The sequence below is a fragment of the Streptomyces sp. NPDC017056 genome (assembly GCF_044332485.1).
Classification (GTDB): domain Bacteria; phylum Actinomycetota; class Actinomycetes; order Streptomycetales; family Streptomycetaceae; genus Streptomyces.
In genome coordinates this window covers 454,236-508,857 of the sequence record NZ_JBIRPD010000003.1, presented here as the reverse complement: position 1 = coordinate 508,857, position 54,622 = coordinate 454,236, and the positions used below count along the sequence as shown (strand labels likewise).

Genomic DNA, 54,622 nt, shown 5'->3' with positions numbered 1-54,622 from the left:
GCGGCGCCACCACGCCCGGCCCCCCGCACCACCGCCCCAGGAGAGGTTGAGGTCCATGGCCGTCCCCAAGCGGAAGACATCCCGCAGCAACACCCGCCACCGCCGCGCCCAGTGGAAGGCCACCCCGCCCGCCCTGGTCCCGGTCACCGTCGACGGCTCCGTGTACCGGGTACCGCGCCGCCTGGCGAAGGCGTACGAGCGCGGCCTGCTGCGCCCGGAGGACTGACCGCCCATGCCGGCCGCGCTGCCCGTCACCGTCCTCTCCGGCTTCCTCGGCGCCGGCAAGACGACACTGCTCAACCACGTGCTGCACCACCGCGGCGGCCTGCGCGTCGCAGTGATCGTCAACGACATGAGCGAGATCAACATCGACGCCGCGCTGGTCCGCGGCGGCGCGGCCGCCCTGTCGCGCACCGAGGAACGGCTCGTCGAGATGACCAACGGGTGCATCTGCTGCACCCTGCGCGACGACCTCCTGGAGGAGGTCGGCCGGCTGGCGCGCGAAGGACGCTTCGACTACCTGCTCATCGAGTCCAGCGGCATCTCCGAGCCGATGCCGGTGGCCGCGACCTTCGCGTTCCCGCGCGACGACGGCGCGACGCTGGGCGACCTGGCCCGGCTGGACACCATGGTCACCGTGGTCGACGCCGCCAACTTCCACGCCGAGCTGGCGGGCGGGGACGGCCTGGCCGAGCGCGGCATCGCCCCGTACGAGGACGACGAGCGCACCGTCAGCGACCTGCTCGTGGACCAGGTCGAGTTCGCCGACGTCATCGTCGTCAACAAGCTCGACCTGGTGGACGAGGAGCAGGCGGCGCGCCTCCGGGCCGCCCTGGCCCGCCTGAACCCGGCGGCCCGGGTCGTCCCCGCCCGGCACGGCCGCGTCGCGCCCGCCGAGATCCTCGGCACCGGCCGCTTCGACCTGGAGCGCGCCCAGCAGGCGCCCGGCTGGGTCATGGAGCTCAACGGCGACCACGTACCGGAGACCGAGGAGTACGGGATCTCCAGCACCGTCTTCCGCGCGGCGCGCCCCTTCCACCCCGGGCGGCTCTGGGAGTTCGTCACGGAGGGCATGGACAGCGGCGCGTACGGGAACATCCTGCGCTCCAAGGGGTTCTTCCGGCTCGCCGGCCGGCCCCGGGTGACCGGCCTGTGGTCGCAGGCGGGCTCCGTCGCACGCTTCGAACCGTCCGGGACCCACGGCGCGACCGGCGACGCCCAGGAGCTGGTCTTCATCGGCGTCGGGCTGCGGCCCGCGGCCCTGCACGCGGCGCTCGGCAGCTGCCTGGTCACCGACGCCGAGACGCCCGGCACCGACCCGTTCCCCGCCTGGGACACGTACGGCGTGGACGACAGCTGCGAGCACGAGGGCGAACCGGCGCGGGCGGCCGGCTGACCCGGAGGGGCCGGCCGGCGGCCACCGCCGGGCAAGCGGTGACACGTGGTCCCTCGTTCGTGTCGAATCCGCCGGTGCCGGGGCGGGCGCCCCGCCGTACCGGTACGACAAACCCGCCGGGTGCCCATTTCCGGACGTCTTCAGGTGCGCGTTGCGCCACTTTCCCCGGCTCCCCGGACCGCCGCGTACAGCGCGTCCGCCGTCCCCCGCACCCCGTTCACACCCCCGCCCCTCCGGAATTGCGAGCGTTTGTCGCCTTCGCGCTCCTCCCGCATGGCTGCGCCCGGAGCCGATGGCCCGGTAGGCTTTCCGTGTGATCTTCAAGCGCATCGGAAATGGGCGGCCGTACCCGGACCACGGCCGGGAGAGCACCCGCCAGTGGGCGGATGTCGCCCCCCGTCCGGTACGCCTCGACCAGTTGGTGACGACCAAGCAGCAGCTCGACCTGGAGACGCTGCTCGCCGAGGACTCCACCTTCTACGGCGACCTCTTCGCGCACGTCGTGAAGTGGCAGGGCGACCTCTACCTGGAAGACGGGCTGCACCGCGCCGTGCGCGCGGCGCTCCAGCAGCGGCAGGTGCTGCACGCCCGCGTGCTGGAGCTGGGCTGACGGCATCGCCCGGACCTGCCGACACGGCCTCAATCCCCCGATAGGCGGATCATATTGGCCCTTTCGAGTGGGTCTCGCGCCAGGCGTTGATCATTTAGTAGGAATGCGTCCTGCCCCGCACTACGCTGCGGCCATGAGCATGCTGACGCCCCCTGGCATGGGCGGTAAGAAGTACCGCATCACGGGCGACAGGTATCCGCGGATGCGCCGCCCCCGGCACCGCCGGCGGATCACCTTGATGATCACTGCCGCCGTCTGCGCCCTCGCCCTGGCCGGGTGGGGCACGTTGCAGCTCATCGACGTCTTCGGCGGCAAGGGCGGCACGGCCCAGGCCGCGCAGGAAAAGAAGAAATGCCCCACGGGCGGCCCCGAGCAGGCCGGGGCCCCGGTCTCCGGCACGGACAAGCCGCTGCCCAAGCCCGCCGACATCACCGTCAACGTCTTCAACGCGACGGCCCGCTCGGGACTCGCCAAGTCGACGGCGGACGAGTTGAAGAAGCGCGGCTTCAAGGTCGGCAAGGTGGGCAACGCCCCGCCCGCCTACGACAAGAAGGTCAAGGGCACGGGCGTACTGCTGGGCGCCCAGCCGGCCGCCGACGGGGCCAAGAAGGTCCTGGGCACGCAGCTCGCGGGCGCGGAGCCGAAGGCCGACACCCGCAAGACCGGCGACGTCGACCTGATCATCGGCGACGCGTTCAAGGCCCTGGCCGAGCCGGCCGCGGCACAGCGGTCCCTCGCCGCGCTGACCGCGCCGTCCAAGACGAAACCGCGCTGCTAGACGAACGGCGGGGGGGGGGGGGGGGGGGGGGGGGGGGGGGGGGGGCCGGCCCCCGGCCCCCCCCCCCCCCCCCCCCCCCCCCCCCCCCCCCCCCCCCGGCTCTCCTGCTCTCAGCCCGCCGTGCCGTACATCCGGTCGCCCGCGTCGCCCAGGCCGGGGACGATGTAGCGGTCGGGGTTCAGGCACTCGTCCACGGCCGCGGTGACGACCGTCACCGGCGCGCCGGCCAGCTCGCGCTCCATGACCTCGACGCCCTCGGGCGCGGCCAGCAGGCAGATCGCGGTGACGTCGTCCGCGCCGCGGTCGATCAGCTCGCGGATCGCCGCGACCAGCGTGCCGCCGGTGGCCAGCATCGGGTCGACCACGTACACCTGGCGGCCCGAGAGGTCGTCCGGCATGCGCGTGGCGTAGGTGTGGGCCTCGTAGGTCTCCTCGTTGCGGACCATGCCCATGAAGCCGACCTCGGCCGTGGGCAGCAGCCGGACCATGCCGTCCAGCATGCCCAGCCCGGCGCGCAGGATCGGCACGACCAGCGGGCGGGGGTGGGAGAGCCGCACTCCGGTGGTCGCCGTCACCGGGGTGTCGATGTCGACCTGCTCGGTCCGCACATCGCGGGTGGCCTCGTACGCGAGCAGGGTCACCAGCTCGTCGGCGAGGCGCCGGAAGGTCGGGGAATCGGTGCGCTTGTCGCGCAGGGTAGTGAGTTTGTGCGCCACCAGCGGGTGGTCGACGACGTGGATCCGCATGACATCGACAGTAGCCGAGGTACGGGGCGCCGGTGCCCGCCCGTGTGCGCCGGGCGGTCCGCGAGCGGTTTTGGTCCCGTTGGCATCGAACCACCGGTCCGGGGGAAAGTGGGCACAAACGCCCGGTGTGTCGTACCGGCGCCGGGCATGGACCTCGTCCCAAGGCGGTGTGCGGCGTGCCCGACGGGAATGGGAGCAAGAGCGGAAACGGAAGCGCGAGCAGGAACCGGACCGCAAGGGCGGCCGGGAGCAGGGCCGCGCGATCGGCCGGCAAGGCGGCAGGGAAGGCCGTGGGCAAGGCCGCGGCCAGGGCCAAGCGGGGCGGCGCTGCGGGCGGCGAGCGCCGGACCGCGAACACGGCGGGCGGCGGCAGCAGCCGCGGCGGCATCGGCGCGCCGGGCAGCCGTCCAGGTGACGCGATGGACGCCAAGGTCGCCGACCTCTTCGGCGCCGGCCGCACTCCCCCGCCGGACACCGGCCGGGCCGCGGACCGCGGGCAGCCCCCGACGCCCCTCTCCTCCGATCCCTCCACCGATTCCCCGTCCGCCGAGGAGTACCCCGACGACGGGGGCGCGACCGGCGGGGAGAACGACGCGGCGCGCCGACGCCGGCGCGCCCAGTTCCTGCGCGACCTCAACGAGGCCAAGGAGCTGCGCGACCGCGTCCAGCCGCGCCGCGCCCGGGCGGCCCGGATGCGGCAGGCCATGAGAATGCGCACGTTCCGCTGGTAGCCGAACGCCTCTCAAGCCACATCAGCACCTCTCGTCCCACTAAACGTGAGCCACATCTCTCGGAACGCCCGCACGACGCAACGCCGAAGACCCCGCGCAATCGCGTTGTTTCTGCCACGATTCCGATGGGCGGGGACTTACGGCGCCATGGCGCCGTCCCGTCCGACCCGGCACGCCTATGACCAGTGGGAGAGTCACGGTGTACTTCGCCGCACTGCTCGCGCGCACCGAAGACGGGTGGGAAGCGAGCGACACGGAGCTCGACAATGTGGAGAACCTGACCGATCTGGCCGACCTGGCCCGAGAGGCATCGGTCGAAGACGACACGGTGGTGGCATACATCGAGCAGGAAGGCACGTGGTTCGGCGTCGTCCGCGTGGACGGCGAGGACGACCCACGCATCTTCCTCTCGAACGCCGCAGCCGCCGCCCGCAGCTCGTACGGTGCGATGCTCACCGACGAACTGCTCGGCCGCGACGAGGAGAGCACGGAAGACCTCGACAGCCTCGACCTGGACGGCACGGAGGACGGCGAGCCCGAACCGGCCGACGGCGGAACCGAAGGCGAGGAGACGGCCGCGGCCGACACCACGCCCGCGCCGCCGCCCGGCCCGCTCGGCGACCCGCGCCTGCTGGACGACCTGGGCATCGGCGAGAAGGAGCTGTTGGCTCTCGACACCGACGCGCTGTCCGAGATCGCCGACGCCCTCGGCTGCACGGACGTCCTGGAGGCCGTGAGGTAACGCCCGTCACGGACACTGGGAGGCATGACCGCCCCCATGCCCGCCCCCCTCCACACCCCGGCGCCCGACCCGCTGCGCGATCCCTGGACCGCGGCCATGCGAAGGGCGCTGGACGAGGCTGCCCAGGCCCCCGGGACCGGAGACGTCCCGGTGGGCGCCGTCGTGCTGTCCGCCGACGGCACCGTACTCGGCACCGGCCGCAACGAACGCGAGGCGACCGGCGACCCGACCGCGCACGCGGAGGTGCTCGCCATCAGGGAGGCCGCCCGCGCCGTCGGCGCCTGGCGGCTGACCGGCTGCACGCTCGTCGTCACCCTGGAGCCGTGCACGATGTGCGCGGGCGCCATCGTGCTGTCCCGGCTCGACCGCGTCGTCTACGGCGCCGCCGACGAAAAGGCGGGCGCGGCCGGCTCCCTCTGGGACGTCGTACGCGACCGCCGCCTCAACCACCGCCCCGAGGTGATCACCGACGTCCTCGCCACCCCCTGCGCCGACCTCCTCACCACCTTCTTCCGCTCCCGCTGACCCCCGCACGCCCCCGCCACCGGATACCGATTTCGGCGTACGGCCCCCCGTGGGCTAGAGTTCCTCTCGGTAGCGTGTCCGAGCGGCCGAAGGAGCGCGCCTCGAAAGCGCGTGAGGGGGCAACCTCTCCGTGGGTTCAAATCCCACCGCTACCGCTTGTAACGCCCCTCTGACCTGCGGGAACGCGGTCAGGGGGGTGTTTTGCGTGGGGCCCTCGGCCCCGGTGCCGCCTCGTGGGGGAGCAAGATTGCGTTTCACTGGCCAGGCCGTTGCGGCGTCTCTCGCCGCCGTCGTACTCTCCGTCTCTCTTACGGCGTGCGACAGCTCCGACGAGAAGGCAAAGGGGGCCGGCGAACCCGCCGGGCCTTCGTCACATTCCCCGAAGGCAAGGGCCGAGGCACAGGACAAGAAGCCGCCCAAGCCGAAACGGGCGGCCGATTCCGAAAAGGTCATCGCGTCCATGAAGGCGTTCGACAAGGAAACCTGCTCGATGGACCAGGGGACCGCGTGCGACGAGGACTCCGGCGAAGTCGCCGACCTGGGCCGGCCCGCCACCTACGACCCCCGGAAGTACACCAAGTCGTTCACGTTCGAGGACGGCGTGCTGAAGGTGGGCACCTCTCTTCCTTCCGGCGCCACGAAGGCGAACATGGAGCTGGCCGACATAGCGGGTTTCCACTACGGCTCCGCCTACGAGTGGTCGGCGACGATGCCCGAGGAGCACCGGAAGAACATCAAGGCCGTCGAGGCCGTGGAAATAGTCCTCGACAACGGCCTCACGGGTGATCGGTGCGAGGCCGGTGACGAGGGTGCCGTCCCACGGTGCCGGAAGATCCTTGACGCGTTCGGGTAGGGAAAGCTGATCTCGTCAGGGTGTGTGTTGCGCGGGGCATGTGCTGCATGACGGACCCCGCGCGTTCGGGTCAGTTGTCGTGGTCCCCCAGGGCGAGCAGCACGGTGCGCAGGTCGCTGTTGAGGCGGCGTTGGTCCTCTGCGGAGAGTGAGGAGAGCAGGCGCAGTTCGGTCTGGGTCTTGGTGGCGAAGACCTCGCGGGCGCGTTCGGCCCCTTCCCGGGTCAGGGAGACCGTGACGGAGCGCCGGTCGTGGGGGGTGAAGTCGCGGACGGCCCACCCCTTGGCCTCCAGTTTCGCCACCCGGTTGGTGACGGCTCCGGAGGTCAGCTGCATCGCGGTCACCAGTTGGCTCGCCGTCAGCCGGTGCTGGGGAGCACGGAGCAGGCAGGCCAGCAGTTCCAGCGCCCACAACTCGATCCCGAGCGGGGTGAGTTCCCGTTTCATCTCGGTCTCCAAGCGGTGGGTGATGCGGCGCAGGCGGTAGGCGAGCGCCTTGGCCTCCAGCACCGCGGGGTCGTGATGCTGCGCGAGGACGTCAACCATGCCGTCGACGTAGTCGGCTGTGGGTTCCTGGGGCACTGGCGGCCTCTCGTCGTCCGGTCGAACAAGATATGGTGAGGTTCATTATCTTAACGTTCTCCTATTTGGAGGAGTCATGAGGACCGCACGTGAGAACGCCGGCGCTCTGATTACGGCAGCAGGTATCGCCGCCGCCGCTCCATCCGTCTGGCAGACCATCACCCACATCACGGACGAGACCTACCGCGCCCCCGAGGCGCGTCACGGCGAGGGCCACGTCCAGTACCACATGGCACGAGAGGCACTGATCACCGCCGGGGCCGTGGGCGCCGTCGCGATCGGCGTGCTGGCCGGACCGCGGCGCGGACGCGCGATGTGGCGGGGGATGGCCGCCGCGGCAGCCGGGTTCACGGCCGCCATGTGGTCCGGCGGGCCGACCACCGGCGTCTGGGCACCGAACCGCAAGGCGTTCGCCATCCATGTCGCCTCCACGGCAGGACTGACCGCCGGGGTACTGCTGCTGCGACCGAAGAACGAAGAGCGGTAAACAGGCCGGTCTCCTTACCGGTAAGGAGAGCGGTAAACAGGCCGGCGAACACAGACGCCACCTTCGCCGGGACGGCGGGGCGGGCTCTCTTACGGCCGCGCCTGTGAGGGCAGGGTGAGTATTTCGGCCCCGTCGTCGGTGATGGCGATGGTGTGTTCGCTGTGCGCGGTGCGGCAGCCCGTCGCGCTGCGCAGCGTCCAGCCGTCGGCGTCGGTGACGAGTGTGGCGGTGTCGGCCATGACCCAGGGCTCCAGGGCGAGCAGCAGTCCGGGGCGCAGCTTGTATCCGCGTCCGGGGCGCCCGCTGTTCGCGATGTGCGGGTCCTGGTGCATGGTCGAGCCGATGCCGTGGCCTCCGAACTCGGTGTTGACCGGGTAGCCCGCCTCACCGAGGACCGTGCCGATGGCGTGGGAGAGGTCGCCGATGCGCGCCCCGGGTCGGGCGGCGGCGATGCCGGCGGCGAGTGCGCGTTCGGTCGTCTCGATCATCGCGACGCTCTCCTCCGGCCTGGCCTTGCCCACCAGGAAGCTGATCGCGGCGTCCGCGGCCACCCCGCCCTTGGACACGGCGAGGTCGAGAGTCAGCAGATCGCCGTCTGCCAGCGTGTAGTGGTGCGGCCGCCCATGGAGCACTCCGTCGTTGACGGCCGTGCAGATGTAGTGCCCGAACGGGCCGCGGCCGAAGGAAGGCGCGTAGTCGACGTAGCAGGACTGCGCCCCCGCCTCGGTGATCATCTCCTTGGCCCACTGGTCGATGTCGAGCAGGTTCGTGCCGACCGTGCTGCGCCGCTTCAGCGTGTGGAGGATGTCCCCGACCAGGGCACCGGTGACCCTCGCCCGCTCCAGCCGCGCGGAGTTCAGGATTTCGATCATGGAGGGCCCCTCACGTACGTCCAATAACTATCCCGGTCAAACTATACCGGTATTAGAATGGGGTCATGGTCAGGTTGCCGCTCACCCCCGCCGAGGTAGCACGCGGAGAGCGCCTCGGCGCCCTGCTCCGCCGCGCCCGGGGCTGCCGCTCGATGCTGGACGTGGCGCTCGCCTCGCACATCTCGCCGGAAACCCTGCGAAAGATCGAATCCGGCCGGGTGGCCACCCCCGCCTTCCCGACCATCGCCGCGATCGCCGGCACCCTCGGCCTGTCCCTCGACGCCGTATGGGCCGAGATGAACCAGTCTGAGGAGACCGTCGAGAGCCGGGACAACTCGGTCCTGGCTGTCGCACGGCATACGTCGCTGGCCTCGTGACGCCGAACTCGTAACCAATAGGACCGCCCCTGATCTGCACTCGCAGGTCAGGGGCGGTTCGTTGGCGCCGGGTGACGCGGGATCAGCGGACGTTCACCGCCACCGGGGCGGAGGTGCGCTGGCGTACGGGGTGGTGGTCGTTCGGGCTGAGGAGGCCGTACGCGACCGCACGGTACTGCTGGGTGCCGCGGTGAGCGGCCTTGACGCGTGCGGTGACCTTGGCTTCGGTGCCCCGTTCGACGATGGCGCCGCAGGTCACCTGGTGCCACGCCTTGCCACCGCTGCGGTTCTCCAGGCATATCCGCAGGTAGCTGGACGCGTCGTCGTCCCCGTGCGCCGTGACCGTGAAAGCCTTGCCGGCCTGCGCCGTGTGCGGTGCCTTGACGTCCACACCGCCCTTGGCGAACGCCGGCCCGGCGGCCAGCGCCACCGAGGCCAGACCCAGCGCACCGATCACGGCCGCACGGCCGCCGCGCGCCTTGTTGCCGGTCTTCTTCGTCCTGGTCGTCCTGGTCGTCCTGGTCATGAACTTCCCTCATTCATATAGGTCTGCATGTAGGTCTTCACGTGGGGCTTGGGTGGTCAGCCGATGGGGTTGACGAAGGTGGCCGGGTGGGTGGCGCCGCGCTGGTCGACGAGGGGGCCCCAGGGCCACTTCAGGGTGAGCGCGGTGGTCTCGTTGGGCGGAGTGACGGCCACGGTGGCGGGCTTCCAGGAGCCCTCGTCGTTCTCCTTGGCCATGCCGAGGTTGAGGGTGAAGTCGGTGCTGTCCCCGGGGGCGAGGGTGATCGAGCCGTGCTTGGCCGAGGAGCGGACCAGCGACCAGCCGGGGCCGTTGGCGTCGGGCTTGAGGTCGACGCCGGCGAAGCCGCCGATCTTGCAGGTGCGGCTGCTCTTGTTGGTCAGCACGATGCTGGTGGTCGTCGAGCCGCCCGCGTTCGGGTCGGGGGTCGCGTCCTCGCCGGTGGCGAAGACGGCCTTGAGGTCGGAGGTGTGGCAGCGCTGGATGCCCGAGCCCGCCTTGCCGCCCCGGGCGGCGTTCGCGCTGCCCGCCTGCTTGCCCGCGGCCCCGGCGCCCTGCACCGCGGCGGCGACGCGGAGGGTACGGCGGCGGGCGGTGCGGGTACTGGCGGAGTTCATTTCGGGTCCCCCCGGGGCAGTTGGTGGCGGTGCTTCCTCGGTACGACACCGATCCTGTCCAAGGCCGTTGGCGAGAGGCTGCCGCTCCGCTAACACCCGGCTAACGCCCCCACGCGAAGGCCGTACGGGGGCCTCTTCTAGTCTTTGGGCCAAGAGCTGTGGGGGGACCGCATGACTCGTACCGGAAGACGTACCAGGGCCCGTGTCAAAACACGTGTCAGAGCACGTGCCAGGACTCGTGTCAGAGCACGTGTAGAGCACTCGTGCCTGAGCATTCGCTCCGGCCTGCTGTGTGCCGGCGTGAGGTACCGCATGACCGGTTCCTCCCCCGACCATCCGGAGTTCCTTTGAAGCGACTTGCTCACCGTCGGCGCGCCATCGCGCGCCTGGCCACCGTGGCCACGGCCGTCACTCTGGCCGCCACGGCCACCGGCGCTGCCGTAGCGGCCGCCCCCGCGGCGTCCGGGCCGACGCCCACCGCGCCGTCTTTCTTCCTGAGCGGCATCCTCCCGTCGGGCCAGATGTACGCCTACCTCCGGGACGGAAAGGGCGGCCTCGACGCCCCTTCGGGTGCCTACGTCTGGAAGGGGCTCAAGTTCTCGGTTTCGGTCGATCCCGACCTGACCGGATACCAGGACGGCGACTACCACGTCATGACGAACGGGGTGGTCAACCAGTGGCGGGACGGCAAGCTGAAGCAGGTGGCCACCGGTTGGCAGCAGTACACCAGCGTCCTGTCGCCCGGCACCCTGGCCCGCGCCGCCCACCCCGACCTGCTGGCGCGTGACGGGCAGGGCGTCCTGTGGCGCGTCCAGACCAAGGCGGACGGCACGCTGGCGCCGCGCGTCAGGATCGGCGCGGGCTGGAACCAGTACTCCCAGATCACCGGGGTCGGCGACTACTCCGGCGACGACAAGCCGGACATCGTCGCCCGCGACCGGCAGGGCGTGCTCTGGCTGTACAAGGGCACCGGCGACGGGAGCAAGCCGTTCGCGCCGCGCACCCGGATCGGGGCCGGCTGGAACCAGTTCAACAAGCTGGTGGCCACCGGTGACGTGGACGCCGACCGCCGCAGCGACCTGCTCGCCCGCGACACCAAGGGCGACCTGTGGCTCTACAGGGGCACCGGCAAGGCGTCCGCGCCGTTCAAGCCCCCCGTCAAGATCGGTTCCGGCTTCCAGCAGTACCGGGACCTCTTCTGACGTCACCTGCTCGACGAGAGCCGCCCCCGATCCGCGCAAGCGGGTCGGGGGCGGTTGTTTGGTGCCGTGCCGCTTCGCGGGTCCGGCAGCCGGTGGAGCCGCGAGCGCCGTACGGGAAACGCGAGCGCCGCGGGGGGAGGCGGGTGCGCCGCAGAGAGGGAGCCGCGCACCCCACACGGGAGACGGGTGCGCCGCACGGGAGACGGGTGCGCCACACGGGAGACGGGTGCGCCACACGGGAGACGGGTGCGTCGCACGGGAATCGGATGCACCGCATGGGGCGGGCTATTCACTCGACCATAGGTTAGGTTAGCCTCACCTAAGTGCTTCGCCTTGTGTCTCCCTACCCGCGCCTGGAGAACCGGATGCGCCCTTTCAAAGCCCGCGCCACCACACCGACAGCCGCCGAGCGCGTCCGGTCGATCCTGGCCACCGCCCATTCGATGACCGTGGTGAGCGACGGCCGCCACACCGAAGTGCGCCGCCTCGACGGCAGCCGGGCGATGAGCCACTTCCACCTGCACGCGCCGTTCGAGGGTGCCGACGCCCAGTCGGCGACGCGCGTCCCGGTCGGGCTGGAGTTCACCGATATCGCCCCCACTCCCGTACGTGACCGCGTACGGGCCCGCGTCACGGTGACCGGGCTGCTGACCGCCCCGTTCGGTACGGAGTCCACGACGAGCACGTGCGTGGAGTTCGGGCAGGCGCTCCTCGAAGACGCCCAGGGACGCACCTACGTCACCCTCCAGGAGCTGGAGGCAGCGGAACTCGACCCGCTCGCGACCAGCGAGGCGGGCATGCTGACCCACCTCGTCGACGACCACGGCGAACTCGTACCCCTGCTCCTGCGCCTCGTCCGCCCCCACCCGGACCACGGGGTGCTGCGCGCCCTCCCGGTGGCGATGGACCGTTATGGCGTGACCCTGCGCCTTGAGTACCCGCACACCCACCACGACGTCCGGCTGCCGTTCAAGACGCCCGTGACCGACATCGACCAGGTCGGCACCCAGATCACCGCCCTCACGGCCACGGCACGCCGCCTCTCGCACACGAGCCACCTGCTGACCTGACCCGCCGCCCCGCCGGTCGGCCGTACGGCCGGCGGGCGAGATGCGTCGGCTTGACGGGCCCCCGCCCCGCCGCTCCCGCCCCCCGACACCCCTCTGATGTGCGCAAACGCGATCAGGGGGGTGTTTCGCGTGGTATCTCCGCACCCGCGGCCCGGGCGGGCGCCCAACCCACCGCTCGTATACGGGATTGCCCTGCCGATCGTCCGATCGCTTCGCGGTGTGCGGCGGCCGGCCGCCGGGCGGGCAAGCGTCGACTTGCCAAAGCCGGCGCACATCATCAATTTGCCGCGCCGTGACGAACCCCGGGCATGCCCGCCGCGTCCTCTCCGGAGGGCGCGACCAGGCGACGCGTCCCGGTGACGTGTCCCGGTGACGCCACCCGGCGAAGCGGCCCGGTCCGGCCCGGCGCCTTCGGCGAGTGTGACGAAGACGGAATCTCCGACTATTGACAGGTTATTCACAACCTGTGTTTATCTTCTCCTTAAGATATGGAGTGCCCCAGATCCGGGCGCTTGGGGGGTAAAGAATGACCGAGCGCCGCTTGGGGAACAGGCTTGCCGCTCTCGACGGGCTGCGGCTGCTCGCTGCTCTGATGGTGGTTTTCTACCATTACGTCGCGCTGGCGCGGCCGTGGGGCCACGACACCGGCACGATCTTCCCGACCGCCCACAAGGCGGCGCAGTACGGCTGGCTCGGGGTGGAGGTCTTCTTCCTCATCAGCGGCTTCGTCATCTGTATGAGCGTGTGGGGCCGCACGGTGGGCGAGTTCGCCGTCTCCCGGCTCACCCGGCTGTTCCCCGCCTACTGGGCGGCCATCGTGCTCACGGCGCTGGTGGTGAAGGCGTGGCCCGAGGTCGACTCCATCAGCGGCTGGGACCGGGTGATCACCAACCTGACCATGCTGCAGGCCGGCAACAACACCCCCAACGTCGATCCGGTGTACTGGACGCTCTTCGTGGAGCTCAAGTTCTACCTGATCATGGTCGTGGTGATGCTGTTCGGCGTCACGTACCGCAACTGCCTGATCCTGTGCGGCGTCTGGACGGCGGCCGCCGCCCTCTCGCCCATCATGCAGACGCCGCTGCTGACCGCGTTCGCGATGCCGCAGTACGCGCCGTTCTTCATCACGGGCATCGCCTTCTACCTGATGCGCCGCCACCGGCCCAACGCCATCCTGTGGGCCATAGTCGTCCTGCAGCTGCTGCTCTCCCAGCGGTTCATCGACTACCGCATGGCCACCAGCCTGGGCAAGGCCGCAGCGGCCGCCCTGCCCACCTGGCCCGCCCGTCTGGTCATCGTGGCCGGTTTCGTCCTCGTCGGCGCGATCGCGCTCGGCGCCTGCGACCGGATCCAGTGGAAGTGGCTCACCACCGCGGGGGCGCTCACCTACCCGCTCTACCTGATCCACATGAACATCGGCATGACCCTCATCCACCACTTCCGCAACCGGGTCCCCGCGCCGGTGCTGGTGGCCTCGGTGACCGTGCTCATGCTCATCGCCGCCTGGGTCCTCCACCGCCTCGTCGAGCGGCCTCTCGGCAAGTGGCTCCGCAAGGTGATGCGCCGCGGCATCGACGATGTGCGCAAAAACGTCACCCCGCGCCGCAGGCACGCCCGGCGCCCCGCGCCGCCGGTGCCCACCGTGTCCCGCACGCCGGAGTTCGGGGCGGTGCCGCCGCAGCCGCAGCACCCCCGCGTTTTCGAATCGGCCCAGTAGCACCGCCCCGCCGGGGCCGGTTCCGCGATAAAGTTGAACTCGCAATCACCTGGTCACGGGAAGGCGACGCGAGTGAGCAACGTCGAAGGGGAGCCCGCCGGTCAGCGCCGCGCACCTGCGCACGGCGGCCGGGAGCCGGGGGTCGAGGTCCTCACCCCGCGTGACGTGCCCCTGGGCGGTCCGCGGGCGATGACCGTACGCCGTACGCTCCCGCAGCGCGGCCGTACGCTCATCGGAGCCTGGTGCTTCGCCGACCACTACGGACCCGACGACGTGGCCGACACCGGCGGCATGATCGTCGCCCCGCACCCGCACACCGGGCTCCAGACGGTGAGCTGGCTGTTCAGCGGCGAGATCGAACACCGCGACAGCCTGGGCAGCCACGCCTTCGTACGGCCGGGCGAACTGAACCTGATGACGGGCGGCCACGGCATCAGCCACTCCGAGGTGTCCACCGCGCGGACGACCGTCCTGCACGGGGTGCAGCTGTGGGTCGCGCTGCCCGAGCGGCACCGGCACACGGGACGGGATTTCCAGCACTACGTGCCCGGCTCGGTACGGATCGGCGGGGCCGAGGTCAGCGTGTTCCTGGGAGCGCTCGGCGGCGTCGTCTCACCGGTGCGGACGTTCAGCCCGCTCCTCGGCGCCGAGATCGTCCTCGCCCCGGGGGCGACAGCCGTCCTCCCCGTGGACCCCGCTTTCGAGCACGGCCTGCTCGTCGACCGCGGGAACGTCCGCATGGCCGGCACCCTGCTGCGCCCCGCGGAACTCGGCTACGTGCCCCCCGGCCAGGACGTCCTGACGCTGGCGAACGAGTCGGACGACACCGCCCGCGCGGTCCTGCTCGGCGGTACGCCGTTCGAGGAAGAGATCGTCATGTGGTGGAACTTCATCGGCCGCAGCCACGAGGACATCGTGCGGGCGCGGGAGGACTGGCAGAACGCCACCGAACGCTACGGAACCGTCGACGGCTACGACGGCGACCGCCTCCCCGCACCCGCCCTGCCGCACGCCGTCATCAAACCGCGCGGAAACCCTCCGCGCGGCTGAGAGCGGCGGGGGCGGGCCCCCGCCGCCCCGTGTCAGCTCCTGCGGCGGCGGAACGCCTTGCGGACGAAGTGCACGATCAGCCAGATCACCACGATGATGATGACCAGGAAGATGATCAGCAGCACGATGAGGAAGATGCCGAGCTTCTTAAAGAAGCCCTTTTTCTTCTTCTTGTCCTTCTTCTCGGACTTGTCCTTGTCCTTGGAGCCGAAGGCAGCCTTCGCGTGGTGGTGGAAGGAGGCCGGTGCGGCCGCCGCAGGGGCGCCGCCGTCCTGCTGCTGGACGCTGTGACCGTACGCCGCCGTGGACGCGGACGCGGGCGCCGCCGCTGCCGCGGACCCCGCCGCCCCCATCAGGCCGAGCAGCAAAGCCACGACAACTGCGGTGATGCGCCCGCCTTTTGCCCGTACGGCGCGTACGGGCGGTATGGAAGGCTTGTGCTCGGTGCTCATCCGGTTCTGGTCCCCTCGTCATCGGTGCTGGGCACGGCACGCGGCTGACGGCGCGCCGCACCCATTATGGGCGGCGGCCTTTTCCGCCGACGCGCACCGCCGACACCTCACCCGCCGGCCGCGGGCGTCCGCACGACCTCGCCGGTTTTCGGGTCCTCGCCGGGCGTCTCGTCCTTCATCGCCTCGGTCTCGCTCTTGAGGATCCGCAGCGACTTGCCCAGGGCCCGCGCCGTGTCCGGCAGCTTCTTCGAGCCGAACAGCAGGATCACCACGAGCGCCACGATCAGCAGGTGCCAGGGCTCCAGCCCGTTCCGCAGCATCGTCGTCCGCCTTTCTTCCTTGGCGTCACTCACTTGCTAACTTGCTACATTGCGCAACTGTACAACCAATGAGCGGCGACAACCGTCTTCTTCGGCACAAACCGCGCGGGTGAGGGTGCACACATGACAGCAAGCAGCCACAAGGCGGCCGCCGGACGGGGCGGCAGGGCGGAGCGGAACGGGCGGGCGGCCGCACGCGGCAGGCGGCGACCGCTGCGTACGGCCGGGATCGTCGCCGTCTCCCTGCTCGTCCTGGTCACCGCGGGCGCCGGCTGGTTCTACTTCAAGCTGACCGGCAACATCACCACGTTCGGCGCCGACGGCGTCAGCCCACAGCGCCCGGCGGAGGGCTCCGGCGGCCAGAACGTCCTGGTCATCGGCTCGGACTCGCGGTCGGGCGGCAACAGCTCGCTGGGCGGCGGCGAGGGCGACGTGGGCCGCTCGGACACCGCCTTCCTGCTGCACATATACAAGGACGGCAAGCACGCGGTCGCGGTCTCCATACCCAGGGACACCCTGGTGGACATACCCCCGTGCCGGCTGCCGAGCGGCAAGTGGACCGCACCGCGGCACAACGCCATGTTCAACGCGGCCTTCTCGGTCGGCGAGAGCCCCCAGGGCAACCCCGCCTGCACCCAGAACACGGTGGAGAAGCTGTCCGGCGTGCGCGTCGACCACACCGTCGTCGTCGACTTCGAGGGCTTCTCGAAGATGACGTCCGCCGTCGGCGGCGTACCCGTCTGCCTTCCCAAGGACGTCTACGAAGGCGACCTGAACCCGAACCGCCACTCCCGCGGCGAGCGGATCTTCGCCAAGGGCCCGCAGACCGTCTCCGGGCAGCAGGCGCTCGACTACGTCCGCCTCCGGCACGGCATCGGCGACAACTCCGACATCGGCCGCATCCAGCGCCAGCAGGCCTTCGTCGGCTCGCTCATCAAGAAGGTCAAGGACCAGGGCTTCAACCCGGGCACCCTGCTGCCGCTGGCCGACGCCGCCACCCGGTCCATGACCGTCGACCCCGGCCTGGACTCGGCCGACAAGCTGCTCTCCTTCGCGATGTCCCTCAAGGACATCGACCTGCACAACACCAAGTTCATCACCCTGCCGTGGCGCTACCAGGGCGAACGCGTCGCCGTCGTCCACCCGGCGGCGGACACGCTCTGGGCGGGCATCAAGGCGGACCGCACCCTCGACGGCGAGAACGCCGGCGGGCCGCCCGACGGGGCCGCGTCCCAGGCCCCCGCCGGCGGCACGGCCACCGACGCGGGCGCCGGGACCGGTACGGGCATCAGCGTCGCCGTCTACAACGGCACCACCACGACCGGGCTGGCCGCCCGCGCCGCCGGACAGCTGAAATCCGCCGGGTTCACCGTCACCGGCACCGCGACCGCGCGGTCCCAGAACCACGCGGCCACCACCGTCGAGTACGGCGCGGGCAAGGAGGCCCAGGCCCGCACCGTCGCGGCCCGCTTCCGCGACGCCCGGCTGGTGCCGACGGCCGCCACCGGCATCAAGGTCGTCCTCGGCACCACGTACGCGGCCGACCCGGCCGCCGAGGGCCCCGCCGCTTCCCCCGCCGGGCCCGCCCCCTCGCCCTCGTCCTCCTCGTCCGCCTCCATCGCCGGCCAGGCACGCTCCGCCGACGACAACATCTGCTCGGGGCTGTCCTACGGCTGAGGCACCGGCCCGGGGTCGGGCTCCGCCGACGTCCGCCGGTCGTACCGCGCCTTGGCCCACGCCAGCCCGGCCCCGTACAGCACCAGCACCGCCGCCAGCAGCCCGTAATAGAGGGGAGGCAGCGCCGCCATTCCCAGCAGCGGCCCCAGCGGCGACGGCGGCAGCAGCAGCCCGACGACGGCGAGCGCGCACACGGCGGCACGGACCGGGCCCGGCGCCCGGCCCTCCGCCGACCGGCGCCCGGTGCGCAGCAGGTACATCACCAGCGCCTGCGTCAGCAGGTTCTCCGTGAACCATCCGGCGTGGAACGCGTCCTGGCCGCCCGGGTGCCCCGAGCCGTGCACCGCGAGCACCAGCACCCCGAACGTGGCCAGGTCGGCGGCGGCGTTGAGCAGGCCGAAACCGGTGATGTAGCGCAGCAGGTCGGCGGGGCGCAGGACCGCGGGCCTGCGCAGCGCGGCCGGCCCCGGCCGGTCGAAGGCGAAGGCGAGCTGGACCGCGTCGAAGCACAGGTTCTGGACCAGGACCTGCGCCGGAAGCATCGGCAGGAAGGGCAGCAGCAGCCCGGCGCCGAGCATCGCGATGACGTTGCCGAGGTTGGAGGAGAGGGTGATGCGCAGGTACGTGGCGATGTTGGCGGTGCTGCGGCGGCCCGCGACGATCGCGTCGTCGATGGCGTTCAGGTCCTTCGAGGCGAGGACGACGTCGGCCGCCTCGCGCGTCACGTCGACGGCGTCGCGCGGGGCGACCCCCACGTCGCAGGCGTGCAGGGCGGGCAGGTCGTTGACGCCGTCGCCGAGGAAGCCGACGGTGCGGGGCGGCGCCGGTACGCCGGTTTCCGTGCGGGCCGTCGCCTTATCCGTCCGGAACGCCGCCTTACGGGCCGCGCGCCCCTTGCGCGTACCGGTGCCGTCGCCCGCCCGCAGCGCCGCCACGATCCGCGCTTTGTGCTCCGGCGTGCACCGCGCGAACGCCGTCGTACGGGCGGCCAGGCGCGCCAGCTCGGCATCCGTGAGCCCGTCGATCCGGTCGGCGGTGAGCACCGCGCCGGGGCCGGTGTCCAGCCCCAGTTCGCGGCAGACGTGGGCGACGGTGCCCGGGTGGTCGCCGGTGAGGACCTTGACGGCGACGCCGCGGCGCGCGAGCGCGGCGCAGGCAGCGGCGGCGGTCGGCGCGAGCGCGTCGCGCAGCCCGACGAAGCCGACGAGGGTCAGGCCGCGCTCGTCCGACGGCGTGTACGGCCCTGACCTGGCGGGCCGCTCGGCGACCGCGACGGCCAGCAGCCGCAGCCCGTCCGCCGTCCGCTCCGCCACGAGCCGGGCCAGCTCCTCCCGGGCCGCACCGTCCAGCTCCGTGTCCACTCCCCCGGCCCGGGTGCGGGCGCAGCGCTCCAGTACGTCTTCGGGCGCGCCCTTGACCACCAGCGTGTGTGTGCCGAGCCGGGGCCCGGCCGCCGCCGCTTCCGCACGGACCACCGCGCACGAGGTGCGGCGTACCGGGTCGAACGGCACGGCGGCGACGCCTTCGTACGCGAGCAGCTCCTCGAAGCCGTCCTCGGCCGCCTCCAGGACCGCTTCGTCGAGGGCGTCCGGAGTGGGCAGCTCGGCGAGCTGGAGTGTCCACAGGCTGTTGACGGCGGCCCAGTGCAGCGGCCCGGGCGCCGGCCGGCCGTCGGGTCCGAAGGAGCAGTCCAGGACCGGCCGGTCCTGGGTGAGGGTGCCGGTCTTGTCCGTGCACAGCACGTCGATCGCGCCGAGGTCGTGCAGCGCGGGCAGCCGCTTGACGATCACCTCGCCGCCGCGCGCGAGCAGCGCGGCGCCCCGGGCGAGCGCCGTGGTGACGATGACCGGCAGCATCTCGGGGGTGAGACCGACCGCCACCGCGACGGCGAACGGCAGCGTCTCCAGGCCGCGCCCGCGCAGCGCGGCGTTGGCCATCAGCACCAGCGGCGGGGTGAGCAGCATGAAGCGGATGAGCGTCCAGGAGATGCCGTTCACCGAGCGGTCGAAGGCGCTCTCGCGCGACCGCCGCGGCGGCCTGCGCCGGCCGGCGGGCCGCCCGGCGTCCGTGCCCGACGGCTGCCGGTACGCACCGGCGAGCAGGGTGTCGGCGCCGGTCGCCAGCACCACCGCGGTCGCACTGCCAGACGCGACACTGCTGCCCTGGAAGCACAGCTCGGGGCGTTCGAACAGGCCGGTGCCGCGGTCGGCCGTACGGCCCGCGCCGTCTGCCGGCGCCTCGACCGGGTACTTCGCGACCGGCGCCGACTCTCCCGTCAGCGGCGCCTGGCGCACTGTCAGGCCGCTCGCCCGCAGCAGCCGCAGGTCCGCCGGCACGAGGTCCCCGGGGCCCAGCCGGATCACATCGCCGGGCACCAGCTGATCGACCGGCACCTCCCGGGCGGACCCGCCCTGCGCAGTGCCCCGGGCCCGGCCGGGCTTCTCGAAGCGTGCGACCGGGCCGGCGGCTCCGGCCCCCGCCCTGCGCTGCACCGTCGCCGTCGTGGCGATCAGCTCGCGCAGCGCCGCCGTGGACCGCTCCGCCCGGTACTCCCCACTGGTCCGCAGCACCGCGCTGACCACCACCAGGACGGCGATCACACAGGCCGCCCCCCAGGAGGCGACGGCGGCCGACACCAGGGCCAGACACAGCAGTACGGTCGTGAACGGGTCGCGCAGGCTGCGGACGAAACGCCACGGGCGCCCCGGCCGCCGCCGCTCGGGCACCGCGTTCTCGCCGTACCGCAGCAGCCGCGCCTCGGCCTGCGCCTCGGTCAGGCCGCGCGGCCCGCTCTCCAGGAGGCGCAGTACTTCCAGAGCCGTCAGCCCGGGCGTGTCCCGCAGCGCGGCGCTGCTTCCCACGCGCACTCCCGGCGGTACGGCCGGCGAGCCCGGCTCCGGCGCCCCCTCCGTACGAGCGGTTCCGGAGCCCGCGACCTTCTCAGGCGCCCAGACCACGGACGCGTCCCGGCACCGCCGGGCCGTCGGCCCGGTCGGTCAGCTGCCCCACCAGCCACCGCACCATCGACACCACATCGGGGTCGTCCACCAGATACACCACGCGGCGCCCCTCGCGCCGCGACCGCACCAGTCCCGCCAGCTTCAGCTTCGCCAGGTGCTGGCTCACCGCGGGCAGCGCGCCGCCCACCCGCTCCGCCAGCCCGCTGACGTCGCACTCGCCGTCCGCCAGCGCCCAGACGATGTGCAGACGCGCGGGCGACGCCAGCAACCCGAACGTCGCCGCGGCCTCCGTCAGTACCTCGGCCGACGGATCCGCCACGTCCTCGACGCCACTCGCCACAGCCGTTCTCCATCCGCCCAGGGCCCCCGTGGGGTGGGCCCGTGCCCCCGAAAGGTCCCAGTCTAGGCGCCGGGCACCGGACGCTTACGTACAAAAGGAAGCCCCGTGCACACAAAAGAAGCCCCGGTTCCGGACCGGTGGGCCCGGAGCCGGGGCTCCGCCGTGCGGTCGGGGGAAGCGGCGATCGGGGGGACACACCGCTTCCCCCGTTGGTGGACCTGGCCTCAAAGCCCGCGCCGCTGTCAGGGGGGAAGCTCGCGGCGCGGACCCCGCAGTGAGGCCGGGATCCCTGCGCCCCGCGAATTCCTGCCAGGTCCGCCGGGCGCACCACCATCCTGCTTCGCGGGCACGGTCGGCGACGCGGGCAAAAGACCCCGCTCCAAAGGTCTTTGGTCCTTAAAGTCCCCGTCAGCACGGGCCGAACCGTGGTAGAGCCGGGCCGAGGCGCGAGAGGGGAGCGTGATCGCCCTTCGGTGCCGCCCCTTGGGGCGGGAGTGGTTAGACTCACCCGACCTGCACTGGGGAAGGGCCGGCGGGAGCTGCCGTAGGGGAGACGGGGACAGTCAGATGGCGCATGCGAAGAAGATCGCGCTGTACGTGGTCGCCGTCTTCGTCCTGTACACGATCATCACGTCCCCGGCGCGCGCCGCCGATCTCGTCCAGATAGGGTTCGAGGGCATCTCGTCCGCCGCCCACGGCGTCGGCGAGTTCATGACCCAGCTGGTCTCGTAGGGCGGTCCGGTCACCGCGGGTTCCCGGCGGCGCCCGGTACGCACGCCGGCCCAGGCCGCCCGCGCGGATCCGCATGCACGCACGGAGGACAGCCCAGTGATACGCCACCTGGTCCTTTTCAAGCTCAACGAGGGCGTTACACGCGACGAGCCGCGGGTCGTCGCCGGTGCCAAGGCGTTCCGGGAGCTGGCCGACCAGATCCCCGAGCTGGAGTTCTGGGAGTGTGCCTGGAACATCACCGACCGGCCGATCGCGTACGACTTCGCCGTGAACTCCGCCGTGGCCGACCAGGACGCGCTCAAGCGCTATATCGAACACCCGGCCCATCAGGCCGCCGCCGGCCAGTGGCGCGAGTTCGCCACCTGGGTGATCGCCGACTACGAGTTCTGAGCCGCGGCCCCGGCCGCACGCACGCCCCTCGCCCCGTCTCGCGGGTGAGGGGCTTCTTCGTGCCCCGGCCCCGGCCGTGCGTACGCCTGCTCGTCGATCAACTCCGCCATCAACACGGCGTTATGCGGTGCTTGCACACAGTGCACATGTCTTGTGATGCTATGACCGCTTTTGCCGGATGAATGGACAGAGAAGGGTGGCGTGACCTTGACGGCACGAACTGCGCCCAAGGCGCCATCCCGCGAGAGCAGGAGCGCGGACACGCGAGCCCTCACGCAGGTGCTGTTCGCCGAGCTCACCAGCCTGGAGCCGGGCACCCCCGAGCACACCCGGGTGCGCGCCGCCCTGATCGAGGCCAACCTGCCGCTGGTCCGCTACGCGGCGGCACGTTTCCGCAGCCGCAACGAGCCCATGGAGGACGTCGTCCAGGTCGGCACGATCGGCCTGATCAACGCCATCGACCGCTTCGACCCCGGGCGCGGCGTCCAGTTCCCCACCTTCGCGATGCCGACCGTCGTCGGCGAGATCAAGCGCTACTTCCGGGACAACGTCCGCACCGTCCACGTACCGCGCCGCCTCCACGAGCTGTGGGTCCAGGTCAACGGGGCCACCGAGGACCTGACCGTGCTGCACGGCCGCTCGCCGACCACCGCCGAGATCGCCGAACGGCTCAAGATCGGCGAGGACGAGGTGCTGGCCTGCCTGGAGGCGGGCCGCTCGTACCACGCGACGTCCCTGGAGGCCGCACAGGAAGGCGACGGGCTGCCGGGCCTGCTGGACCGCCTGGGCTACGAGGACCCGGAACTGGCCGGCGTCGAGCACCGCGACCTCGTCCGGCACCTCCTCGTCCAGCTCCCCGAGCGCGAGCAGCGCATCCTGCTGCTGCGTTACTACAGCAACTTGACGCAATCTCAGATCAGCGCCGAGCTGGGGGTGTCGCAGATGCACGTGTCGCGGCTACTGTCGCGGAGCTTCGCACGACTGCGGTCCGCAAACAGGATCGAAGCCTAACCGGGACGGGCGACCCGCTCCTGCGCAGATATGTCGACTTGGCGCTACAGCGTGTTGCCGACATGTGACATTCTGCAGGAACCGCGTTTGCCGTGGCGTCGCCTCCGGTATTCAGGTGGAGGCATAAGTTCTCGGTCCGGCTGCGGGCCGAGGCGCCGCAGCGACCCGACCGCGACCTCAAGGGGGTGGCATGTCCGTAGAACTGGGCAGCTCGAAGGTGCTTCCCGCGATTCCCGCGCCGGCACCACATGTGCACGACGACGACGCTCTCAACACCCGTACGCTCTCCCGCTCCCTCTTCCTGCGGCTGGCCACGCTCGACAGGGACAGCGCGGAGCGCACCTACGTCCGCGACACCCTCATCGAGCTGAACCTGCCGTTGGTGCGCTACGCGGCGGCACGTTTCCGCAGCCGCAACGAGCCGATGGAGGACATCGTCCAGGTCGGCACGATCGGTCTGATCAAGGCCATCGACCGTTTCGATTGCGAACGCGGGGTCGAATTCCCGACGTTCGCGATGCCGACGGTCGTCGGCGAGATCAAGCGTTTCTTCCGCGACACCTCGTGGTCGGTACGCGTCCCGCGCCGCCTCCAGGAGCTGCGCCTCGCCCTGACCAAGGCCAGCGACGAACTGGCCCAGAAGCTCGACCGCTCCCCCACCGTCACCGAACTGGCCCAGTGCCTCGGCGTATCGGAGGAGGACGTCGTCGACGGCCTGGCGGTAGGCAACGCCTACACCGCCTCCTCGCTCGACTCCCCGTCCCCCGAGGACGACGGCGGCGAGGGCTCCCTCGCGGACCGCCTCGGCTACGAGGACAGCGCGCTCGAAGGCGTCGAGTACCGCGAGTCCCTCAAGCCCCTCCTGGCCAAACTCCCGCCCCGGGAGCGCCAGATCATCATGCTGCGCTTCTTCGCCAACATGACACAGTCCCAGATCGGCGAGGAGGTCGGCATCTCCCAGATGCACGTCTCGCGCCTGCTCACCCGCACCCTGGCCACCCTGCGCGAGGGCCTGATCTCCGACTGACCACCGGCCGCACCGCCCGCCCCGAGCCTCCGGCCGCCCGCCGTCACCGGCCGGACGCCTCCCTGGCACCCACCGCCCCACCGCCGCACACGCCGAGGCGCCGCCGTACGCATGCAACCTGACGTACGCGCAAAAGTGCTGCCGTACCTGCCGTACGCGTGCCCCCTGCCGTACGCGCGCAAGCCCTACCCCCTGGCGTACCGGGCCTATGCAACTGACGCGCCGTCAGCAACACTGGCCCGATGCGACGGACCACCCGCGCCATACGCACCGTGCGTGTCCCCCGCGCCCTCTTCCCCGCCACCGCCCTGTGCCTGGCCGTGCTGCTCACCGCCTGCGGTGACGCCGGCGGACGGGGTTACGCCGCGACGGGCGCCGCCGGCCCCGCAGACGGCCGGACCCCCGCCGGCCCGGTCCCCCCGGAAGACGGCATCACGCTGACCCCCTTGGACGGCGACACCACCCCGGGCACGCCCACGCCGTCGGCCCGCGCCGACAAACCCCCCGCCCGCGGCCCCGAGCCGACCCGCACCTCCCCAGCACCACCCACCACACCCCCGAACACCCGCCCGAAGCCCCCCACCCACCCCTCCCCCAACACTCCCCGACCTCCCGGCACCACCACACCCGAGTCCCAAACCACCCCCACCCCACCAACCTCCCCCACTCCTCCCACCCCTCCCCACCTCACCCTCGGCCCCCTCCACCGCGCCGAGGCCGACACCCGCTGGTGCGAAAAGGTGTCCGCAGACCTCCGCAACACCGGCGACCGCCCGGTGACTTCGGGAACCATCACCTTCGGCACCCACATCATCGGCCCCCTCGGCACCGACTGGTCCACCAGAACAACAACCCACCCCCTCCCCACCCCCCTCCCAGGCCACTCCCGCCGCACCGCCACCTGGCACATCTGCCTACCGGCGTGGCGGGTGCCGCTGGGCATGCACGTCGAGACACGCGACGTGGACGTGGATTGGCGCTGAGCCGCAACCGTGCTCCCATGCGCCCCGTTCAACGCCGTCACCGGGGGAATGCCTAGAACGGTCAGCCAACCGTTCCGGTGCACCGCCGGTCCGATTGGGCAACTCGGTGAAAGCAAGAAGACGGGAGCCACATGGGTTCGCACGGAAAGCCGCCGCCCCCCAACCCGCAGCCGCCGGAGCCGTCGCCGCGCGACAGTGACGGGCAGCACCCCGACGTCTCCAAGCCTGGAGGCGGAAAGCACCGGTGACCGGACTCAATCGGCATCGGGAGCAGGCCATCCGACTGCTCGACGGGCTGGGGGCGTTCGAAAGGCCCTGGATGCGTGAGGCGTTCCGTACGGTTCCCCGGGAGGCGTTCGTGCCGGACACCGTGTGGGTGTGGCGCGCCGACGACGACCGGTACCACCCGGTCGCCCGCGCCGACGGCGAGGAGCGGTGGGCCGGGATGGTCCATCACCCCACCGAGTCCGTCGTCACGCAAGTGGACGACGGCCACCCCGTACACCCCGACGGCACCGGCGCGCTGCCGACCAGCTCGATCAGCGCCGCGAACGCCGTGATGACGACGCTCGCCGCCGCCGACCCGGACGCCGGGAGCCGGGTGCTGCACATCGGTACCGGCACCGGCTACGACTCCGCGCTGCTCTGCGAGCGCGTCGGCGCGGCCCGTCTCACCACCGTCGAGGTGGACCGGTCCCTGGCCGACGCCGCCCGCGGCCGGCTGCGCCGCCTCGGCTACCGGCCCCGCGTGATCTGCGCGGACGGCGAATCCGGGTGGCCGCGGCACGCACCGTACGACCGTGTCCTGTGTACGGCGTCGCTCTCGCGTGTCCCCCGCGCCTGGCTCGCGCAGTGCGTGCCCGGCGCGCGCATCGTCACGCCGTGGAAATCCACCCTCCAGCCCGCCGGCCTGGCCGTCCTGACCGTCGCCGCCGACGGCCGCAGCGCCGCGGGCCGCTTCGGCGTGCCGCTGACCTTCATGGACCTGCGCGGCCAGCGCCGCACCGCCAGCCCGCTGCCCCGCGTCTACACGCCACAGCGCGGGGCGGACAGCCGGTACGGCACGACCGCCCTCCCCCCGGACTTCCTCGACGACTTCCACGCCCGTTTCGCCCTCGGCCTCCAACTGCCCGGCGTCCACGCGACCCGCACGCCGACGCCGACACCCGACGCCGCCCCCGCCTGGTGGCTTTCCTCGGACGGCGCCTGGGCCTATCTCCAGGGCGGTGAGGCGTACCAATGGGGCGACCGCGACCTGGCCACGGAGGCCGAGCGGGCGTACGGCTGGTGGCTGGAGGCGGGCAAGCCGCAGGTGTTCGACTTCGGCATGACGGTGGACGGTGACACGCAACGGACGTGGTTCGGTGACGCGAACGGACCGAGCTGGCCGGTGGGGCCCGACCCTGACGCGGTATCAGGGTCGTCACCCCGCGGGCTGACCGCGGATGCGACCGAAGGTTGATTACTCCCGCCCGCCCGCGCAATACCTTCAACTCCTGCCACAGCGAACAGGAATCGGGGAGTGGGGAGCGGGACGTGGGACACATGCAGCGTCGGTTGGGGACACGCGCCGGGGCGACGGTCGGGGCGGTCGTCTTGGCAGCCGTAGGCGCGACCGTGGGCGTCGGCGGGCCGGTGCACGCCATGTCCGGGGGCACGCAGCTGCCCCAGCCGGGCGCCGCACCCTGGATCGCGACGCTGGCGCAGAAGGGGAACGGCCCGTTGCTGGGCCGGGCGTCGTGTGGTGGCGCCCTCGTGGCGCCCGACCGGGTGCTCACCGCGGCCCACTGCCTGGACGGCGTGGACGTGCGAGGCGCCGAGGTGCACATCGGTTCTTCGGTGCTGTCGAAGGACCCCGGCACAGTACGGGACATCCGCAGCGTGACCCCGCACCCGAGCTACAAGCTCCTCCCCTCCCCCGCCGACCCGGGGCGCCCGGAATGGTCCTCCGCGGCCTACGACATGGCGGAGATCCGGCTCAGCGCCCCGGTACGCGGGGTCGAGCCGCTTCCCGTCGCGCAGCACCGCCCGCGTCCCGGCACCCCCGTATCGATCTTCAGCCACGGCACCACGGCCGAGCAGGACCCGTCCCAGCCCGGCAAGGAGATACGCGGCGACGTGCTGCGCCGCGGCGATCTGACCGTGCGCGCCCACAGGCAGTGCGCCGCCCAGACCCCTGCGGTGGTGGACGAGACGTCGGTCTTCTGCGCCAGGGACCCGCGGGCGGAGCACCCGGACCACGCCCCTACGACCATGTGCCGCGGGGACAGTGGGAGTCCGCTGGTGGTGTGGGGGCGGCGCGGCCCCGAGCTGACCGGCATTTTCAGCTTCGCGGGCGAGACCGCCGGCAAGCTCTGCGGTCAGCCCGCCGACGCGGCGTTCGCGGACGTACCGGCACTGCTGCCGCAGCTGCGCGCCGGCGCGCGGCCGGGCGGGGCCCCGGCCGGAAGCGCCACGCTCGGCTGACCCACCCGGCTACCCCTTCGGCGGCGCGACCGCCGCCAGCTCCTCCACCGTCCCGGACATGATCGTCCGGACGTGCTCGGTGATGTGCTCGGCGGGCCAGTCCCACCAGGCCAGTTCGAGCAGCCGCGCGACGTCCGCGTCGTCGTACCGGCGGCGGATGAGCTTGGCGGGGTTGCCGCCGACGATGCCGTAATCGGGTACTTCGTCCACGACGACCGCGCCGGAGGCGATGACCGCGCCGTGGCCGATCCGTACGCCGGGCATCACCATCGACCGGTACCCGAACCACACGTCGTTGCCGACCACCGTGTCCCCCTTGCCCGGCAGCCCGCTGATCAGGTCGAAGTGGTCGGCCCACGAGCCGCCCATGATGGGGAACGGGAACGTCGAGGGCCCGTCCATGCGGTGGTTGGCGCCGTTCATGATGAACCGCACGCCCTCGCCTAGCGCGCAGTACTTGCCGATGACCAGCCGCTCAGGCCCGTAGTGGTAGAGCACGTTGCGGGTCTCGAACGCGGTCGGGTCGTCCGGGTCGTCGTAGTACGAGAAATCACCGACCTCGATCAACGGCGAGGTGACCAGCGGCTTCAACAGCACCACCCGCGGCTGCCCCGGCATCGGGTGCACGACGTTCGGGTCGGCGGGAACGAGTGGCATCGGCGGCCTTTCGTCGGGGGGCGGGGTACGGATGACGGCCCCGCGGCATGATCCCAAACGGCGCCGCCCCAGGCGACCAGTTATCGGGCGGGTCAATGGACCGACGACAGCCCCCCTCCTTGCCGTACCGGCAAAGAAACTTGCCGCTCTCCCCGCCCCGGCGGCAGCCTGCTGCGACCACAGGCCGTCGAACAGTCCAGGGGGCACCACGATGACCATTCAGGGCAGCATCGGGACGACACCGAGCACCAATGCCACCGCACCGCGCGGCAACCGCGTCTACCACGTCCGTGCCGACGAACTGGACGGCTACGCCGCCATCAGCGGGGGCACCGTCGGCTCGAAGAAGCTCTGGATGGGCCTGGTGGAGAACCCTCCGCTGAGCGCGACGGACAACCACCACCACGGCGCCTCGGAAGCCGGCATCTACGTGGTCAGCGGCCACCCCGTCTTCGTCTACCACGACGGCACCCAAGAGGTACGGGTCGAGGCGGGCCCCGGCGACTTCCTGCTCGTCCCCCCGTTCGTCCCGCACCGCGAGGAGAACCCCGACCCGGAAGAGCCCGTGGTCGTCGTCATCGCACGCACCACCCAGGAGCCGATCAAGGTGTCCGTACCGGAGCTGTACCGGCATGAGGAGGCCGGGTAGACCTCATAGGCCGGGGAGACCGAGCAGGCCGGGGCGGCCGGGTAGGCAGACGGCTGAGTCCGCCCGGACTCAGCCCTGGTCGAGCGGGTTGGACGTGGTCCGCTCGGCCCAATCGCCCGCTATCAGGTCCGCCGCCGCGCACCCCGGCTTGCGCTCCGCCTGGTCCTGGAACAGGTCCACGAAGGACTTGGCGAAGCCCAGTCGGGGGTACGCCTCGACGAGCGCCCTCCGGAAGGACGGGTCGAAGGCTTCCAGGCCGGACCCCGACACGTCCGCACTGGTCCCCACCTGCAACAACCGGCTCTCCATGTCCACTTCCGGCGAGACGTCGTCCCGCATGTGAAGCACGATCAGCTCGGCGGCCCGGTCGCGCCGCTCGGCCGACCAGCCGAGGCCGGCCGTGAAGACCCGGGCGAGGTGCCCGCCGGCCTCTTCGAAGGCGACCGTGTGGCTGTCGAAGGGCGGGACCAGAGCCAAGTCGTGCAGCAGCGACGAGACGAAGAAGAGTTCGCGGTCGAAGTCGAGGCCACGGTTCTCCGCCCAGGCCGCGCCGAAGAAGTACGACCGCACGGAGTGGTGGTACAGCGAGGCGTCGGCGTATTCCTCACAGACCAACTGCGCCGCCTCCGCCGCCCGCCCCCCGGGAACGCGCACCCCACCAACCTCGATCAACATCCGCCCAACCCCTTATAGCCGAACATCATTTCGTCGTGCGCTGGTTACGGATCACGCCTCGCCGGGGCCATCCGCGGGTTTCTTCGGCAGGTCCTTTGAGACGAAGGAGCCCATGCCCGGCTCCGTGTAGATCAAGCCCTCCGCGCGGAGGCCGCGGTGCACCTTCTGGCTGGTCGCCGTGGCGATGCCGAATTCTTCCTGGAGCTTGATCACCGACGGGATCTGGGTGCCGGGTGGGTACGTGCCATCGGTAATACGTGCGCGGATGACATCGGCGACCTGGCGCCAGCGGGGACGGTCGGGGGCAAATTCGATCACCTGAGCCAGGCTAGGCAACGTATCCCGCCCTAGGAAAGCGATGATGCACCCTAGTACGGCATGCCACACTCGGTGTAAGGTCACGATCACACAGAGCCCCGGCGGGTGCACCACCACCCCCGGGGCGTGGCCAACGCTGCCCAAGGAGCGCCGACATGCGCCACCGTATCCGCCGATTCGCAGCCAGGGTGAGGGAACATCTCTTGCCGACGCCGACTGCTCCCTGCACAACCCTCCGCGCGCCTGCACGCCCCGCACCCACCCCCCGGCGTGCGCGCCCAGCGCATCGGGCGCTCGACGTGCCGATCGACGGGGACGCCACCGTGCTCGTACGCCCGTACCTCGTCGCCTACGAGGCACGCGCGTACGAGCAGCAGTCCCGGCGCTTCGCGCGCCTCGGCGCGCTTCGTGGGGAGTTCACCGCGTGAGCGGCATGCGCGGCGACGGCGTGCGGCTGCTGCCCTGGTCGCAGGAGGGCGGGAAGCAGTGTCTGCTGTCGACGGACGGCGACGGCTACGTGTCGCGGCTCGCGGACGACATGGAGGCGGCCCAGCTCGACATGGGTACGGAGCTGCTCGGGCACGCAGGGGCGTTGCTCGGCGAGTCCGCCGCCTCGGCCAGTGAATTGCGGTTTCTCGCCAACCGTTTGGTGGAGGCGTTGGACGACGCGCTGCGGGTCGCCGACAGCCGAGGCCGGCGGATTCCCGCCGCTGGGTGAGGGGGCGTCAGGACAGCGCGAGCCACGCGGCGCCGACGATGACCGCGATTGCGACGATCACGCCGACGATCAGGCCGACGCGCGGTCCGGCCGACTGCTCCTGGACGGCTGCCCGGCGGCCGCCGCCCTGGGGCGCGCCCTCGTCCACGAAGGCGCGGAACATCTGCGTGCTGCCGGCCGGGTCGTGGTTGCCGTTGGCCGGGTTCTGCTGGTAGTTCGCCATAGGCCAGGACCCTAGCGAACCCGGCATGCCCGGCACACCCCTGGGCCCCGTGCGTCACAGCACAGTTGCCCTCACGTCCCGGTTCCGGCCCCGGTTCCAGTGCCTGCCCAGGCCGTCAGCGCTTCGTGGCGCTCCGCGCGGCGGGCCCGTATGTCGGTGGTGCGGGTTGCCCAGGCGATGTGGCCGTCGGGGCGTACGAGGATTTCGGTCACTCCGCCCAGGTCCGGGTGGTCGTCGCGGCCCGTGACGGTGACGGCGGTGACGCGTGAACCCCAGCCTGCGGCGGTGCCGAGGTCCGGGTCGCCCGCGAGGTCGAGGAGGACGTACCGGCCCGCGGGGAGGAGTTCGTAGACCCGTGTCGCGTCCGACGTGGCGGCGGTCAGGCCGATGTCGGGCATCCGGCGTCCGACCAGCGGGTCGGCGTCCGGAGCGGCCGGCGGGTAGGCCGTGCCGAGGGCGGAGACCCGGGCGGCGAGGGTGCGGTTGACCTGCGGCATGTCGAGGAGTTCGTCGAAGAGGGCGCGCAGGGCCGTGGCGGGGCGCTGGTACTGCGGTACGAGCGTCAGTTCGGCCAGCAGGGTCTGGACCTCGGTGTTCTCGGTGACGGACTGCCCGACAGGGCGGCGTTCCGCGTCGTAGCTGTCCAGGAGGCCGGGCGGGGCCCAGCCGTTGACCACGGCGGCCAGCTTCCAGCCAAGGTTCATCGCGTCCTGGAGGCCGGTGTTGAGGCCCTGGCCTGCCGCGGGGAAGTGGATGTGGGCGGCGTCGCCCGCCAGGAGGACACGCCCGGCGCGATAGCTCTCGGCGAGCCGGGTGGCGTTGCCGAAGCGGGAGAGCCAACGGGGTTCGGCGATACCGCAGTCGGTGCCGCAGATCCGGGTCAGGGAGTCGCGGAACTCCTCCAGGGTCACGGGTTCGCCGGACGGTACCCGTATGCGCTCCGGGTCCAGGTAGACGAGCCGGACGACGCCGTCCTCCAGGGGTGCGACCAGCACGCCCCGTGCGCGGGCGGCGCCGAGGGCGGCGGGGTCGGTGACCGCGAAGTCGCCGAGCACGCCGGTGAAGGTTTCGTCCGTACCCGGAAAGGCGATACCAGCCGACTGCCGTACGACACTGCGTCCGCCGTCGCAGCCGACGACATATCCGGTACGCACGGTCTCGACGCGGCCGTCGCCGCCCCGCACCTCCACCTCCACCCCGTCGCCGTCCTGCCTCAACCCGGCGACCTCGTACCCCCGCTCGATCTCGACGCCCAGCTCGCGGGCCCGCTCCGCGAGCAGCGCCTCGGTGTGCGCCTGCGCGATGAACAGGGAGTAGGCGTGCCGGGAGTCCAGTACGGAGAAGTCCAGGTGGGTGGGGAGCTGGGCGAAGTGCCAGCCGGGCACGGTCCGGCCGAGCGGCAGGAAGCGGTCGAGCAGTCCGCGCTGGTCCATCAGCTCCACGCTGCGCGGGTGCAGGCTGAGCGCCCTGGAGTCGCGCTGCGGTGCGGTACGGCGCTCCAGGACGCGGGGCCGTACGCCGGCCAGGGCCAGTTCGCAGGCGAGCATCAGGCCGGTGGGGCCCGCGCCCACAACGATCACATCGGTGTTCATGGACATATCGGTGTTCATGGCCACGGAGTGGTCCTCCCAGTTTAGTGAACAGCGTTCACGTGAACGCTGTTCACTATAGTGAGATCCATGAGCTCTCCGTCAAGCCCGGCCCGCGGCCGGCCCGCCCGACTCGACCGCGCCCGCACCCTCCAAACAGCCCTCGACCTGCTGAACCAGTCGGGCCTCGACGCGCTGACCATGAGGCGGCTCGCCGACGCGATGGAGGTTCGGGCAGGCGCCCTGTACCGCTATTTCGCGACCAAGCAGGACCTGCTCACCGCCATGGCGGAACGGATGATGGAAGGCGTCACCGAAGCGGCCGTGGCGGACGGCGGCGACTGGAGCGAGCAGCTGACCGCCCTCGCCCGCGCGGAACGCGACGCCCTGCTCGCGCATCGCGACGGCGCGCGCGTCTTCGCCGGCACGCACGCCACCGGGGCGAGCGTCCTGGGCTTCGCCGAGGCGTTCGTGGGCGTACTCCGCGAGGCGGGCTTCCGCGACGACGCGGCGGCCCGCGCCCTCTATACGGTGGTCAACTACACCGTGGGCCACACCCTGGAGGAACAGGCAGCACTCCAGCCGGGCGACGGCGCCCCCGAGGACGCAAGCACCCTGCACGACGCGGTGACGGCAGGGACATACCCCCACCTCAACGCGACCCTGCCCACCCTCACCAGCACAGACTTCACCGGCCTCTTCGAGTTCGGACTCGACCTGCTGATCGAAGGACTCCGAGCACGACACGCACCGTCGACTGTGAAGTAACCGCGAAGGGGGCGGGGCCGCGGAGCCTCCGAGATGCGCTCCCACCTGCCCCTTTACCCCCACCCCCCGCGCCCTTGACCGTTGATCTTGGCAACCTTTTGGGTTCTTTTACCTTCGTACGCCACGGAATCGTTTGCCTTCAGCAACCAAGTGGTTCTACGGTTGCTCAAGGCAACAAAAGAAGAAGTGCGGAGGTGCCCATGGCCGCTCAGAGTCAGTACGAGGAACTGGCCCGGCAGCTCAGCGCCATCGGTGCCGTCAAGCGTGAGATGGGGCGGATTCTGCCGCCCGACTGCCCGCCCGCCTCGGCCGGCGTGCTCACGCTGCTCGACCGGTACGGCGAGATGCGGATGAGCAAGCTGGCGGAACTGCTCGCGATCGACATGTCGGTCACGAGCCGGCACGTGGCCCACGCCGCCGAGCGCGGCTGGATCGAGCGCGAGCCCGACCCGCTGGACAAGCGGTCGCGGCTGCTGCGCCTGACGCCGAGCGGCCGGTCGCTCCTCGCGGAGCTCGCCGAGCGCTACACAGCATCACTCGCCCGGTATCTGGACGACTGGTCCGACAGCGACGTCGGCCGTCTCAACGAGTTGCTCGCCAGGCTCCGTACGAGCTTCGGCGACTGCCGGACCCGGGCGCACCACGAACCCACCACCCGTACACCTGCGGAATGAATAGGAACTACATGGCTACGACCACACCATCCGGTGTGCGGGGCGGCCACGCCAAGCACGGGGGCCACCCGGCTCCCGACGGGGCGCCCATGACGCACCGTCAGATCATGGAGGCGATATCCGGGCTGCTGCTCGGCATGTTCGTCGCCATTCTGTCCTCGACGATCGTCTCCAACGCGCTGCCCGAGATCATCCATGACCTCAAGGGCGGCCAGAGCGCTTACACCTGGGTCGTCACGGCGTCGCTGCTGGCGATGACCGCGACCACCCCGCTGTGGGGCAAGCTGTCCGACCTGTTCAGCAAGAAGCTGCTGGTCCAGGTCGCGTTGGTGATCTATGTGGCGGGCTCGGTGGTGGCCGGTCTGTCGCAGAACTCCGGCATGCTGATCGCGTGCCGCGTCGTGCAGGGCATCGGCGTGGGCGGTCTGTCCGCGCTGGCCCAGATCGTCATGGCCGCGATGATCTCCCCGCGTGAGCGCGGGCGTTACAGCGGCTACATCGGCGCCACCTTCGCGGTCGCCACCGTCGGCGGCCCGCTGCTGGGCGGCGTCATCACCGACACCAGCTGGATGGGCTGGCGCTGGTGCTTCTACGTCGGCGTGCCGTTCGCGGTGATCGCCCTGATCGTCCTCCAGAAGACCCTGAAGCTCCCCGTGGTCAAGCGGGACGTCAAGGTCGACTGGGCGGGTGCCTTCTTCATCAGCGCGGCGGTCTCGCTGCTGCTGGTGTGGGTGACCCTGGCGGGCGACAAGTACGACTGGATCTCCGGCCAGACCTTCGCCATGGTCGGCGGCGCGATCGTGCTCGGCGCGATCTTCGTGTTCGTCGAGTCCAAGGCCAGCGAGCCGATCATCCCGCTGCGGCTGTTCCGCAACAAGACGATCACCCTGGCCTCCCTGGCGTCGCTGTTCGTCGGTATCGCGATGTTCTCCGGCACCGTCTTCTTCAGCCAGTACTTCCAGCTGGCGCGCGGCGAGTCGCCGACGATGTCCGGGATCATGACGATCCCGATGATCGGTGGTCTGTTCGTCTCGTCGACCGTCTCCGGTCAGATCATCACCAAGACCGGCAAGTGGAAGGCGTGGCTGGTCTCCGGTGGCGTGCTGGTGACCGCCGGCCTCGGCCTGCTGGGCACCATCCGGTACGACACCGAGTACTGGCACATCGCGATCTTCATGGCGCTGATGGGCCTCGGCATCGGCATGATGATGCAGAACCTGGTGCTGTGCACGCAGAACCAGGTCGCCCCGAAGGACCTCGGCTCCGCCTCCTCCGTCGTGACCTTCTTCCGCTCCCTCGGTGGTGCGGTGGGCGTCTCGGCGCTCGGTGCGGTGCTCGCCAACCGCGTCACGCACTACGTGAAGGACGGCGTGCAGGAGCTCGGCCCGCAGGCCGCGGCGAAGTTCGCGCAGGGCGGCGCCGGCGGCGGTGGCGGCATCCCGGACCTGGACGCCCTTCCGGCCCCGTTCCGGACGATCATGGAGAGCGCCTACGGGCACGGCGTCGCCGACGTCTTCCTGTACGCGGCTCCCTGCGCGCTGCTCGCCTTCCTGCTGACGCTGTTCATCAAGGAGGTCGCGCTGAAGACCCAGGGTGGTCTGGCGCAGTCCGACGAGTCGGCGGCGGTGCCCGCCCCCGCCGCTGCCGGTGCGGCCGCCGCCGCGGCCTCGCAGCCGGAGCCCGCCCTCGTGGGCGCCGGTGCCCCGGTGGGCCAGGACGACGGCCAGGCGCCCTCCTGGGCGCAGCAGCCGGCCGCTTCGGCCACCACGCAGCCGCTGGCGGCGTACGCCTCGGCGGGCGGCGGTGACGAGGTGCCGGCCGGCCCGGCGATCCACGGCTCGGTCCGCAACGCGGAGGGCCACCCGGTCGCGAACTCCGCGGTCACGCTGATCTCGCTCAGCGGCAGCCAGCTCGGCCGCTCGGTCGCGCAGGCCAACGGCTCGTACGTGCTGAACGCCCCCGGCGCCGGCTCGTACGTGCTGATCGCGGCCGCCGACGGCCACCAGCCGCAGGCGTCCACGGTCGTCGTCGGCGACCAGCCGCTCGGCTACGACATCCTGCTCAGCGGCACCAGCGGCCTCGGCGGCCAGGTGCGCAGCGCGGTCACCGGCCAGCCGGTGGCGGACGCGATGGTCGTGGTCACCGATGTGCGCGGCGAGGTGCTGGCCACCGGCAAGACCGGCGAGGAGGGCTACTTCGCCTTCGACGAGCTGGCCACCGGGACCTTCACCGTCGCGGTCAACGCGGCCGACTTCCGGCCGACGGCGCTGCCCGTCGAGGTCGGCGGCCAGGGCACGACCCGCGTCGAGATCGAGCTGCTGGCCGGCGCCCGGGTACAGGGCGTCGTACGGGCCGGTGCCGAGCGGCGTCCGCTGCCGGACGCGCGGGTCACGCTGGTGGACGCGGCGGGCAACGTCGTGGCCACCTCCACCACCGGTGAGGACGGCGCGTACGCCTTCACCGACCTGGACGCGGGCGACTACACGGTCATCGCGAGCGGCTACCCGCCGGTCGCCAACGGCCTGACGGTCGACGCGCGCGGGGTCGACGGCTACGACGTCGAGCTCGCCCACCCCGGCGAGTGAGCCGGGCCCGGGGGCCTGCCGTACGGCGGCGGGCCCCCGGGGAGCCCGGTTCACCCGGGAGACAGAACCCCGGCCAACGGTGCTCTTTTGAGCGGAGAGGCACCGGGGGCCGGACCCCAGGGCTCCGGCGGCGGTACGCGCACAGGCAGGGGACGGCCTGCGTGCCGCCGCCCGGAGCCCGACATGTGAGAGGCAAGAACGGGAGTGGGAATGAGTTCGACGGGCGCGGCAGCGGGAGCGGCCAACGGCGCGGGCGTACGCGCACAGGTCCGTACGCGGGACGGCTGGGCGGTGCAGCACGCGGTGCTGACCGTCACCGACATGACCGGCACCCAGGTACTGCGCGCGGCGGCCGACCAGGACGGCGTCGTGCGGGACGCGCAGCCGCTGGCCCCCGGCCCGTACACGGTGATCGTGACGGCGGTGGGTTACGCGCCGGTGGCCTCCAGCGCGATCGTCACGGCGAGCGGCCGGATGGACGTCGGCAACGTGACGCTGGCGCGGCAGGGCGGCGCCGAACTGCCGCCGCCCGGTGCCTGGACCATCGACCCCATGCACTCGACGGTCGCGGCGACCGCCCAGCACCTGGGCATCACCAGCGTGCACGGCCGCTTCCTGGACTTCGCGGGCCGCATCGAGATCGCCGAGGACCTGGACAAGTCGTCGGTCCGGGCGGTCATCAAAACGGCCTCGATCGACACCGGCAACGGGATGCGCGACGGGCACCTGCGGACCGGGGACTTCCTCGACGTCGAGCAGTACCCGGAGATGACCTACGTCAGCACCGGCCTGGAGCCGGCCGGCCCCGACCGCTGGACCGTGCACGGCGACCTGTCGCTGCGCGGCGTGGTGCGCCCGGTGGACCTGGACCTGAGCTACCTCGGCACGGGCCCCGACCCGTGGGGCGGCGTGCGCGCGGCGTTCAACGCCACCGCCGAGCTGCGCCGCGAGGACTTCAAGATGAACTACAACCAGGTCGTCGCCGCGGGGATCGCGGCCATCGGCACGACGCTGCGGGTCGAGCTGGACATCCAGGCCGTCCAGGGCGAGAGCCTGCCGACGACCTGACCGGGACCGCCACGGCGGCACCGTGTGACGGCGCCCCGCCCCTTGCCTGGCAAGGGGCGGGGCGCCGTCGTACGGGGTCGTTCCCGCGACCGATCAGCCGGTCTTGCACTTGTTGCCCGTGGCGGGGTTCAGCAGCCCGATGACGTCGATCGTGTTGCCACAGATCGGGATACCGATGTCGATCGGGACCTGGATGGCGTTGCCCGACAGAAGACCCGGCGAGTTGGCGACCTTGGCACCCGCCCCGGCGTCGGCGACGGCGGTACCGACGCTGCCGAGGACGGCCGCGACGGCCAGGACACCCGCGCTGATGGTGGTACGAACGCGCATGTAGAGCTCCTTACGCTGCGCTGAGCTGAGAAATGATCAGATAAGAGGTACACGCGGCGCAGCGCTCAAAAACCGCGGAACCCGCCGAAGCCCACGTTCGGCGGGACCGCTTCACGCGTCTGGACGCCCAGGGCGTTCGTAGCTGCGTGCGAGGTGTTAAGGAGCCGGAGGCGCCGCCGCCTCCCGTGCGCGCTCGCGCTCCCGCATCGCCTCGATGCCCGCGATCTGGAGGTCGAGGGCGAAGGCGAAATCGTCCTCCAGCATCTGCTCGGCGGACATCCCCCGGTCGTACACCGCCTTGACGGAGAGCTCCATCGTCTCGGCGAACTCCGGACGGTCCTGTACGGCGTGCACCACCTGCTGGAAGTACTCGTCCAGCGTGCTGCCCACCGCCTGGCACCGGGCCCGGTGCAGGCCCTGGATGGTGGAGAAGCCGTAGACGAACTGGAAGACGGCCGCCAGCGCTCCCGAGGACGACTCCTTCGACAGGCCGCTGCGCGCCATCACCCGCAGCGTCGCGTTGGAGAAGGCCATCGAGCGCGGACCGAAGTTGATGTACTCGCCCAGCAGCCGCGGCACCCAGGGGTGGGCGAGCAGCATGGTGCGGTACTCGGTGGCGAGATGGCGCAGGTGGTCGCGCCAGTCGGCCGCGGCGTCCGACTCGTCGGGCAGGTCGATCTCGCCGGCCGCCGCGTCCATGGCCAGTTCCAGCAGGTCGTCCTTGGTGTCGACGTACCAGTAGACGGACATGGCGGTGACGCCCAGCTCCGCGGCCAGGCGCCGCATCGAGAACTTGGCCAGGCCCTCGGCGTCCAGCAGCCGGACCGTGGCCGCGACGATCTTGTCGAGGTCCAGTCCGGCCGGCTGGTCCGCCTTCCGTTTCACCGGGGGGCGCTCGGTCAGCCATACGCTCTTCGGCTGCTTCTCGGCGCGGTTCGCTGTCATCTCGCGCCCTCCCTTTCCTTCGTGCGGTGGTTCGCGGTCGATGCTATTCCGGCCGGGTGCCGGACGGCTTCGGGCTTACGGCGCCGGACGGCCCGGGGCGTACGGCGCCGGACGGCTTCGAGCCTTCGGCTTCGCCCGACTGTTGCTCCGGCTGCCGCTCCGGCCCCGGCTGTGCTCCCGGCCGGTCGCGCTCGGCGCGGCGCAGCAGGAACGCCGCGAGCAGCCCGCCGAGGAAGACGGCGGCGGCGCCCACCAGTTGGCTGGTGCCGATACCGGAGGCGAACGCGTCGTGCACGGCCGCCCGGTCCGCGTCCGTACGGGCCATGGCCAGCGCCGCTGGCAGCGACCCCGCGCCCAGGGCGACCGCCGGGAGCAGCGCGGCGAACCGGGAGTTGAGCACCGCGCCGAGGACGGCGACGCCCAGGCCCTGACCGAACTCCATCAGCGTGCCGTTCACGCCCGCGCCCACGCCCGCCTTCTCCACCGGGATCGACGACATGATCGCGTTGGCCATCGTGGGCATCGCGAACGCCACACCGACGCCCATGAGCAGCAGGCCGAACAGCATGCCGCCGTAGCTTTCGCTGCCCAGGGTGGCAATGGCGGCCAGGCCGCCGGCCAGCAGGCTCATACCGGTCACGATCATGCCGGGCGTGCCCAGCTTGGGCAGCAGCTTGACGCCCAGGCCGGTGAAGTTCAGCGCCACGACCATCAGCGCCAGCGGCGCCATCCGCAGCCCCGCCTCCAACGGGCCGTACCCGAGGACCAGTTGCAGGTGCTGGGTGAGCAGGAACATCGACCCGCCCAGGCCGAAGGCCACCAGGATGCCGCCGGACACGGCGCCGATGAAACGGCTGTTGCGGAAGAAGTGCATGTCCAGCATCGGGTTCGGTATGCGCAGCTCCCACAGCGCGAAGACGGCGAGACCCACGATGCCGACGGCGGCGGAGCCCAGCACCCGGCCGGAGAGCCAGCCGCTCTCGGGCCCGGAGATGATCGCGAAGACCACACCCACCATGCCGATCATGGAGAGCAGCGCGCCGAGCAGGTCGGGACGGTCGCCGTTGGAGCTCTTCGACTCGGGGACGAGGCGCAGAACGGCGGCGAGGCCGATGAAGGCGACCGGGATGTTGATCAGGAACAGCGAGCCCCACCAGAAGTGGGCCAGCAGGGAGCCGCCGATCAGCGGCCCGGCGGCGAAGCCGAGCGAGTTGACCGAACTCCAGATGCCGATGGCCTTGGGGCGCTCGGTGTCGTCGAATATCTGCATGACGACGGCGAGCGTGGTCGTCATCAGCAGCGCGCCGCCGACACCCATGGCGGCACGGGCCGCGATCAGCTGGCCGGGCGACTGGGCGAGGGAGGCGGCGAGCGAGGCGACGCCGAACAGCACCAGGCCGAGGGCGAGCATCTTCTTGCGGCCGTAGCGGTCGGCGGCGTTGCCCGCGGTGAGCAGCAGGCCGGACTGGACCAGGGAGTACGCGTTCAGCATCCATTGCACGTCGGCGGTGGTCGCGCCCATCTCCGAGGTGAGCGAGGGGACCGCGACGTTCAGGACGGTGTTGTCGAGCAGGACCGTCAGCTGCGCGAGGCAGATGACGGCGAGGATGAGCCAGCGGGTGGGGTTGCGTGGCGGACTCAAAGGCGGGGTGGCGCTGGAGGCCACGGCGGGCATACGGGCTCCCTGTACGGAGGGGTGCGAGCGGATGCTTTACACCGTACAGGGAGCGCTATACGCCGTACAGTCAATTAGGGGGCAGGGGTCGGGGCAGGCCCTCCGTGGAGGCCGCTACCTCACTTGACGGGTTGGGAAAGGTCGTAGGCCGTGGCGTCCCCGAGGTCCACCTTCTTGAAGTTCTTCTCGACCCAACTGGTGATGTCGGCCGAGTTCGCCCCGTTGGGGACGTTCTCGCGGAAGAAGCCGCCGCCCAGACCGCCGCCGATGAAGTAGTGGATTTTTCCCTGGCGCACGTACTCCTTGAACTGTGCCAGCGTCGGCGACGGGTCGCTGCCGTTGAAGCCGCCGATGGACATGACCGGCAGCTGGGTGGCCAGCTGGTAACTGGCGGCGTTCTGGGCGCCGATGGTCGCGGCGGCCCAGGTGTAGTCGGCCGCGTTCTTGCGCAGGGCGGCCTTGGCCTCGGCGTTGACGCGCTGGCCGGCGAGGAGGCCGCTCAGGGCGATACGGGGCTTGCCGCGTTCACCGGAGCCGGGCATTCCGGGGGTGCCGGGGCGCGGGTTCTGGTGGGCGCCGGGAGGCTGGCCCTTGCCCTGGCCTTGGCCTTGACCCTGGCCTGGCCCCTGCCCCTGCCCCTGTCCCGGGCCTTGGCCCGGCCCCTGGCCTTGGCCGTTGCCGCCACCCCGGGGCGGCGGGCCGGCGGTCCGCTTGCCACCGGGCCCGATCATGATCAGGCCGCCGTTGCCCGCGCCCTTGACCTCAGGGCCCGCGGTGACGATCGACCCGCTGTGCGGAGTGTGCACCGTGTTGGCGGCGTACGCGACCGGCCCGCCCACCGCGGCGGCCACACCCAGCCCGGCCGCCACCACGGCCAGGCGGCGGCCCAGCCGTACGGACAGCAGCAGCCCCAGCGCCGCCACCGCGCCGACCGCCACAACCGACCAGCGCAGCCACGGCAGCCACTGCGGCGACCGGTCCAGCAGGACGTACGCCCAGACCGCCGTCACCGCCACCGTGGCCGCCAGCACCAGCGCGGCGGCCTTCCGCGCGCGCCGCTGCCAGAGCAACGCCGCGCCCATCGCCACCAGCGCCGCGATGTACGGCGCCAGGGCGACGTTGTAGTACTGGTGGAAGATCCCGGACATGAAGCTGAAGGTGGCGAACGTCATCAGCAGCGCGCCGCCCCACACCAGGAACGCCGCGCGCGCCGCATCGGTCCGCTTGGCGCGCCACAGCACCACCAGCCCCGCGACGAACAGGATCAAGGCGGCGGGCAGCAGCCACGAGATCTGGCCGCCCATGTCGGGGTTGAAGAGCCGGCCGATGCCGGTGTCACCCCAGCTGCCACCGCCCCCGTTCCCCCCACGAGCCCCGCCGCCGCCGACACTGCCGGCCTCGTCGCCGCTGATGCGGCCGAGCCCGTTGTAGCCGAAGGTCAGCTCCAGGAAGCTGTTCTTCTGCGAGCCGCCGATGTACGGGCGCGAGCCGGCCGGCCACAGTTCGACGATCGCGACCCACCAGCCACAGGACACGACCATCGCCACCCCCGCGAGCAGCAGTTGCACCAGCCGACGGCGCAGGGCGGTGGGCGCGCACACCGCGTACACCAACGCCAGCGGCGGCAGGATCAGCCACGCCTGGAGCGTCTTGGTCAGGAAGCCGAGTCCGAAGCAGACTCCCGCCAGCAGCAGCCACTTGGTACGGGCGTCCTCCAGCGCGCGCAGTACGTAGTAGATGGCGCCGACCATCAGCAGGCACAGCAGCGCGTCTGGGTTGTTGAAGCGGAACATCAGGGCGGCGACGGGCGTCAACGCGAACAGCGCGCCCGCGAGCAGCCCGGGCCCCGCGCCGAAGCGGCGTCGTACGGCCGCGTACAGCACGCCGACCGCAGCGACGCCCATCAGCGCCTCCGGCACCAGGATTGCCCACGCGTTGAGGCCGAACAGCCGGACCGACAGCGCCATCGGCCAGAGGGCGGCCGGGGGCTTGTCCACGGTGATGGAGTTGGCGGCGTCGAGCGAGCCGAAGAACAGCGCCTTCCAGCTAGCGGAGCCGGCCTGCGCCGCGGCCGAGTAGAACTGGTTCGCGTAGCCGGAGGCACCCAGGTCCCAGAGGTAGACCACGGCGGTGGCCACGAGCAGCGCGACGAGCGCGGGGCGGGCCCAGCGGGGGTTCGGCGGTGCCGCATGGGCTTCCGGGGTGGCTGGTGGCTCCGGCGTCTCCGGTGGCTCGTGTGAGCCCAGTGGATCAGGTGAGCCGGGAGAATCGGGTGAGCCGGGAGAGTCGGGGGCGGGTGCCTGGCCGGCGGCCGCCGGGTGCGTGGCGCGGGGGTGGTGCGTGGTCATCGGGCGCTCCTGCGGGTGTCGTTCGGGACGGCGGTGGGGCGGGGGCGGGAGGCGGTGGGGCGGGGAGGGGAGACGGCGGCCGGCTCGCGTTCCGTGAAGACCCAGGACCGGAAGAGCAGGAACCGCAGCAAGGTCGCCGCGAGGTTCGCGGCGACCAGCACCGCCATCTCGGTACCGTGCGCCGGGTCGCCGGTCGCGGCGTCCAGGGCGGCCAGCGAGCCACTGGTCAGGGCGAGGCCGATGCCGAACACGACGAGGCCCTGCGCCTGGTGGCGCACCACGCGGTCGCGGCCCCGTACGCCGAAGGTCAGACGCCGGTTCGCCGCCGTGTTGCCGACCGCGGACAGCAGCAGTGCGGCGGCGTTGGCGGTCTGCGGCCCGACGCCGAGCCGGAAGAGCGAATAGAGGCCGAGGTAGAGGAGCGTGCTCAGGGCGCCGACCGCGCAGAAGCCCATGATCTGGCGGGCCAGGCCGCCTGGTACGCCGCTCAGTTCACGGTCGCGCGGGTCGTCGCCGAAGGGGCGCGCGAGCCGGTCCAGGGGCAGCGCGCCGGTCGCCAGCGCGCGCCCCACCCGCCACACGCCCTTGAGGTCCTCGGTGGCCGTGCGCACGATGTGCACGGTGCTGTCCGGATCGTCCACCCAGTCCACCGGCACCTCGTGAATGCGCAGCCCGGCGCGCTCCGCGAGCACCAGCATCTCGGTGTCGAAGAACCACCCGCTGTCCTCGACCATCGGCAACAGCCGCTCGGCGACATCGCCCCGTACGGCCTTGAACCCGCACTGCGCGTCGGAGAAACGGGCGGCCAGCGAGCCGCGCAGGATGAGGTTGTACGTACGGGAGATGAACTCGCGCTTCGGCCCGCGCACCACCCGCGAACTGCGCGCCAGCCGGGAGCCGATCGCCAGGTCGGAATGGCCCGAGATCAGCGGGGCGACCAGCGGCAGCAGCGCGTTCAGGTCGGTGGACAGGTCGACGTCCATGTAGGCGAGCACCGGGGCGTCGGACAGGGACCAGACGGTGCGCAGGGCGCGGCCGCGGCCCTTCTCCTCCAGGCGCACGGACGCCACTTCGCGGATCGCGTCGTCCAGCTTGGCGGAGATCTCGGGGGTGCGGTCGGTGCTCGCGTTGTCCGCGATGGTGATCCGGAAGCCGTAGGGGAAGGTGCGGGAGAGGTGGTCGTGGAGCCGCCGTACGCACGGCTCCAGGTCGGACTCCTCGTTGTAGACGGGGATCACGACATCGAGCACCGTCGCGATCTGCCCGAGGCGCAGATGTTCGCGGGGCGGCAGGAAGCCCAGGGGGGAGCGGGCCGGCTGAGTCGTCGTCATGGAACCGAACACTCCCGAGGCGGGCTGTCACCCTTGTGTGGTGCTCCTGTGACCCGGCTGTGAATGGGAGTGCTCCAGGGGCGTATGGGATGGCTGAGGGGCGCTTGTGACACCGCACGCCGGGCTCTCCCCCTGGGCGCCACGCGCCGGGCTGTTCCCCTGGGCGTCACGCGCCGGGTTCTGTCCCTGGATGCCACGCGCCGGGCCGTCCTCCTGGGGGCCATGCGCCGGGCCATTCCTCTGAGCGCCACGCGCCGGGCTCTCCCCCGGGGTGTCACGTGCCGGGCTCTTTGCCGACGCGGCGCGTGCCGGGCTCTTTGCGGACGCGGTGCGCGCCGGTCCGTCCGCCGGTAGCCGGACGCTGAAAACCGTGCGTCCGGGGACGCTCTCCACCCCGGCCGTACCGCCGTGCGCCGCCACCACGGCCTGCACGATCGCCAGCCCGAGCCCCGTACTGCCGCCGCCGCGGGCCCCGGCACGGCTGCCGGCCCCGCCGGCGCCGGTGCGGGAACGGGAGGCGTCGCCGCGGGCGAAGCGCTCGAAGACGTGCGGCAGCAGCGCCGGCGGTACGCCCGGCCCGTCGTCCTGCACCTCCAGCCGGACGAACGGGCCCGACCCGGCCACCGGCGCCTCGCGGCACAGCCGGGCGACGACCGCCGTGCCCTCCGGCGTGTGGGTACGGGCGTTGGCGAGCAGGTTGACCAGGACCTGGCGCAGCCGGTCCCCGTCGGCCCGGACCGGAGCCGGGTCGTCCGGCAGTTCCAGGCGCCACGTGTGGCGGGGCCCGGCGGCGCGCGCGTCGCTGACCGCGTCCACGAGCAGCGGCGCGAGGTCGGTGCTCTCGTACGACAGCGGGCGCCCGGCGTCCAGCCGGGCGAGCAGCAACAGGTCCTCCACCAGTCCGGTCATCCGTACCGCCTCGGACTCGATGCGCCCCAGGGCGTGCCGGGTGGCGGGGCCGGGCTGCTCCCGCCCGCGCCGGGTCAGCTCGGCGTAGCCCCGGATCGACGCCAGCGGCGTACGCAACTCGTGGCTCGCGTCCGCGACGAATCTGCGGACCCGCGTCTCGCTCTCCTGACGCGCCGCGAGCGCCGAACCCACATGGCCCAACATGCGGTTGAACGCCGCGCCGACCTGGCCGACCTCCGTACGCGGGTCGGCCTCCGCGGCCGGCACCCGCTCGTGCAGGGCCACCTCGCCCCGGTGCAGCGGCAGCTCCGAGACCCGGGTGGCGGTGGCGGCGACGCGGCGCAGCGGCCACAGCGCGAGGCGGACCGAGGCGGCGCCCGCTATGCCGGCGGCCACCAGGCCCGCAGCGGTGACGCAGATCTCCACCACGACCAGCCGGGTGACGACCTTCTGCACCTCGTCGGACGGCAGCCCGACCAGGGCCGAGCCGTCCGGCGCCGACGCGACGCGGTAGTCGCCGCGGCCGGGCAGCGTGACGGTGTGCGGGCGCCCGTCGCGCGGTACCTCGGCCAGCGCCCTGACCTGCTCGTCGGTCAGGGAGACCAGGTTCTGGACCGGCAGCGGGTTGCGCGCGTCGACGCTCCGCGCCGCGGCGGTTATCTCACCGTCGGAGGAGAGCCGGGCGCCGACCGTACCGATGGGCTGCCCGGGCGCCGCGATGAAGCCCAGGTCCTGGAAGTCCAGGAAGTCGTCCCGCCGGCCGCCGGCGTGCTCGGCGGACTCGCGCACCTTGTCGTCCAGTTGGCCCTGGAGGTAGGAGTGCAGCGCGATGGTGGTGACCGTGCCGATCACCGCGCAGACGACCGCGATCAGTACGACGGCCGAGACGACCAGCCGCGTACGCAGCGTCCAGCGACGCCGGGACCGGGCTCCCCTCCCGCCCGCTCGCCCGGACCCGCCCCGCCCCGGACCGCCCCGTCCGGACCCGCCCCGCGCGGCCTTCGCCACCCGCTACGCCCCCGGCTTGATCAGATACCCCGCGCCGCGGCGTGTGTGGATCATCGGGCTGCGCCCCGCGTCGATCTTCCGCCGCAGGTAGGAGATGTACAGCTCCACGACATTGGCCTGGCCGCCGAAGTCGTAGCTCCACACCCGGTCCAGGATCTGCGACTTGCTCAGCACCCGCCGCGGGTTGCGCATCAGATACCGCAGCAGCTCGAACTCGGTGGCCGTCAGGTGGATCTCCTGGCCGCCCCGCCACACCTCGTGGCTCTCCTCGTCGAGCAGCAGGTCTCCGACCGCCAGCAGCGACTCGCTGCGCACCGCGGCGGCGCCCGCCCTGCGCAGCAGCCCGCGCAGCCGCGCCACCACCTCCTCCAGGCTGAAAGGCTTGGTCACGTAGTCGTCACCGCCCGCCGTCAGCCCGGCGATCCGGTCCTCCACCGCGTCCTTGGCGGTCAGGAACAGCACCGGCACCTGGGGCAGTTCGTGGCGCAGCCGCCCCAGGACGGTCAGCCCGTCCATGTCCGGCAGCATCACGTCGAGCAGCACCGCGTCCGGCCGCCATTCACGCGCGGCCCGCAGCGCGGCCGTACCGTCACCCTCGGCGCGGATGTCCCAGCCTTCGTAACGCAGCGCCAAGGACAGCAGTTCGGCGAGCGACGCCTCGTCGTCGACGACCAGCACCCGTACCGGGCTCCCGTCGGGACGCAGCAGCTCGGCGGGCTTCTTGGCGGCTGATGCTGATGTGGACGCTGTCACGGTCATGCTGTCGAGGCTGACCACCCCCTCTGAGAGCCGTCTTGCGCGTATCTGTGAATCTCCTGAGAAACACCCGTCACCGCAGCACGAATTCAGTGGAACCGGACTGGGCCGCCCCCCGCGCGGTCCAGCCGGTCACCACGGGAAACAGCATGGCACCCACCACTGACAATCGCCTTGACCTGCGGTGATAGCCGTATGAGAGGGGTGAAGGGCCGAATGAGAGGGGCGGAGGACCGGGCCGCGCGTACTGCGGGTCGGCGCCCGCGGTGCCCTACGAGCATCAATCGCCCCACTCCCGGCCCTCTCCCGGTCCAGGGCCCGGCCCCCGCCCGCCCCTTGCCTTGACCCGGGCGTCAATCCGTACCGTCACGGCATGAAGATCGTCGCCCTCAACGGCAGCCTGCGCGCCCGCTCCACCAACGGCGCCGTCCTGCGCTCCGCCCTCGCCCTCACCGACGCCGCGGCGGCCACCGCCGGCATCCGCGAACTCCCCCACTTCGACCCCGACCTGGACCACCAGGGCGCCACCCCGCCCGCCCCGGTGGCCGCGCTGCGCCGTGCCGTGGCGGACGCGGACGCCGTACTGGTCGTCAGCCCCGAATACGCCCACGGCGTCCCCGGCGTCCTCAAGAATGCCCTCGACTGGCTGGTCAGCAGCGCCGAGTTCCTCGGCAAACCGGTCGCGGTCCTCACCGCCTCGCCGTCCCCCACCGGCGCCGAGCACGCCCACGCGCAGCTGCGGGAAACCTTGCGCATGATGTCCGCCGACGTCGTCCCGGACGCCTGCCGTGACCTGGCGGCCATCGCCCCGAAGACCGACCCCGACACCGGAACGGTGACCGACCCCGACACCCTCCAGGAACTGCGGACGGCCATGGCGGCACTGACCGCTGCTGCCGCAGCCGCAGCGACCGCCGCCCCCACTCCGCACGCCGATCAGCCCCAGTAACACCAGTAGCCCCAGTGGCCCCGGCCCCGGCCCCGGTCAGCCCCTTCGTCCCCCTCCTCAGAACAAACTCCCCTGCGCCCCGTCCTCCCCCCTCACCTCACCCTTCCCCTTCCCCTTCCCCCTCCCCTTCCCGACCCGCACCGTCGCCGTAGTAACCCCACCCGCCGCGCCTCGCAACACCCACCCCGCCAACAACCGCGCGTCCACCACAAAAACCCCGCCCTCTCCCCCGGCGCCCCGCACATACAGGTCCGACCCCGCCCCCGCCACGACGTCCCCCACGATTTCCTCGCCGGCGGCCAGCCCCGCGACCTCCCCGGCCCCCGCCGGAATCCGCGCCAGCCCGAACACCTCCGTGTGGTCCGTCCACGCGAACGCAGCCGGTTCCAGCGCCTCCGGCCACCCTTCCAGCCCGCGCGCCGCCTCGTGCAGCCCGGCCAGTGCCGCCACCCGCTCGGGCACCGGCGGCAGCGCGGCCCGCGCCGCCCGCTTCTCCGCCTTGCCGTACCGGTCCCGTACCTCCAGCGCGCTGCCCAGCAGTGCCTCCGCCCGGCGCGCCGCCATCAGCGGTCCGCGCCCCAGCCACGCGTACGTGACCGCGCCCTGCTCCACCAGGCGCGCGGCCCCGCGCTCGGCCGCCGTGATGCCCACCTTGAGCATCCCCGGCCCGAAATAGGCCAGATAGACCCCGTACGGACGCGGATCGTCGGCCATCGTGTCCGCCGCCACCGACCGCGAACGGTCCAGCCGCGCGCACTCCGCGCACTGGTCCCGGGCGCTCCCGCCGTCGAGCACCGCCGCGTACGGGCACACGGCCCAGCGCGCGCCGCGCCGCACCCCGAGGCACCGCCGCTCGCCCGTCACCGCGAACGCCAGCGCCTTGCCCTCAGGCAGCGCGCTGCGCCGCTGAGCGCCGCGCTCCGGGCAGTACCACCCGAGCCCCTGCTCGTGGCCCTCCCAGCGCGGCCCCGTGCACCACCAGGCCCCGGCTCCGGCCCCGAACCCGCTCACCGGCCGGACCCCGCCCCCGCCATGGCGGCGTGGCCGCCGGCTCCCCTGTAGGTGCTGCGATACGCACTCGGCGACACCCCGACCGCCGCCTGGAGGTGTTGCCGCAGCGAGGCCGCCGTGCCGAACCCGGCGTCCGCCGCCACCCGGTCCACCGGCAGTTCCGTCTCCTCCAGCAACTGCCGGGCCCGCTCGACGCGTTGCCGTGTCAGCCATTGCAACGGCGACACGCCGACCTCCTCGCGGAACCGCCGGGTGAAGGTGCGCACGCTCATCGACTCGCACGAGGCCAGCTCCCGCAGCGTCACCGGGCGTTCCAGGTGCTCCAGCGCCCAGGCGCGAGCCGCGGCCGTCGAGGAGAGCCGCGGCTCGGGCACCGGCCGCTGGATGAACTGGGCCTGCCCGCCCTCCCGGTGCGGCGGTACGACCGTACGCCGCGCCACCTCGTTGGCCACCGCAGCGCCGTGATCACACCTGATCATGTGCAGGCACAGGTCGATCCCCGAGGCGACACCCGCGGCCGTGAGGACACGCCCCTCATCCGTATACAAGACATCCGCATCCAGCTCCACCGCCGGAAACAGCCGCCGGAACTGCTCCGCCGACCGCCAGTGCGTCGTCGCCCGCCGCCCCTCCAGCAACCCGGCCGCCGCCAGCACGAACGACCCCGTACAGATCGACGCGACACGAGTACCCGGCCGGATCGCCGCCATCGCCCGCGCCATCCCCTCGCTCAGGCATCCGTCGCCGTCCCCGTAGTCCTGCTGCGAGGCCGGCACCACGACGGTGTCCGCCTCCGCCAGGGCTTGCGGCCCGTACCGCACGTTGACCGTGAAATCCGCGTCGGTGCGCAGTTCCCCCGGCTCCGGCGCGCACGTCAGCACCTCGTACAGCCGCTCCCCTTCGGCCGTCTCGGCCTGCCCGAAGACCCGGTGCACGATCCCCAGCTCCATCGGCAGCAGCCCGTGCCGCACCAGTACGGCGATCCGGTGCCGCCCGTCCTCCGCGAAAACACCCATGGCCCGATCCTGACACATGCTGGCCATTCGGCCACTCGTCCGAGCCCCGCCCCCACCGCAAGATCGACACATCCGCCCCCTTTTTTCTTCCCACCCCGGAGGTACGCCATGAAGGTCCTGTGGATCGCCGCCCACCCCGAACAGCGCTCCCTGAACGGAGCCCTCAAGGACGAAGGCATACGCACCCTCCGCGCCCACGGCCACGAGGTCCAGCTCTCCGACCTCTACGCCATGAAGTGGAACCCGGTCGTCGACGCCGACGACTTCGACCACGCCCCGGAAGCACGCCTGCACGTCGGCAACGCGTCCGAACGCGCTTATACGGGCGGCCATTTGAGCCCGGACATCCGCGCGGAACAGGAGAAGGTCACCTGGGCCGACGCCCTCGTCGTGCAGTTCCCCCTCTGGTGGTACGGCATGCCCGCCATCCTCAAGGGCTGGTTCGACCGCGTCTTCGTCAAGGGCTTCGCGTACGGCATCGACGACCCCGCCACCGGCCGGACCCTGCGCTACGGCGACGGCCCGCTGGCCGGCAAGCGCGCCATGACCGTCGTCACCGCCGGCGCCCGCCCCGCCTCCATCGGCCCCCGAGGCGTCAACGGCGACCTCGACGACCTGCTCTTCCCCCTCCACCACGGCACCTACTGGTACACCGGCATGAGCGCCCTCCCGCCCTTCCTCGTCCCCTCGGCGGACCGCATGACCCCCGAGGGCTTCGAGACCACCGCCGACGCCCTCCGCACCCGCCTCCTGGCCATCCCCACGACCCCGCCCCTGCCCTTCCGCCGCCAGAACTCCCCCGACTACGACCCGGACACCCTCACCCTCCGCCCGGACCTCGCCCCGCACACCACCGGCCCGGCCGCCCACTACACGGACGCCCCCTAAAAAGCCTGCCGCGACGCACAAAAAAGACCGGTCCGGCACTTTCCAGTGCCGGACCGGTCTTCGCAGTAGCGGGGACAGGATTTGAACCTGCGACCTCTGGGTTATGAGCCCAGCGAGCTACCGAGCTGCTCCACCCCGCGTCGGTGAACCCAACTCTACGCCACCCCCACCCCCAGAGGGAAATCGTTTAACCCGGCTCCCGGGAAGGCGCCCCCTCACCACCTCTACCCGAAGGCCGAAACAGCCGGGAATGTCCAGAAGGTCACAGTCGGCCCGTAGGAACCGTCTCCCTCGTCGCTCACCTCTACGGTGATTTCCCGGTCGGGGTAGCGCGCGGACAGGATTCCCTGCCAGCACTCCCCCAGGGCCAGCGCGAGTTGAGGCAGTTCCTCCCCGAGCCGATCGTCATCCGTCAAAGGAGTGTTGCCGAAAACGGACCACAACTCGACGTGGTTGACGACGCGTTCGATACGGCGCCGATCGTCCTCCAGGTTCGCGAACCAGTCGTCGACAGAGCCCTGACCGAAGTTTTCCTTGAGGAACACGCAGCCCCGGTACTCGACCGTCTCGGGACAGAACAGCCAAGCCGCGGCCAGGACGAAACGCAGGCCCCCCTCGAAATCAAGGTAGCTGTCCGGCGAAAGGCCCTCGTCCTTCCAGTCAGTGCGCCACCGCCGGAAGAACATCGGCAGCTCACGCTCGGACCACACCGGTTTACTGCTGCTCACGGGACCTCCCAGGGGGCGCGACGCACACCCACATGATCACGGAAGCGCCGGGCCGCAGCTCCATCCGCGTGATCGTGGGCAGCTGTACGTTTGGCCGCTCCTTCGGAGGCGTGCCGTTGACTACGACCGTCAGCCCCATGACGAGAGGCCCTGTCGATTACTCGACAGGGCCTCTGGCCTGCTGTGCGCTCGGCAGGATTCGAACCTGCAACCTTCTGATCCGTAGTCAGATGCTCTATCCGTTAAGCTACGAGCGCTTGGCTTTCCGGCGGTTTTTCTTGCCGGTCGGCGTTGCAGAAAGAACATTACACGAACCTCGCCGTGAGGCGAAATCCGACGGCCCCACCCCCTCTGACCTGCGAAAACGTCCCGATGGCGGCGAGTGGGGGCTACTCGGGCCAGGCGGCGTCCTCGATGATCTGCACGAAATCCGGACGGATGTAGTCCGGGTCGAAGCGGGCCAGGACGTCGGCCTTGACGTTGCCGAAGGTGGTCTCCGGGCGGTGGGCGATGCCCTGGTGGAAGGCGCGGAGGATGCGGCGCTTGAAATCGGGGCGCGGGTGGGCGGTGAGGATCTCGTCGCGGGCCCCGGGCGGGAGGGTGTCGTAGCCGATGCCGAGGACGTCGAGTTCGACGCCGGCGGTGACGAGGGCGATCTCGGGGGCCATGTGGTGCGGGATCTCCGGCGTGGTGTGCAGGGCGATGGCCTCCCAGGCGAGGCGGGCGCGGTCGGCGGGGACGCCGTGGGCGGTCAGGAAGCGGCGGGCCTCGTCGGCGCCGTCCAGTTCGAAGCGCTGCCGGGAGGAGCGGAACCGGTCGGTCAGTCCGAGGTCGTGGAAGAGGGCGCCGACGTAGAGGAGTTCCGCGTCGAAGGCCAGGTCCCGTTCGCGGCCGTGCCGGGCGCCGAAGAGGTAGACGCGGCGGGAGTGGTGGTAGATCAGCTCGTCGGTGGTGTCCCGGATGAGCTCGGTGGCCTCCTTGGCCAGTGCGCTGTCGGGGATGGGGATGCCGGCGATGTGGGTGTGGGTGGTGTGGGAGGTGTGGGTGGCGCGGCGGGTGGCAGTCGAGGTTTCTTCCGGGCCCGGCCCCTGGTTCTGGTCCGGCCTCCGGTCCCGATCCGCGCTCCGGTCCTTATCCGGCCCCCGACCCTGGTCCTGGCTCCGATTGCTCTCGTCCCGGTCCCGGCTCCGGTCGCCCCGGTTCTCGTCCCGGTTGGTTGTCATGGGAGCAGGGTGGCGCGGATACGGCGTGTGCGCCCGGGGGGATCCGGCCAGTGTCGTACGGAGGCGGTGCGGGGGCTGTGTCGCCGCGGTGCGGAGGTGTTCGCGTCGCGTACGGATGCGGAAATGCGTTCGGGCCCCGGTCGTGGTGACCGGGGCCCGAACTAAAGGGAGCGGAGGCGGAGGGATTTGAACCCTCGATGGGCTTTAAAACCCAAACCGCATTAGCAGTGCGGCGCCATAGACCGGACTAGGCGACGCCTCCACACGCCCCGACCGCGCGCAAGCGCGATGTGGCGTGACCAGATGATGGCACAGCTCGGCGGGCTGTCACCAATCGGCCCCTACGGTACTCGGGGCACCGGCCACCCGGCAAAGGTCTTTCGGCCGCGATTCGCAGGCGGCCGGGGGTGGTCAGGAAGGGCGTCCGGAGGGGGCGACCAGAGGGTGCGGCCGTCGCGTACGGGAATGGGTAATCGAACGGGGTTCGGACATCGGGCCGGGCGGGCGGCGGCGCGCAACGTCGGCCCGTGCGGCGCGTTAGACGCTGCGGGGACGGGACGGTCCCGGCGGGAACGCCCCCGTACCGGCCCCGGCCCTGTCCCCGTACGACCTGGAGTCCGCGATGCCGATCCGCCGGCTGCCCCGCCTCGCCACGGCTGCCACCACCGCCACCGCCGCCCTCGCCCTGGCGGCCCCGGCCGCCACCTCCGCCCCCGCCGACATCCTGGTCGGCACCCCGGCCACGGCGGCGCCCCGCCCGCTGCCGCGCCCCGCCGACCACCTGGTGATCACCGTCACCGACTCCGGCAAGGCGGCCATGGACGGCCGGCGCGAGCTGTACTGCCACCCGGCGCGCGGCACCCACACCGACGCGCGCGGCGCCTGCGACAAGCTGGACACCCTGACCCGGTGGGGCAGGGACGCGTTCGCGGGCGTGCCGAAGGACAGCAAGTGCACGATGCAGTACGGCGGGCCCGCCACCGCGCAGATCACCGGGACCTGGGCGGGGCGTCCGGTCAACGCCCAGTTCAAGCGCACCAACGGCTGTGAGATCGGACGCTGGGACCGGTTCGTGCCGGTGCTGCCCTCGGCCGGTTCGTGACGCCGAAGCGGGCCAGTTCAGGACGCGGGGCACATGTCGGGCGTGCGGCGAGTCGCACAATCCCGTGGCATTACCTCCTCGTGATCCGTCTCCGCGTCCACATCCGGTGCCCGTAGACTCCTTTCCAGTGACCCGCTGCGGACGTTGCGGCGGGCTCGGCAAGGTGCGGTAACTCAGGGAGGAAGCGTCGTCGTGAGCAGCAGGCCATCCCGAGGCGCTGCTCGCCTCGCAGCCATACTCGACGCCCTGCCCGACGCGTTGCTGCTGGTGAACTGCAACGGCACGGTCGTCAACGCCAACGCCATCGCCCTGGAGACCTTCGAGGCGCCGGGCACCGCCCTGGTGGGCCGCGGGCTGCTCGACCTGCTGCCGTCCTTCGACTCCAAGCGCATTCCGGGGTCGATGCGGCGCCACGACGACCAGGAGCAGGGGCCGCGTACGAAGCCGACGCGGATGGTCGCGCGGCGCACCGACGGCAGCGAGCTGCTGGTCGAGGTGACCAGCGCCAACCTGGAGGACGGCCGTACTCCGTACGAGTCCGCCTTCGAGGCCGCGTACGCCGACCACCGCAACGGCTACACCGGCGACGAGCTGCTGATGCTCGTCGTGCGGGACCTGACCGGCACGCTCGACACCGAGACCGAGCTGGCCCGCCAGCAGCGGCAGACCGAGATGATCCTGCGCGCGGCGGCCGAGGGCGTGGTCGGCGTCGACTCCGACGGCAAGGTCGTCCTCGTCAACCCGTCCGCCGCGCAGATCCTGGGCTACCGGGCGAGCGAGCTGGGCGGCAAGGAGCTGCACCCGCTGATCCACCACTCGCGGGCGGACGGCACGCCGCTGCCCTGGGAGGAGACGCCGCTCGCCGACTCCCTGCGGTCCGGGCGCAAGCACCGGGTGCGGGGGCAGGCACTGTGGGCCAAGGACGGGCGGTCGGTCCCGGTGGACCTGACGACCGCGCCGGTACGCGACGGCGACCAGCTCGTCGGCGCGGTGATGACGTTCACCGACCGGCGTCCGTACGACGCGCTGGCGGCGCGGCACTCGCAGCTGCTGGCCGTGCTGGACCAGTCGCTGCGCGGGCCGCTGGAGGAGTTGAAGGCCGAGCTGGGCACGCTCGCCGCCGATCCGGCCGGGCAGCTGTGGCCGGAGGCGAACCAGATCCTGCACCACCTGGCCGCCGGGTACGCGCGGATGACGACGCTGGTCGACAACGTGCTGAGCTACCAGCGGCTGGACGCGGGCGGT

The 54,622-nt window shown here is 71.7% G+C and carries 58 protein-coding genes and 4 tRNA genes (1 of these 62 running past the window's edge); 34 read left to right on the top strand and 28 right to left on the bottom strand.

Annotated features, from left to right (window positions below; translation table 11 throughout):
* The first annotated feature begins 55 nt into the window (after positions 1–55).
* The 4 genes from rpmF to ACH4OW_RS08040 all read left to right on the top strand — a co-directional run bounded on the left by rpmF (position 56) and on the right by ACH4OW_RS08040 (position 2,784).
* Positions 56–226, top strand: a complete 171-nt coding sequence (gene rpmF, locus ACH4OW_RS08055; protein ID WP_360125038.1) for a 50S ribosomal protein L32 — start codon at positions 56–58, stop codon at positions 224–226.
* 6 nt (positions 227–232) lie between these two features.
* Positions 233–1,396: a GTP-binding protein gene (locus tag ACH4OW_RS08050; protein WP_398025837.1), complete on the top strand. Its 1,164-nt coding sequence runs from the start codon at positions 233–235 to the stop codon at positions 1,394–1,396.
* Between the two features lie 313 nt (positions 1,397–1,709).
* Complete coding sequence (locus tag ACH4OW_RS08045; protein ID WP_003986294.1) at positions 1,710–2,006, top strand: type II toxin-antitoxin system VapB family antitoxin; 297 nt, start codon at positions 1,710–1,712, stop codon at positions 2,004–2,006.
* 133 nt (positions 2,007–2,139) lie between these two features.
* The gene (locus tag ACH4OW_RS08040) at positions 2,140–2,784 is read left to right on the top strand and encodes a LytR C-terminal domain-containing protein (RefSeq protein ID WP_398025835.1); all 645 of its coding nucleotides are present in this window, start codon (positions 2,140–2,142) and stop codon (positions 2,782–2,784) included.
* A 110-nt stretch (positions 2,785–2,894) separates the two neighbouring features.
* Here ACH4OW_RS08040 and upp read toward each other — a convergent pair whose 3' ends face one another.
* A complete protein-coding gene (upp, locus tag ACH4OW_RS08035; protein WP_360125044.1) occupies positions 2,895–3,530 on the bottom strand; it encodes a uracil phosphoribosyltransferase in 636 nt (211 codons plus the stop codon).
* A 290-nt stretch (positions 3,531–3,820) separates the two neighbouring features.
* Between upp and ACH4OW_RS08030 the strand changes: the two genes are divergently transcribed.
* The 5 genes from ACH4OW_RS08030 to ACH4OW_RS08010 all read left to right on the top strand — a co-directional run bounded on the left by ACH4OW_RS08030 (position 3,821) and on the right by ACH4OW_RS08010 (position 6,381).
* The gene (locus tag ACH4OW_RS08030) at positions 3,821–4,261 is read left to right on the top strand and encodes a response regulator (RefSeq protein ID WP_398026020.1); all 441 of its coding nucleotides are present in this window, start codon (positions 3,821–3,823) and stop codon (positions 4,259–4,261) included.
* A 199-nt stretch (positions 4,262–4,460) separates the two neighbouring features.
* The gene (locus ACH4OW_RS08025) at positions 4,461–5,003 is read left to right on the top strand and encodes a hypothetical protein (protein ID WP_360125511.1); all 543 of its coding nucleotides are present in this window, start codon (positions 4,461–4,463) and stop codon (positions 5,001–5,003) included.
* 24 nt (positions 5,004–5,027) lie between these two features.
* Positions 5,028–5,528, top strand: a complete 501-nt coding sequence (tadA, locus tag ACH4OW_RS08020; RefSeq protein ID WP_360125046.1) for a tRNA adenosine(34) deaminase TadA — start codon at positions 5,028–5,030, stop codon at positions 5,526–5,528.
* A 68-nt stretch (positions 5,529–5,596) separates the two neighbouring features.
* Positions 5,597–5,683: transfer RNA gene (locus tag ACH4OW_RS08015), tRNA-Ser, on the top strand.
* A gap of 305 nt (positions 5,684–5,988) precedes the next feature.
* Entirely contained in the window at positions 5,989–6,381 is a 393-nt protein-coding gene (locus ACH4OW_RS08010; protein WP_360125048.1) for a hypothetical protein, read from the top strand.
* Positions 6,382–6,451: 70 nt separating this feature from the next.
* On the opposite strand, the gene ACH4OW_RS08005 is transcribed toward ACH4OW_RS08010, so the two are convergent.
* Positions 6,452–6,961 carry a MarR family winged helix-turn-helix transcriptional regulator gene (locus ACH4OW_RS08005; protein ID WP_398025832.1) on the bottom strand — a complete coding sequence of 170 codons (510 nt, stop codon included), beginning with the start codon at positions 6,959–6,961 and terminating at the stop codon, positions 6,452–6,454.
* Between the two features lie 76 nt (positions 6,962–7,037).
* Here ACH4OW_RS08005 and ACH4OW_RS08000 point away from each other — a divergent pair, with 76 nt between their 5' ends.
* Positions 7,038–7,448, top strand: coding sequence for a hypothetical protein (locus tag ACH4OW_RS08000; protein WP_360125052.1), 411 nt, complete (start codon positions 7,038–7,040; stop codon positions 7,446–7,448).
* Between the two features lie 89 nt (positions 7,449–7,537).
* Here ACH4OW_RS08000 and map read toward each other — a convergent pair whose 3' ends face one another.
* Positions 7,538–8,320 carry a type I methionyl aminopeptidase gene (gene map / locus ACH4OW_RS07995; RefSeq protein ID WP_360125054.1) on the bottom strand — a complete coding sequence of 261 codons (783 nt, stop codon included), beginning with the start codon at positions 8,318–8,320 and terminating at the stop codon, positions 7,538–7,540.
* A 65-nt stretch (positions 8,321–8,385) separates the two neighbouring features.
* On the opposite strand from map, the gene ACH4OW_RS07990 reads away from it, so the two are divergent.
* Positions 8,386–8,697, top strand: coding sequence for a helix-turn-helix domain-containing protein (locus ACH4OW_RS07990; protein WP_398025829.1), 312 nt, complete (start codon positions 8,386–8,388; stop codon positions 8,695–8,697).
* 82 nt (positions 8,698–8,779) lie between these two features.
* Here ACH4OW_RS07990 and ACH4OW_RS07985 read toward each other — a convergent pair whose 3' ends face one another.
* Positions 8,780–9,223 carry a hypothetical protein gene (locus tag ACH4OW_RS07985; protein WP_398025827.1) on the bottom strand — a complete coding sequence of 148 codons (444 nt, stop codon included), beginning with the start codon at positions 9,221–9,223 and terminating at the stop codon, positions 8,780–8,782.
* Positions 9,224–9,279: 56 nt separating this feature from the next.
* Complete coding sequence (locus ACH4OW_RS07980; RefSeq protein ID WP_398025825.1) at positions 9,280–9,837, bottom strand: DUF4232 domain-containing protein; 558 nt, start codon at positions 9,835–9,837, stop codon at positions 9,280–9,282.
* Positions 9,838–10,184: 347 nt separating this feature from the next.
* Between ACH4OW_RS07980 and ACH4OW_RS07975 the strand changes: the two genes are divergently transcribed.
* The 4 genes from ACH4OW_RS07975 (at position 10,185) to ACH4OW_RS07960 (ending at position 14,876) form a co-directional block, all read left to right on the top strand.
* A complete protein-coding gene (locus ACH4OW_RS07975; RefSeq protein ID WP_398025823.1) occupies positions 10,185–11,039 on the top strand; it encodes an FG-GAP repeat domain-containing protein in 855 nt (284 codons plus the stop codon).
* A 365-nt stretch (positions 11,040–11,404) separates the two neighbouring features.
* Positions 11,405–12,109: a DUF2470 domain-containing protein gene (locus tag ACH4OW_RS07970; RefSeq protein WP_360125063.1), complete on the top strand. Its 705-nt coding sequence runs from the start codon at positions 11,405–11,407 to the stop codon at positions 12,107–12,109.
* Between the two features lie 541 nt (positions 12,110–12,650).
* Complete coding sequence (locus ACH4OW_RS07965) at positions 12,651–13,826, top strand: acyltransferase family protein (RefSeq protein ID WP_398025820.1); 1,176 nt, start codon at positions 12,651–12,653, stop codon at positions 13,824–13,826.
* Between the two features lie 72 nt (positions 13,827–13,898).
* A complete protein-coding gene (locus tag ACH4OW_RS07960) occupies positions 13,899–14,876 on the top strand; it encodes a pirin family protein (RefSeq protein WP_398025818.1) in 978 nt (325 codons plus the stop codon).
* Positions 14,877–14,908: 32 nt separating this feature from the next.
* Here ACH4OW_RS07960 and ACH4OW_RS07955 read toward each other — a convergent pair whose 3' ends face one another.
* A complete protein-coding gene (locus ACH4OW_RS07955) occupies positions 14,909–15,328 on the bottom strand; it encodes a hypothetical protein (RefSeq protein ID WP_360125067.1) in 420 nt (139 codons plus the stop codon).
* A 107-nt stretch (positions 15,329–15,435) separates the two neighbouring features.
* A complete protein-coding gene (gene tatA, locus ACH4OW_RS07950; protein ID WP_398025816.1) occupies positions 15,436–15,681 on the bottom strand; it encodes a Sec-independent protein translocase subunit TatA in 246 nt (81 codons plus the stop codon).
* A 90-nt stretch (positions 15,682–15,771) separates the two neighbouring features.
* Here tatA and ACH4OW_RS07945 point away from each other — a divergent pair, with 90 nt between their 5' ends.
* Complete coding sequence (locus ACH4OW_RS07945) at positions 15,772–17,325, top strand: LCP family protein (RefSeq protein ID WP_398025814.1); 1,554 nt, start codon at positions 15,772–15,774, stop codon at positions 17,323–17,325.
* On the opposite strand, the gene ACH4OW_RS07940 is transcribed toward ACH4OW_RS07945, so the two are convergent.
* Together ACH4OW_RS07940 and ACH4OW_RS07935 are read right to left on the bottom strand one after the other, a co-directional pair.
* Positions 17,316–20,282 carry a cation-transporting P-type ATPase gene (locus ACH4OW_RS07940; protein ID WP_398025812.1) on the bottom strand — a complete coding sequence of 989 codons (2,967 nt, stop codon included), beginning with the start codon at positions 20,280–20,282 and terminating at the stop codon, positions 17,316–17,318. The genes ACH4OW_RS07945 and ACH4OW_RS07940 overlap by 10 nt on opposite strands.
* Positions 20,266–20,625, bottom strand: coding sequence for a metalloregulator ArsR/SmtB family transcription factor (locus ACH4OW_RS07935; RefSeq protein WP_360125074.1), 360 nt, complete (start codon positions 20,623–20,625; stop codon positions 20,266–20,268). The genes ACH4OW_RS07940 and ACH4OW_RS07935 overlap by 17 nt, the downstream gene beginning before the upstream one ends.
* 567 nt (positions 20,626–21,192) lie before the next feature.
* On the opposite strand from ACH4OW_RS07935, the gene ACH4OW_RS07930 reads away from it, so the two are divergent.
* The 7 genes from ACH4OW_RS07930 to ACH4OW_RS07900 all read left to right on the top strand — a co-directional run bounded on the left by ACH4OW_RS07930 (position 21,193) and on the right by ACH4OW_RS07900 (position 27,234).
* Positions 21,193–21,357 carry a hypothetical protein gene (locus ACH4OW_RS07930; protein ID WP_398025810.1) on the top strand — a complete coding sequence of 55 codons (165 nt, stop codon included), beginning with the start codon at positions 21,193–21,195 and terminating at the stop codon, positions 21,355–21,357.
* A gap of 96 nt (positions 21,358–21,453) precedes the next feature.
* The gene (locus ACH4OW_RS07925; protein WP_360125078.1) at positions 21,454–21,747 is read left to right on the top strand and encodes a Dabb family protein; all 294 of its coding nucleotides are present in this window, start codon (positions 21,454–21,456) and stop codon (positions 21,745–21,747) included.
* 201 nt (positions 21,748–21,948) lie between these two features.
* Positions 21,949–22,758 carry an RNA polymerase sigma factor SigF gene (locus ACH4OW_RS07920; protein WP_360125080.1) on the top strand — a complete coding sequence of 270 codons (810 nt, stop codon included), beginning with the start codon at positions 21,949–21,951 and terminating at the stop codon, positions 22,756–22,758.
* 190 nt (positions 22,759–22,948) lie between these two features.
* Complete coding sequence (locus tag ACH4OW_RS07915) at positions 22,949–23,785, top strand: RNA polymerase sigma factor SigF (RefSeq protein ID WP_360125082.1); 837 nt, start codon at positions 22,949–22,951, stop codon at positions 23,783–23,785.
* A 242-nt stretch (positions 23,786–24,027) separates the two neighbouring features.
* On the top strand, positions 24,028–24,768 hold the full coding sequence (locus ACH4OW_RS07910) for a hypothetical protein (protein ID WP_398025807.1): 741 nt from the start codon (positions 24,028–24,030) through the stop codon (positions 24,766–24,768).
* 244 nt (positions 24,769–25,012) lie between these two features.
* Positions 25,013–26,230 (top strand): methyltransferase domain-containing protein, encoded by a 1,218-nt coding sequence (locus tag ACH4OW_RS07905; RefSeq protein WP_398025805.1) that lies wholly within the window; start codon positions 25,013–25,015, stop codon positions 26,228–26,230.
* A gap of 134 nt (positions 26,231–26,364) precedes the next feature.
* Positions 26,365–27,234 carry a S1 family peptidase gene (locus ACH4OW_RS07900; protein ID WP_398025803.1) on the top strand — a complete coding sequence of 290 codons (870 nt, stop codon included), beginning with the start codon at positions 26,365–26,367 and terminating at the stop codon, positions 27,232–27,234.
* A gap of 9 nt (positions 27,235–27,243) precedes the next feature.
* On the opposite strand, the gene ACH4OW_RS07895 is transcribed toward ACH4OW_RS07900, so the two are convergent.
* Positions 27,244–27,891: a CatB-related O-acetyltransferase gene (locus ACH4OW_RS07895; protein ID WP_398025801.1), complete on the bottom strand. Its 648-nt coding sequence runs from the start codon at positions 27,889–27,891 to the stop codon at positions 27,244–27,246.
* Between the two features lie 211 nt (positions 27,892–28,102).
* Between ACH4OW_RS07895 and ACH4OW_RS07890 the strand changes: the two genes are divergently transcribed.
* Entirely contained in the window at positions 28,103–28,540 is a 438-nt protein-coding gene (locus ACH4OW_RS07890) for a cupin domain-containing protein (RefSeq protein WP_398025799.1), read from the top strand.
* A 69-nt stretch (positions 28,541–28,609) separates the two neighbouring features.
* Here ACH4OW_RS07890 and ACH4OW_RS07885 read toward each other — a convergent pair whose 3' ends face one another.
* A complete protein-coding gene (locus ACH4OW_RS07885) occupies positions 28,610–29,215 on the bottom strand; it encodes an HD domain-containing protein (protein ID WP_398025797.1) in 606 nt (201 codons plus the stop codon).
* A gap of 51 nt (positions 29,216–29,266) precedes the next feature.
* The gene (locus ACH4OW_RS07880) at positions 29,267–29,533 is read right to left on the bottom strand and encodes a GntR family transcriptional regulator (protein ID WP_398025795.1); all 267 of its coding nucleotides are present in this window, start codon (positions 29,531–29,533) and stop codon (positions 29,267–29,269) included.
* A gap of 299 nt (positions 29,534–29,832) precedes the next feature.
* Here ACH4OW_RS07880 and ACH4OW_RS07875 point away from each other — a divergent pair, with 299 nt between their 5' ends.
* Positions 29,833–29,961 carry a hypothetical protein gene (locus ACH4OW_RS07875; RefSeq protein WP_398025793.1) on the top strand — a complete coding sequence of 43 codons (129 nt, stop codon included), beginning with the start codon at positions 29,833–29,835 and terminating at the stop codon, positions 29,959–29,961.
* Between the two features lie 5 nt (positions 29,962–29,966).
* Positions 29,967–30,251, top strand: a complete 285-nt coding sequence (locus ACH4OW_RS07870) for a hypothetical protein (RefSeq protein WP_360125517.1) — start codon at positions 29,967–29,969, stop codon at positions 30,249–30,251.
* A 7-nt stretch (positions 30,252–30,258) separates the two neighbouring features.
* On the opposite strand, the gene ACH4OW_RS07865 is transcribed toward ACH4OW_RS07870, so the two are convergent.
* Positions 30,259–30,474, bottom strand: a complete 216-nt coding sequence (locus ACH4OW_RS07865; protein ID WP_360125100.1) for a hypothetical protein — start codon at positions 30,472–30,474, stop codon at positions 30,259–30,261.
* Between the two features lie 71 nt (positions 30,475–30,545).
* Positions 30,546–32,066: a monooxygenase gene (locus ACH4OW_RS07860; RefSeq protein ID WP_398026009.1), complete on the bottom strand. Its 1,521-nt coding sequence runs from the start codon at positions 32,064–32,066 to the stop codon at positions 30,546–30,548.
* Between the two features lie 87 nt (positions 32,067–32,153).
* Between ACH4OW_RS07860 and ACH4OW_RS07855 the strand changes: the two genes are divergently transcribed.
* The 4 genes from ACH4OW_RS07855 (at position 32,154) to ACH4OW_RS07840 (ending at position 37,158) form a co-directional block, all read left to right on the top strand.
* A complete protein-coding gene (locus tag ACH4OW_RS07855) occupies positions 32,154–32,831 on the top strand; it encodes a TetR/AcrR family transcriptional regulator (protein ID WP_398025791.1) in 678 nt (225 codons plus the stop codon).
* Positions 32,832–33,031: 200 nt separating this feature from the next.
* A complete protein-coding gene (locus tag ACH4OW_RS07850; protein ID WP_360125109.1) occupies positions 33,032–33,505 on the top strand; it encodes a MarR family transcriptional regulator in 474 nt (157 codons plus the stop codon).
* Between the two features lie 11 nt (positions 33,506–33,516).
* Entirely contained in the window at positions 33,517–36,090 is a 2,574-nt protein-coding gene (locus ACH4OW_RS07845) for an MFS transporter (RefSeq protein WP_398025789.1), read from the top strand.
* A gap of 210 nt (positions 36,091–36,300) precedes the next feature.
* Positions 36,301–37,158, top strand: a complete 858-nt coding sequence (locus ACH4OW_RS07840) for a YceI family protein (protein WP_360125113.1) — start codon at positions 36,301–36,303, stop codon at positions 37,156–37,158.
* Between the two features lie 93 nt (positions 37,159–37,251).
* On the opposite strand, the gene ACH4OW_RS07835 is transcribed toward ACH4OW_RS07840, so the two are convergent.
* From ACH4OW_RS07835 to ACH4OW_RS07805, 7 genes are all read right to left on the bottom strand, one after another.
* A complete protein-coding gene (locus tag ACH4OW_RS07835) occupies positions 37,252–37,488 on the bottom strand; it encodes a chaplin (RefSeq protein WP_360125115.1) in 237 nt (78 codons plus the stop codon).
* Between the two features lie 156 nt (positions 37,489–37,644).
* A complete protein-coding gene (locus ACH4OW_RS07830) occupies positions 37,645–38,433 on the bottom strand; it encodes a TetR/AcrR family transcriptional regulator (RefSeq protein ID WP_360125117.1) in 789 nt (262 codons plus the stop codon).
* 43 nt (positions 38,434–38,476) lie between these two features.
* Entirely contained in the window at positions 38,477–40,108 is a 1,632-nt protein-coding gene (locus ACH4OW_RS07825) for an MFS transporter (RefSeq protein ID WP_398025786.1), read from the bottom strand.
* 119 nt (positions 40,109–40,227) lie between these two features.
* Complete coding sequence (locus ACH4OW_RS07820; protein ID WP_398025784.1) at positions 40,228–42,456, bottom strand: ArnT family glycosyltransferase; 2,229 nt, start codon at positions 42,454–42,456, stop codon at positions 40,228–40,230.
* On the bottom strand, positions 42,453–43,787 hold the full coding sequence (locus ACH4OW_RS07815; protein ID WP_398025782.1) for a glycosyltransferase: 1,335 nt from the start codon (positions 43,785–43,787) through the stop codon (positions 42,453–42,455). Before ACH4OW_RS07815 ends, ACH4OW_RS07820 begins: the two co-directional genes overlap by 4 nt.
* Positions 43,788–43,814: 27 nt before the next feature.
* A complete protein-coding gene (locus ACH4OW_RS07810; RefSeq protein WP_398026007.1) occupies positions 43,815–45,590 on the bottom strand; it encodes an ATP-binding protein in 1,776 nt (591 codons plus the stop codon).
* 117 nt (positions 45,591–45,707) lie between these two features.
* Entirely contained in the window at positions 45,708–46,463 is a 756-nt protein-coding gene (locus ACH4OW_RS07805; RefSeq protein ID WP_360125125.1) for a response regulator transcription factor, read from the bottom strand.
* Between the two features lie 370 nt (positions 46,464–46,833).
* On the opposite strand from ACH4OW_RS07805, the gene ACH4OW_RS07800 reads away from it, so the two are divergent.
* Positions 46,834–47,409: an NADPH-dependent FMN reductase gene (locus ACH4OW_RS07800; RefSeq protein WP_398025779.1), complete on the top strand. Its 576-nt coding sequence runs from the start codon at positions 46,834–46,836 to the stop codon at positions 47,407–47,409.
* Between the two features lie 57 nt (positions 47,410–47,466).
* Here ACH4OW_RS07800 and ACH4OW_RS07795 read toward each other — a convergent pair whose 3' ends face one another.
* Both ACH4OW_RS07795 and ACH4OW_RS07790 read right to left on the bottom strand, forming a co-directional pair.
* The gene (locus ACH4OW_RS07795) at positions 47,467–48,420 is read right to left on the bottom strand and encodes a DUF2797 domain-containing protein (RefSeq protein WP_398025777.1); all 954 of its coding nucleotides are present in this window, start codon (positions 48,418–48,420) and stop codon (positions 47,467–47,469) included.
* The gene (locus tag ACH4OW_RS07790; RefSeq protein WP_360125129.1) at positions 48,417–49,463 is read right to left on the bottom strand and encodes a helix-turn-helix domain-containing protein; all 1,047 of its coding nucleotides are present in this window, start codon (positions 49,461–49,463) and stop codon (positions 48,417–48,419) included. The genes ACH4OW_RS07795 and ACH4OW_RS07790 overlap by 4 nt, the downstream gene beginning before the upstream one ends.
* 81 nt (positions 49,464–49,544) lie before the next feature.
* Between ACH4OW_RS07790 and ACH4OW_RS07785 the strand changes: the two genes are divergently transcribed.
* Entirely contained in the window at positions 49,545–50,324 is a 780-nt protein-coding gene (locus ACH4OW_RS07785) for an NAD(P)H-dependent oxidoreductase (protein WP_398025775.1), read from the top strand.
* Between the two features lie 66 nt (positions 50,325–50,390).
* Here ACH4OW_RS07785 and ACH4OW_RS07780 read toward each other — a convergent pair.
* The 5 genes from ACH4OW_RS07780 to ACH4OW_RS07760 all read right to left on the bottom strand — a co-directional run bounded on the left by ACH4OW_RS07780 (position 50,391) and on the right by ACH4OW_RS07760 (position 52,537).
* Positions 50,391–50,464, bottom strand: a tRNA-Met gene (locus tag ACH4OW_RS07780).
* 84 nt (positions 50,465–50,548) lie between these two features.
* A complete protein-coding gene (locus ACH4OW_RS07775; RefSeq protein ID WP_398025773.1) occupies positions 50,549–51,052 on the bottom strand; it encodes a hypothetical protein in 504 nt (167 codons plus the stop codon).
* Between the two features lie 184 nt (positions 51,053–51,236).
* Positions 51,237–51,309: transfer RNA gene (locus ACH4OW_RS07770), tRNA-Arg, on the bottom strand.
* Positions 51,310–51,441: 132 nt separating this feature from the next.
* Positions 51,442–52,068 carry an HD domain-containing protein gene (locus ACH4OW_RS07765; protein WP_398026005.1) on the bottom strand — a complete coding sequence of 209 codons (627 nt, stop codon included), beginning with the start codon at positions 52,066–52,068 and terminating at the stop codon, positions 51,442–51,444.
* 378 nt (positions 52,069–52,446) lie between these two features.
* Positions 52,447–52,537: transfer RNA gene (locus ACH4OW_RS07760), tRNA-Ser, on the bottom strand.
* A gap of 360 nt (positions 52,538–52,897) precedes the next feature.
* Here ACH4OW_RS07760 and ACH4OW_RS07755 point away from each other — a divergent pair.
* Both ACH4OW_RS07755 and ACH4OW_RS07750 read left to right on the top strand, forming a co-directional pair.
* Entirely contained in the window at positions 52,898–53,377 is a 480-nt protein-coding gene (locus ACH4OW_RS07755; protein WP_398025771.1) for an SSI family serine proteinase inhibitor, read from the top strand.
* A gap of 192 nt (positions 53,378–53,569) precedes the next feature.
* A protein-coding gene (locus tag ACH4OW_RS07750; RefSeq protein ID WP_398025769.1) for a PAS domain-containing protein crosses the window boundary here: on the top strand, positions 53,570–54,622 show its 5' end (the start). Its footprint extends 2,901 nt past the window's final position; 1,053 of the gene's 3,954 nt are visible here — the first part of the coding sequence; the start codon lies at positions 53,570–53,572; the stop codon falls past the right edge of the window.

Bases quoted from the DNA above. Each gene is read 5' to 3' on its own strand.
- rpmF (WP_360125038.1), top strand. From the start codon at position 56: ATGGCCGTCCCCAAGCGGAAGACATCCCGCAGCAACACCCGCCACCGC.
- ACH4OW_RS08050 (WP_398025837.1), top strand. From the start codon at position 233: ATGCCGGCCGCGCTGCCCGTCACCGTCCTCTCCGGCTTCCTCGGCGCC.
- ACH4OW_RS08040 (WP_398025835.1), top strand. From the start codon at position 2,140: ATGAGCATGCTGACGCCCCCTGGCATGGGCGGTAAGAAGTACCGCATC.
- upp (WP_360125044.1), bottom strand. From the start codon at position 3,530: ATGCGGATCCACGTCGTCGACCACCCGCTGGTGGCGCACAAACTCACT.
- tadA (WP_360125046.1), top strand. From the start codon at position 5,028: ATGACCGCCCCCATGCCCGCCCCCCTCCACACCCCGGCGCCCGACCCG.
- ACH4OW_RS08010 (WP_360125048.1), top strand. From the start codon at position 5,989: ATGAAGGCGTTCGACAAGGAAACCTGCTCGATGGACCAGGGGACCGCG.
- ACH4OW_RS08000 (WP_360125052.1), top strand. From the start codon at position 7,038: ATGAGGACCGCACGTGAGAACGCCGGCGCTCTGATTACGGCAGCAGGT.
- map (WP_360125054.1), bottom strand. From the start codon at position 8,320: ATGATCGAAATCCTGAACTCCGCGCGGCTGGAGCGGGCGAGGGTCACC.
- ACH4OW_RS07990 (WP_398025829.1), top strand. From the start codon at position 8,386: ATGGTCAGGTTGCCGCTCACCCCCGCCGAGGTAGCACGCGGAGAGCGC.
- ACH4OW_RS07985 (WP_398025827.1), bottom strand. From the start codon at position 9,223: ATGACCAGGACGACCAGGACGACCAGGACGAAGAAGACCGGCAACAAG.
- ACH4OW_RS07980 (WP_398025825.1), bottom strand. From the start codon at position 9,837: ATGAACTCCGCCAGTACCCGCACCGCCCGCCGCCGTACCCTCCGCGTC.
- ACH4OW_RS07970 (WP_360125063.1), top strand. From the start codon at position 11,405: ATGCGCCCTTTCAAAGCCCGCGCCACCACACCGACAGCCGCCGAGCGC.
- ACH4OW_RS07955 (WP_360125067.1), bottom strand. From the start codon at position 15,328: ATGAGCACCGAGCACAAGCCTTCCATACCGCCCGTACGCGCCGTACGG.
- ACH4OW_RS07945 (WP_398025814.1), top strand. From the start codon at position 15,772: ATGACAGCAAGCAGCCACAAGGCGGCCGCCGGACGGGGCGGCAGGGCG.
- ACH4OW_RS07930 (WP_398025810.1), top strand. From the start codon at position 21,193: ATGGCGCATGCGAAGAAGATCGCGCTGTACGTGGTCGCCGTCTTCGTC.
- ACH4OW_RS07915 (WP_360125082.1), top strand. From the start codon at position 22,949: ATGTCCGTAGAACTGGGCAGCTCGAAGGTGCTTCCCGCGATTCCCGCG.
- ACH4OW_RS07910 (WP_398025807.1), top strand. From the start codon at position 24,028: ATGCGACGGACCACCCGCGCCATACGCACCGTGCGTGTCCCCCGCGCC.
- ACH4OW_RS07895 (WP_398025801.1), bottom strand. From the start codon at position 27,891: ATGCCACTCGTTCCCGCCGACCCGAACGTCGTGCACCCGATGCCGGGG.
- ACH4OW_RS07890 (WP_398025799.1), top strand. From the start codon at position 28,103: ATGACCATTCAGGGCAGCATCGGGACGACACCGAGCACCAATGCCACC.
- ACH4OW_RS07885 (WP_398025797.1), bottom strand. From the start codon at position 29,215: ATGTTGATCGAGGTTGGTGGGGTGCGCGTTCCCGGGGGGCGGGCGGCG.
- ACH4OW_RS07870 (WP_360125517.1), top strand. From the start codon at position 29,967: ATGCGCGGCGACGGCGTGCGGCTGCTGCCCTGGTCGCAGGAGGGCGGG.
- ACH4OW_RS07865 (WP_360125100.1), bottom strand. From the start codon at position 30,474: ATGGCGAACTACCAGCAGAACCCGGCCAACGGCAACCACGACCCGGCC.
- ACH4OW_RS07860 (WP_398026009.1), bottom strand. From the start codon at position 32,066: ATGAACACCGATGTGATCGTTGTGGGCGCGGGCCCCACCGGCCTGATG.
- ACH4OW_RS07855 (WP_398025791.1), top strand. From the start codon at position 32,154: ATGAGCTCTCCGTCAAGCCCGGCCCGCGGCCGGCCCGCCCGACTCGAC.
- ACH4OW_RS07850 (WP_360125109.1), top strand. From the start codon at position 33,032: ATGGCCGCTCAGAGTCAGTACGAGGAACTGGCCCGGCAGCTCAGCGCC.
- ACH4OW_RS07845 (WP_398025789.1), top strand. From the start codon at position 33,517: ATGGCTACGACCACACCATCCGGTGTGCGGGGCGGCCACGCCAAGCAC.
- ACH4OW_RS07840 (WP_360125113.1), top strand. From the start codon at position 36,301: ATGAGTTCGACGGGCGCGGCAGCGGGAGCGGCCAACGGCGCGGGCGTA.
- ACH4OW_RS07835 (WP_360125115.1), bottom strand. From the start codon at position 37,488: ATGCGCGTTCGTACCACCATCAGCGCGGGTGTCCTGGCCGTCGCGGCC.
- ACH4OW_RS07830 (WP_360125117.1), bottom strand. From the start codon at position 38,433: ATGACAGCGAACCGCGCCGAGAAGCAGCCGAAGAGCGTATGGCTGACC.
- ACH4OW_RS07825 (WP_398025786.1), bottom strand. From the start codon at position 40,108: ATGCCCGCCGTGGCCTCCAGCGCCACCCCGCCTTTGAGTCCGCCACGC.
- ACH4OW_RS07820 (WP_398025784.1), bottom strand. From the start codon at position 42,456: ATGACCACGCACCACCCCCGCGCCACGCACCCGGCGGCCGCCGGCCAG.
- ACH4OW_RS07815 (WP_398025782.1), bottom strand. From the start codon at position 43,787: ATGACGACGACTCAGCCGGCCCGCTCCCCCCTGGGCTTCCTGCCGCCC.
- ACH4OW_RS07805 (WP_360125125.1), bottom strand. From the start codon at position 46,463: ATGACCGTGACAGCGTCCACATCAGCATCAGCCGCCAAGAAGCCCGCC.
- ACH4OW_RS07800 (WP_398025779.1), top strand. From the start codon at position 46,834: ATGAAGATCGTCGCCCTCAACGGCAGCCTGCGCGCCCGCTCCACCAAC.
- ACH4OW_RS07790 (WP_360125129.1), bottom strand. From the start codon at position 49,463: ATGGCCAGCATGTGTCAGGATCGGGCCATGGGTGTTTTCGCGGAGGAC.
- ACH4OW_RS07785 (WP_398025775.1), top strand. From the start codon at position 49,545: ATGAAGGTCCTGTGGATCGCCGCCCACCCCGAACAGCGCTCCCTGAAC.
- ACH4OW_RS07755 (WP_398025771.1), top strand. From the start codon at position 52,898: ATGCCGATCCGCCGGCTGCCCCGCCTCGCCACGGCTGCCACCACCGCC.